The 53,847-nt window shown below is 67.2% G+C and carries 59 protein-coding genes and 1 pseudogene (2 of these 60 only partly in view); 30 read left to right on the top strand and 30 right to left on the bottom strand.

Translation table 11 applies throughout. The annotated features are described in order from the left end of the window. Positions 1-2,017, bottom strand: partial view of a glycosyl hydrolase 115 family protein gene (locus tag NX02_RS00795; protein ID WP_025290314.1) — the 5' portion only. It extends 743 nt beyond the left edge of the window; the window shows 2,017 of its 2,760 coding nt (coding positions 1-2,017); its start codon is at positions 2,015-2,017; its stop codon lies beyond the left edge, outside the window. Next, positions 2,017-2,166, bottom strand: a complete 150-nt coding sequence (locus NX02_RS31985) for a hypothetical protein (RefSeq protein WP_158013847.1) — start codon at positions 2,164-2,166, stop codon at positions 2,017-2,019. Before NX02_RS31985 ends, NX02_RS00795 begins: the two co-directional genes overlap by 1 nt. Positions 2,167-2,342: 176 nt before the next feature. Here NX02_RS31985 and NX02_RS00800 point away from each other — a divergent pair, with 176 nt between their 5' ends. Further along, on the top strand, positions 2,343-3,119 hold the full coding sequence (locus tag NX02_RS00800; protein WP_025290315.1) for a FadR/GntR family transcriptional regulator: 777 nt from the start codon (positions 2,343-2,345) through the stop codon (positions 3,117-3,119). A 19-nt stretch (positions 3,120-3,138) separates the two neighbouring features. Here the strand turns inward: NX02_RS00800 and NX02_RS00805 are convergent, their stop codons facing one another. From NX02_RS00805 to NX02_RS00815, 3 genes are all read right to left on the bottom strand, one after another. Then, the gene (locus NX02_RS00805) at positions 3,139-3,765 is read right to left on the bottom strand and encodes a cytochrome b (protein ID WP_025290316.1); all 627 of its coding nucleotides are present in this window, start codon (positions 3,763-3,765) and stop codon (positions 3,139-3,141) included. Then, entirely contained in the window at positions 3,762-4,838 is a 1,077-nt protein-coding gene (locus NX02_RS00810) for a catalase family peroxidase (RefSeq protein WP_025290317.1), read from the bottom strand. Before NX02_RS00810 ends, NX02_RS00805 begins: the two co-directional genes overlap by 4 nt. A gap of 95 nt (positions 4,839-4,933) precedes the next feature. Beyond that, complete coding sequence (locus NX02_RS00815) at positions 4,934-5,434, bottom strand: winged helix-turn-helix transcriptional regulator (RefSeq protein ID WP_025290318.1); 501 nt, start codon at positions 5,432-5,434, stop codon at positions 4,934-4,936. Between the two features lie 90 nt (positions 5,435-5,524). On the opposite strand from NX02_RS00815, the gene NX02_RS00820 reads away from it, so the two are divergent. Then, positions 5,525-6,094: a dihydrofolate reductase family protein gene (locus NX02_RS00820; RefSeq protein ID WP_025290319.1), complete on the top strand. Its 570-nt coding sequence runs from the start codon at positions 5,525-5,527 to the stop codon at positions 6,092-6,094. Then, on the top strand, positions 6,091-6,744 hold the full coding sequence (locus NX02_RS00825; protein WP_245648727.1) for a glutathione S-transferase family protein: 654 nt from the start codon (positions 6,091-6,093) through the stop codon (positions 6,742-6,744). The genes NX02_RS00820 and NX02_RS00825 overlap by 4 nt, the downstream gene beginning before the upstream one ends. Positions 6,745-6,824: 80 nt before the next feature. On the opposite strand, the gene NX02_RS00830 is transcribed toward NX02_RS00825, so the two are convergent. Further along, positions 6,825-8,612 (bottom strand): calcium-binding protein, encoded by a 1,788-nt coding sequence (locus NX02_RS00830; protein WP_025290321.1) that lies wholly within the window; start codon positions 8,610-8,612, stop codon positions 6,825-6,827. 194 nt (positions 8,613-8,806) lie between these two features. Between NX02_RS00830 and NX02_RS00835 the strand changes: the two genes are divergently transcribed. From NX02_RS00835 to NX02_RS00845, 3 genes are all read left to right on the top strand, one after another. Further along, a complete protein-coding gene (locus NX02_RS00835) occupies positions 8,807-10,330 on the top strand; it encodes a fumarate hydratase (protein WP_025290322.1) in 1,524 nt (507 codons plus the stop codon). Positions 10,331-10,866: 536 nt separating this feature from the next. Continuing rightward, positions 10,867-11,121, top strand: coding sequence for a type II toxin-antitoxin system prevent-host-death family antitoxin (locus tag NX02_RS00840; protein WP_025290323.1), 255 nt, complete (start codon positions 10,867-10,869; stop codon positions 11,119-11,121). Beyond that, positions 11,121-11,546, top strand: coding sequence for a type II toxin-antitoxin system VapC family toxin (locus NX02_RS00845; RefSeq protein WP_025290324.1), 426 nt, complete (start codon positions 11,121-11,123; stop codon positions 11,544-11,546). The genes NX02_RS00840 and NX02_RS00845 overlap by 1 nt, the downstream gene beginning before the upstream one ends. Before the next feature lie 131 nt (positions 11,547-11,677). Here the strand turns inward: NX02_RS00845 and NX02_RS00850 are convergent, their stop codons facing one another. Further along, positions 11,678-12,649 (bottom strand): DUF1028 domain-containing protein, encoded by a 972-nt coding sequence (locus tag NX02_RS00850; protein WP_039996340.1) that lies wholly within the window; start codon positions 12,647-12,649, stop codon positions 11,678-11,680. A 172-nt stretch (positions 12,650-12,821) separates the two neighbouring features. Here NX02_RS00850 and NX02_RS00855 point away from each other — a divergent pair, with 172 nt between their 5' ends. Then, positions 12,822-13,928 (top strand): DUF5694 domain-containing protein, encoded by a 1,107-nt coding sequence (locus NX02_RS00855; RefSeq protein ID WP_025290326.1) that lies wholly within the window; start codon positions 12,822-12,824, stop codon positions 13,926-13,928. Between the two features lie 6 nt (positions 13,929-13,934). On the opposite strand, the gene NX02_RS00860 is transcribed toward NX02_RS00855, so the two are convergent. Beyond that, complete coding sequence (locus NX02_RS00860; RefSeq protein WP_025290327.1) at positions 13,935-14,915, bottom strand: glycosyltransferase family 61 protein; 981 nt, start codon at positions 14,913-14,915, stop codon at positions 13,935-13,937. A 165-nt stretch (positions 14,916-15,080) separates the two neighbouring features. Between NX02_RS00860 and NX02_RS00865 the strand changes: the two genes are divergently transcribed. Continuing rightward, positions 15,081-16,781 (top strand): GH39 family glycosyl hydrolase, encoded by a 1,701-nt coding sequence (locus tag NX02_RS00865; RefSeq protein ID WP_025290328.1) that lies wholly within the window; start codon positions 15,081-15,083, stop codon positions 16,779-16,781. Positions 16,782-16,935: 154 nt separating this feature from the next. On the opposite strand, the gene NX02_RS00870 is transcribed toward NX02_RS00865, so the two are convergent. From NX02_RS00870 to NX02_RS00885, 4 genes are read right to left on the bottom strand one after another with little or no spacing between them, the layout of a single operon-like run. Then, positions 16,936-17,472, bottom strand: a complete 537-nt coding sequence (locus tag NX02_RS00870; RefSeq protein WP_025290329.1) for an NUDIX hydrolase — start codon at positions 17,470-17,472, stop codon at positions 16,936-16,938. Beyond that, positions 17,469-18,155: a TPM domain-containing protein gene (locus NX02_RS00875; protein WP_025290330.1), complete on the bottom strand. Its 687-nt coding sequence runs from the start codon at positions 18,153-18,155 to the stop codon at positions 17,469-17,471. Before NX02_RS00875 ends, NX02_RS00870 begins: the two co-directional genes overlap by 4 nt. Next, complete coding sequence (locus NX02_RS00880) at positions 18,155-18,937, bottom strand: TPM domain-containing protein (RefSeq protein WP_025290331.1); 783 nt, start codon at positions 18,935-18,937, stop codon at positions 18,155-18,157. The genes NX02_RS00875 and NX02_RS00880 overlap by 1 nt, the downstream gene beginning before the upstream one ends. Positions 18,938-18,940: 3 nt before the next feature. Next, complete coding sequence (locus tag NX02_RS00885) at positions 18,941-19,549, bottom strand: LemA family protein (RefSeq protein WP_025290332.1); 609 nt, start codon at positions 19,547-19,549, stop codon at positions 18,941-18,943. 135 nt (positions 19,550-19,684) lie between these two features. On the opposite strand from NX02_RS00885, the gene mscL reads away from it, so the two are divergent. Beyond that, positions 19,685-20,131 carry a large conductance mechanosensitive channel protein MscL gene (gene mscL, locus NX02_RS00890; protein WP_025290333.1) on the top strand — a complete coding sequence of 149 codons (447 nt, stop codon included), beginning with the start codon at positions 19,685-19,687 and terminating at the stop codon, positions 20,129-20,131. Positions 20,132-20,290: 159 nt separating this feature from the next. On the opposite strand, the gene NX02_RS00895 is transcribed toward mscL, so the two are convergent. After that, positions 20,291-20,482: a hypothetical protein gene (locus NX02_RS00895; RefSeq protein WP_025290334.1), complete on the bottom strand. Its 192-nt coding sequence runs from the start codon at positions 20,480-20,482 to the stop codon at positions 20,291-20,293. Further along, complete coding sequence (locus NX02_RS00900; RefSeq protein ID WP_025290335.1) at positions 20,482-21,495, bottom strand: polyprenyl synthetase family protein; 1,014 nt, start codon at positions 21,493-21,495, stop codon at positions 20,482-20,484. Before NX02_RS00900 ends, NX02_RS00895 begins: the two co-directional genes overlap by 1 nt. Positions 21,496-21,594: 99 nt before the next feature. On the opposite strand from NX02_RS00900, the pseudogene NX02_RS00905 reads away from it, so the two are divergent. Continuing rightward, positions 21,595-21,874, top strand: a pseudogene (locus NX02_RS00905) (chorismate mutase). A gap of 291 nt (positions 21,875-22,165) precedes the next feature. Here the strand turns inward: NX02_RS00905 and NX02_RS00910 are convergent. Further along, the gene (locus NX02_RS00910; RefSeq protein WP_025290336.1) at positions 22,166-23,491 is read right to left on the bottom strand and encodes a dihydroorotase; all 1,326 of its coding nucleotides are present in this window, start codon (positions 23,489-23,491) and stop codon (positions 22,166-22,168) included. Between the two features lie 41 nt (positions 23,492-23,532). On the opposite strand from NX02_RS00910, the gene ygfZ reads away from it, so the two are divergent. Further along, the gene (ygfZ, locus tag NX02_RS00915; protein WP_025290337.1) at positions 23,533-24,249 is read left to right on the top strand and encodes a CAF17-like 4Fe-4S cluster assembly/insertion protein YgfZ; all 717 of its coding nucleotides are present in this window, start codon (positions 23,533-23,535) and stop codon (positions 24,247-24,249) included. Positions 24,250-24,310: 61 nt separating this feature from the next. Here the strand turns inward: ygfZ and NX02_RS31990 are convergent, their stop codons facing one another. The 3 genes from NX02_RS31990 to NX02_RS00925 form a co-directional block, all read right to left on the bottom strand. Beyond that, complete coding sequence (locus tag NX02_RS31990; RefSeq protein WP_158013849.1) at positions 24,311-24,484, bottom strand: hypothetical protein; 174 nt, start codon at positions 24,482-24,484, stop codon at positions 24,311-24,313. A gap of 83 nt (positions 24,485-24,567) precedes the next feature. Continuing rightward, the gene (locus tag NX02_RS00920; protein WP_025290338.1) at positions 24,568-24,978 is read right to left on the bottom strand and encodes a DUF2141 domain-containing protein; all 411 of its coding nucleotides are present in this window, start codon (positions 24,976-24,978) and stop codon (positions 24,568-24,570) included. Next, positions 24,923-25,681 carry a sterol desaturase family protein gene (locus NX02_RS00925; RefSeq protein WP_084718165.1) on the bottom strand — a complete coding sequence of 253 codons (759 nt, stop codon included), beginning with the start codon at positions 25,679-25,681 and terminating at the stop codon, positions 24,923-24,925. Before NX02_RS00925 ends, NX02_RS00920 begins: the two co-directional genes overlap by 56 nt. Positions 25,682-25,841: 160 nt before the next feature. Here NX02_RS00925 and crtY point away from each other — a divergent pair, with 160 nt between their 5' ends. The 6 genes from crtY (at position 25,842) to NX02_RS00955 (ending at position 31,595) form a co-directional block, all read left to right on the top strand. Further along, positions 25,842-27,023 (top strand): lycopene beta-cyclase CrtY, encoded by a 1,182-nt coding sequence (crtY, locus tag NX02_RS00930; protein ID WP_025290340.1) that lies wholly within the window; start codon positions 25,842-25,844, stop codon positions 27,021-27,023. Further along, complete coding sequence (locus tag NX02_RS00935; RefSeq protein WP_025290341.1) at positions 27,020-28,504, top strand: phytoene desaturase; 1,485 nt, start codon at positions 27,020-27,022, stop codon at positions 28,502-28,504. Before crtY ends, NX02_RS00935 begins: the two co-directional genes overlap by 4 nt. Before the next feature lie 28 nt (positions 28,505-28,532). After that, positions 28,533-29,111 (top strand): LOG family protein, encoded by a 579-nt coding sequence (locus NX02_RS00940; RefSeq protein WP_025290342.1) that lies wholly within the window; start codon positions 28,533-28,535, stop codon positions 29,109-29,111. Next, on the top strand, positions 29,108-30,046 hold the full coding sequence (locus NX02_RS00945) for a phytoene/squalene synthase family protein (protein ID WP_025290343.1): 939 nt from the start codon (positions 29,108-29,110) through the stop codon (positions 30,044-30,046). The genes NX02_RS00940 and NX02_RS00945 overlap by 4 nt, the downstream gene beginning before the upstream one ends. Then, positions 30,043-30,558, top strand: a complete 516-nt coding sequence (locus NX02_RS00950; RefSeq protein ID WP_025290344.1) for an O-acetyl-ADP-ribose deacetylase — start codon at positions 30,043-30,045, stop codon at positions 30,556-30,558. Before NX02_RS00945 ends, NX02_RS00950 begins: the two co-directional genes overlap by 4 nt. Positions 30,559-30,623: 65 nt before the next feature. After that, the gene (locus tag NX02_RS00955) at positions 30,624-31,595 is read left to right on the top strand and encodes an NAD(P)-dependent oxidoreductase (protein ID WP_281178270.1); all 972 of its coding nucleotides are present in this window, start codon (positions 30,624-30,626) and stop codon (positions 31,593-31,595) included. 18 nt (positions 31,596-31,613) lie between these two features. On the opposite strand, the gene NX02_RS00960 is transcribed toward NX02_RS00955, so the two are convergent. Further along, positions 31,614-32,318 carry a DUF2490 domain-containing protein gene (locus NX02_RS00960; protein WP_025290346.1) on the bottom strand — a complete coding sequence of 235 codons (705 nt, stop codon included), beginning with the start codon at positions 32,316-32,318 and terminating at the stop codon, positions 31,614-31,616. Between the two features lie 143 nt (positions 32,319-32,461). On the opposite strand from NX02_RS00960, the gene NX02_RS00965 reads away from it, so the two are divergent. Beyond that, on the top strand, positions 32,462-33,013 hold the full coding sequence (locus NX02_RS00965) for a hypothetical protein (RefSeq protein ID WP_039996341.1): 552 nt from the start codon (positions 32,462-32,464) through the stop codon (positions 33,011-33,013). Between the two features lie 10 nt (positions 33,014-33,023). On the opposite strand, the gene NX02_RS00970 is transcribed toward NX02_RS00965, so the two are convergent. The 3 genes from NX02_RS00970 to NX02_RS00980 all read right to left on the bottom strand — a co-directional run bounded on the left by NX02_RS00970 (position 33,024) and on the right by NX02_RS00980 (position 35,904). Next, the gene (locus NX02_RS00970) at positions 33,024-34,688 is read right to left on the bottom strand and encodes a GMC oxidoreductase (protein WP_025290348.1); all 1,665 of its coding nucleotides are present in this window, start codon (positions 34,686-34,688) and stop codon (positions 33,024-33,026) included. A 437-nt stretch (positions 34,689-35,125) separates the two neighbouring features. Next, on the bottom strand, positions 35,126-35,569 hold the full coding sequence (locus tag NX02_RS00975; protein WP_025290349.1) for a DoxX family protein: 444 nt from the start codon (positions 35,567-35,569) through the stop codon (positions 35,126-35,128). Between the two features lie 59 nt (positions 35,570-35,628). Next, positions 35,629-35,904: a BufA1 family periplasmic bufferin-type metallophore gene (locus NX02_RS00980; RefSeq protein ID WP_025290350.1), complete on the bottom strand. Its 276-nt coding sequence runs from the start codon at positions 35,902-35,904 to the stop codon at positions 35,629-35,631. Positions 35,905-36,113: 209 nt separating this feature from the next. On the opposite strand from NX02_RS00980, the gene NX02_RS00985 reads away from it, so the two are divergent. The 6 genes from NX02_RS00985 to NX02_RS01010 all read left to right on the top strand — a co-directional run bounded on the left by NX02_RS00985 (position 36,114) and on the right by NX02_RS01010 (position 40,080). Then, positions 36,114-36,653: a sigma-70 family RNA polymerase sigma factor gene (locus NX02_RS00985; protein WP_025290351.1), complete on the top strand. Its 540-nt coding sequence runs from the start codon at positions 36,114-36,116 to the stop codon at positions 36,651-36,653. Further along, on the top strand, positions 36,650-37,291 hold the full coding sequence (locus NX02_RS00990; protein WP_025290352.1) for a DUF1109 domain-containing protein: 642 nt from the start codon (positions 36,650-36,652) through the stop codon (positions 37,289-37,291). The genes NX02_RS00985 and NX02_RS00990 overlap by 4 nt, the downstream gene beginning before the upstream one ends. An 85-nt stretch (positions 37,292-37,376) precedes the next feature. Beyond that, positions 37,377-37,649, top strand: coding sequence for a BufA2 family periplasmic bufferin-type metallophore (bufA2, locus tag NX02_RS00995; protein ID WP_025290353.1), 273 nt, complete (start codon positions 37,377-37,379; stop codon positions 37,647-37,649). Between the two features lie 62 nt (positions 37,650-37,711). After that, the gene (gene bufB / locus NX02_RS01000; RefSeq protein ID WP_025290354.1) at positions 37,712-38,548 is read left to right on the top strand and encodes an MNIO family bufferin maturase; all 837 of its coding nucleotides are present in this window, start codon (positions 37,712-37,714) and stop codon (positions 38,546-38,548) included. Then, positions 38,545-39,318 (top strand): HvfC/BufC N-terminal domain-containing protein, encoded by a 774-nt coding sequence (locus tag NX02_RS01005; protein ID WP_025290355.1) that lies wholly within the window; start codon positions 38,545-38,547, stop codon positions 39,316-39,318. The genes bufB and NX02_RS01005 overlap by 4 nt, the downstream gene beginning before the upstream one ends. Positions 39,319-39,477: 159 nt before the next feature. Next, a complete protein-coding gene (locus NX02_RS01010; RefSeq protein ID WP_158013850.1) occupies positions 39,478-40,080 on the top strand; it encodes a response regulator transcription factor in 603 nt (200 codons plus the stop codon). 175 nt (positions 40,081-40,255) lie between these two features. Here NX02_RS01010 and NX02_RS01015 read toward each other — a convergent pair whose 3' ends face one another. From NX02_RS01015 to NX02_RS01025, 3 genes are all read right to left on the bottom strand, one after another. Further along, positions 40,256-41,764, bottom strand: a complete 1,509-nt coding sequence (locus NX02_RS01015) for a S10 family peptidase (protein ID WP_025290357.1) — start codon at positions 41,762-41,764, stop codon at positions 40,256-40,258. 122 nt (positions 41,765-41,886) lie between these two features. Further along, positions 41,887-42,924: an MBL fold metallo-hydrolase gene (locus NX02_RS01020; protein WP_025290358.1), complete on the bottom strand. Its 1,038-nt coding sequence runs from the start codon at positions 42,922-42,924 to the stop codon at positions 41,887-41,889. Between the two features lie 46 nt (positions 42,925-42,970). Continuing rightward, complete coding sequence (locus tag NX02_RS01025; RefSeq protein ID WP_025290359.1) at positions 42,971-43,729, bottom strand: SDR family oxidoreductase; 759 nt, start codon at positions 43,727-43,729, stop codon at positions 42,971-42,973. Positions 43,730-43,800: 71 nt separating this feature from the next. On the opposite strand from NX02_RS01025, the gene NX02_RS01030 reads away from it, so the two are divergent. Then, entirely contained in the window at positions 43,801-44,463 is a 663-nt protein-coding gene (locus tag NX02_RS01030; RefSeq protein ID WP_025290360.1) for a TetR/AcrR family transcriptional regulator, read from the top strand. An 89-nt stretch (positions 44,464-44,552) separates the two neighbouring features. After that, entirely contained in the window at positions 44,553-45,878 is a 1,326-nt protein-coding gene (locus NX02_RS01035; RefSeq protein ID WP_025290361.1) for a glycosyltransferase, read from the top strand. Between the two features lie 332 nt (positions 45,879-46,210). Here NX02_RS01035 and NX02_RS01040 read toward each other — a convergent pair whose 3' ends face one another. After that, complete coding sequence (locus NX02_RS01040; RefSeq protein WP_025290362.1) at positions 46,211-46,990, bottom strand: helix-turn-helix domain-containing protein; 780 nt, start codon at positions 46,988-46,990, stop codon at positions 46,211-46,213. A 193-nt stretch (positions 46,991-47,183) separates the two neighbouring features. Continuing rightward, positions 47,184-48,095: a LysR family transcriptional regulator gene (locus NX02_RS01045; RefSeq protein ID WP_025290363.1), complete on the bottom strand. Its 912-nt coding sequence runs from the start codon at positions 48,093-48,095 to the stop codon at positions 47,184-47,186. A gap of 96 nt (positions 48,096-48,191) precedes the next feature. On the opposite strand from NX02_RS01045, the gene NX02_RS01050 reads away from it, so the two are divergent. Both NX02_RS01050 and NX02_RS01055 read left to right on the top strand, forming a co-directional pair. Beyond that, complete coding sequence (locus NX02_RS01050; protein WP_025290364.1) at positions 48,192-48,521, top strand: nuclear transport factor 2 family protein; 330 nt, start codon at positions 48,192-48,194, stop codon at positions 48,519-48,521. Continuing rightward, on the top strand, positions 48,518-49,306 hold the full coding sequence (locus NX02_RS01055; RefSeq protein WP_025290365.1) for an SDR family oxidoreductase: 789 nt from the start codon (positions 48,518-48,520) through the stop codon (positions 49,304-49,306). The genes NX02_RS01050 and NX02_RS01055 overlap by 4 nt, the downstream gene beginning before the upstream one ends. Positions 49,307-49,686: 380 nt before the next feature. Here the strand turns inward: NX02_RS01055 and NX02_RS01065 are convergent, their stop codons facing one another. After that, positions 49,687-50,331 carry a CPBP family intramembrane glutamic endopeptidase gene (locus NX02_RS01065; RefSeq protein ID WP_084717573.1) on the bottom strand — a complete coding sequence of 215 codons (645 nt, stop codon included), beginning with the start codon at positions 50,329-50,331 and terminating at the stop codon, positions 49,687-49,689. A 251-nt stretch (positions 50,332-50,582) separates the two neighbouring features. Here NX02_RS01065 and NX02_RS01070 point away from each other — a divergent pair, with 251 nt between their 5' ends. Both NX02_RS01070 and NX02_RS31135 read left to right on the top strand, forming a co-directional pair. Then, positions 50,583-51,119, top strand: a complete 537-nt coding sequence (locus tag NX02_RS01070) for a DUF2975 domain-containing protein (RefSeq protein ID WP_084717574.1) — start codon at positions 50,583-50,585, stop codon at positions 51,117-51,119. Next, positions 51,119-51,349, top strand: coding sequence for a helix-turn-helix domain-containing protein (locus NX02_RS31135; RefSeq protein WP_084717575.1), 231 nt, complete (start codon positions 51,119-51,121; stop codon positions 51,347-51,349). Before NX02_RS01070 ends, NX02_RS31135 begins: the two co-directional genes overlap by 1 nt. Before the next feature lie 170 nt (positions 51,350-51,519). Here the strand turns inward: NX02_RS31135 and NX02_RS01075 are convergent, their stop codons facing one another. Together NX02_RS01075 and NX02_RS01080 are read right to left on the bottom strand one after the other, a co-directional pair. Continuing rightward, positions 51,520-52,902 carry an FAD-binding oxidoreductase gene (locus NX02_RS01075; protein WP_025290369.1) on the bottom strand — a complete coding sequence of 461 codons (1,383 nt, stop codon included), beginning with the start codon at positions 52,900-52,902 and terminating at the stop codon, positions 51,520-51,522. Positions 52,903-52,968: 66 nt separating this feature from the next. Next, positions 52,969-53,847, bottom strand: partial view of an alpha/beta hydrolase family protein gene (locus NX02_RS01080; protein ID WP_025290370.1) — the 3' portion only. Its footprint extends 243 nt past the window's final position; 879 of the gene's 1,122 nt are visible here — the last part of the coding sequence; the start codon falls outside the window, past its right edge; it ends in the stop codon at positions 52,969-52,971.

Raw genomic sequence — 53,847 nt, forward strand, 5'->3', positions numbered from 1 at the left:
CGGTGACGAACACGAGGTCCGACGCGTCCACCGCGCAACCCGGTTTCGCCGCGATCTCCGCGCGCGGATAGGGCGGCTCGGCGAACACCGGCAGCCGGCGCGGCGCCATGTCCATCATGCCGCGCCATTTGCCGCCGTTCTGCGCGTTATAGGCGGCGGTGTCGGCGACGATGCGCTGGTGCGCGGCGCGGGCCGCCGCCGCCAGCGCGTTGACGGTCGGGCGGCCCTGCCGCGCGTGCAGCGCGGCGAGATCGAGCGACAGGTTGCGGCGGTTGATGTCGGCGGCACCGTGCACCGGGTAGCCGACCAGCTGGAACCAGGCGTCGCGGCGATCCTCGGGCAATGTCCTGCCCACCGCATCGGTGCGGAATGCGAGCGCCGCATAGGCGTCGATCCGGCGCTGCGCTTCGTCTCCGCCGGTGCGGATATAATCGCCGATGCGGATCGGGCGGGTCGGTTCGGTCTGGCTGAAGCCGATGAACTCGGGGCGCCGCTCGAAGGCGAGGTCATAATAGTGGGTCAGGATGCCGGCGATCCTGCGGGCCTGCTCCTTGCCGAATTGCGCTTCCGCCCAGGCGGTGAGGTGCGCGCGCGGCGTCTGCGCGAAGAGGCGGTGGTCGAAGGCGAGGTCGAGGAAATAGTGGGTGAGATACTCGCCCGGCTTGATGTCGCCGACATTGACCACCCACAGCTTGCGGGCATCGAGCCGCCACGCCCGCTCCATCTGCTCGCGGATCAGCGCGGGATGCGTCGTCGCCAGCCAGAGATAGTCGTGCGGCCGGCCCCAGTAGGAGATATGGTAATAGACCCCCGAGCCGCCGCTGCGCGCCCGCTCGGCCGGCGTCGGGAGCTGGCTGATATAGCCGTAATTGTCCTCGGGCCACACGAGGGTGACATCCTCGGGCACGTCGAGGCCGGCGCCGTAGATGTCGAGCACTTCCTTGTAGAGCGTCAGCGCCTGCGGCACCTTGTCCGCGGCGAGCCCCTGCGCCTTCGCCAGCAGCGCGCGCTGGTCGGCGATGGCGCGGGCGGTGGCGTCCAGCGCCTGTTCGGGCGTGTCGGCGCCTTCCATCGCCGAGTCATGCTTGCCGCGCAGCCCGATCGTGGTGATCGTCTCGAAATCCTTCACCTCGCGCGCGCGCTCGCCCCAGTAGCGCAGCATCCCGGGCCGGTTGGTGAAATAGTTGAAGGGCCCGCGCTTCGCCTCGTCCCACTCGCGCACATTGTTGCGCATCATCGGTTCGGCGTGGGAGGTGCCGACGATGATCGCATGATCGCGCGCCGCCCCGGCATTGCCGGGGATCTGGTAGAAGGGCCTGGTGCTGTCGTGCATCGCCGGCCAGATCAGATTGGCCTTGAGGCGCCACATCAGTTCGAAGATGCGGGCATAGGTCCTGGGGCCGATGTCGCCGGTCTCGGGCTCATGGGTCTTTGCCGCCCAGGGCTGCAGACCCCAATCCTCATCGTTGAGAAAGATGCCGCGATACTGGACGGAGGGCGGGTCCGACAGCGTGCGGGCGCCGTCCACCGCCAGCCGGTCGACGCGGCGCGGGGTGACGTCCGCCCACCATTCCCACGCCGAGACGCCGAGTGCGCGGCCGAGATCGACCATGCCCCAGATCGCGCCGCGCTGGTCGGATCCGGCGATCAGCAGATAGCGCCGCGCCGGATCGCGCCGGGAGCGCAGCAGCACGCGTTCGTAGCGCTCCCACTGGTCGTCCAGCGCGGTAAGATCGGCGCCCGTGTCCGCGGCGACCTGCCTGACGAGCGCGGAGCCCTTCGTGCCGATGACGATGCACAATTCCGAGCAGCGCGCGAGATCGTCGGAGACGACGGGAACCTTGCCGCTCAGCGCGGAGAGGTCGCGCGCCAGCATCTCGCCGGCGAGTGCGCTCGGCTTCGCGCCGTCATGGACGATGCCGGCAACCTGCACCCCATCGAACAGCACCGCCTCCTCGGCATGCGCCATCGCCGCGGGCGCGGTGGCGGCAAGTGCGGCGAGGAGGGCGCGGCGCACTAGCGGCACACCGCCCATTTGTCGCAATCGACGCTTTCCAGTCCGCGATAGCACGCGCCGATGGGGAGGGCTGCCAGCAGCGAACCGGCGGCGATGCCGCCCAGCATGTCGCGGCGTGACGCAACGGTGATGGCGTCCGCGCTGTCCACATCCATTCTCCGGGTTCGCACTCTATGCTTCTCGTGTAGCTCTGTCGAATTGGTAAGGCAATATGGTATGACATGCCGTAGTATAGAGATCGATTTTCGCGCCATGGTCAGGCCATGATGACATCGGAGCGATTATCCGCTATACGTGATAACGCTAACAACAACATGGAACAGTCATGCTGAAGCCAACGGCCAATAGCGGGGAGAGGCTCTACATAACAGTGGCGCGGCGGTTGGAACAGGCGATCGAGGCGGGCATCTATCCGGTGGGCAGCCGGCTGCCGGCGGAGCGCGATCTGTCCGAGCGGCTGGGGGTCAGCCGGCCGGTGATCCGTGAGGCGCTGATCGTGCTGGAGATTCGCGGCTCGATCATGGTCAGGCCAAATGGCGGCACCGTGGTTGCCAGCCGTGACCAGCGCTCGGGGGCTGCGCTCGCGATGCAGGCGGATGCGGGGCCGTTCGAGGTCACGGAGGCGCGGCGGCTGCTTGAGGGAGAGGTGGCTGCGCTCGCTGCCACCCTCGTCGAAGACGACCAGTTCGAGGAACTGGAAGAGACGGTGCGGTTGATGGACAATCCCGCGCTCGACGCCCAGGCCCGCGAGCGTGCCGACCGCGCCTTCCATATGGCACTGGCGCGGATCACCGGCAATGACGTGCTGGTCTCGATGGTCGAGAGCCTGTGGGACATGCGCTACAACTCGGCGCTGTGCGTCTATTTCTTCCAGCAGGCGCGTGAGCACGGCATCGAGCCCCCCGTCGACCAGCACCGCCTGATCATCGACACGCTGAGAGCCCGCGACCCCGAAGCCGCGCGCGCGGCGATGCGCGAGCATCTGACCAAGGTGACGGAAAGCCTGCTGATCGCGACCGAAGAGGATGCGCGCGAGCGGGAACGGTTGCGGGTGACCGAGCGCGGGAGCGATTTCGCGCGGCGCGCGCGGACGGGGACCTGAGCGGGACGCGCCCGGGCGGTCAATCGGCTGGCGCCAGTGGCGCCGGATCGGCGGCGGCCGGTGCGGTCGCCTGGGGTGCCGGCTCCGCCTGGGGCGCCTGCGCCAGCCGGCGATGGCCGATCGTCATGCTGCGCAGCACGCCGTCGCGGCGGATCAGCCCATGCATCAGCGCCGCCGAGAGATGCGCGAGGATCAGCGCGAAGAACAGGATCGCGACGATCGTGTGCGCCTGGCGCAGCAGTGCATGGACGGCAAGGTCGTGCGGCAGGATCGGCGGCAGCGAGAGCCCTTCGGTCAGCCGCACCGGATAGCCGCCGGCGGAGAGCATGGCCCAACCGATCAACGGCATCGCCACCATGCTTGCATAAAGCAGGATGTGCGAGCCCTTGGCGACCCGATGCTGCAGGGGAGGAAGATCGGCGGGCAGCGCCGGGGCGCCGGTCGCGAGGCGCAGCGGCAGCCGGATCAGCACCAGCAGCAGGATCGCGATCCCGATCGGCCGGTGCAGCGCGAGCAGGCCGAGATAGGCCGGCCCGGCGGTCGAGACCATGCCGACGCCGATGAACAGCATCGCAAGCACCAGCGCCGCCATCAGCCAGTGGAGCGTGCGCAGCGCAGGATGGAAATCGTGGGCGGGGCGGCTCATCGCGCGTCGCTCCGGGCGATATCCTCACCCACGGCGCTCGGTCCCGCGCCCTCGGCGGCGCGGCGGGTGAAGGAAGAGGAATAGGCTTTCGATCGCGCCGCCAGCAGCGGATCGTCCGAGACGGCGATGCCGGACGGCAGGATGGTGGGATCGAAGTTGAGATCGCGGCAGGCGCCGGTCTCCTCGGGCTGCACCGCGTCCAGCACCAGCGTGCCCGCATCGATCGAGCGGTGCTTGCCCTGCCATGCGATCGTCGCCTTGTCGGTCACGTCGCCGGCATTGGCGACGACCAGCTGGAGGTGCCAGCGCGACGGGCCTCTCGCGGTGCGCGCGATCATCTCGTCGAACAGATAATCGCGCGGCAGCCTGTCGAGATGCGCCTTGTCCAGCCCGGCCAGCGGCGCCTCCGGCACGAACTGCCATCTTACCGTCTGCGTGCTGCCGGCAGCGTTCGTGAAGCGGAAGGCGTTGATGCTGTAATAGGTCGCGTTGGCGAAGCTGTCGGGCAGCACCGCAGTCGCCATGTAATCCTGAAACGCCTTCACCTCGGGATGCGCGGCGAGAAACGGCTTCATCACCGCCGCATCGGGCTTGCCGGTCTTCGGATCCGGGGTCGTCGCGCGCTGCAGCGCCACGAAGGACGGGACGTCGGCCACCGGGAAGATCGGCGTATGGTCCATCGCCAGCCGCCATTCCTGCCCATCGGGCGTCTGCAGCAGCAGCGCCATCGAATGGAATACGTTGCGCCCGTCGGTGGCGAGCGGGTTGCCGCCGCCCAGCGAGAAGCGGCCGATGACGGGGTAATCGCCCGCGGCGAACGCGCCGGCCGACGAGAGCGCGGTGCCCCCGCCATTGGCCTGGAACCGGCCGGCGAAGCACAGCCCCTTGGCATGGGCACGGCGATAGCCCGGATGGCTGCCGCCATTGTCGTCGAGCGCGGTGACGATGTCGCCGCCATCGATCCGGTCGCCGCCGATCCAGCCTGCGGCCCAGGCGAAACCGCCGGCCAGCAGCAGCACGATGGCGCCGATCAGCGCCGCAGGTCCGGCGAGGGTGCGGAATGTCAAAGGCATGCGGGTCCGTTTCGTTCGGCAACACGGGAGGAGACGCGGCGGACCATGACTTATTCCGGCCGGCACGCAATATGCTCGTTACATTCGAAACGCGATCAGCCTTGTGCAGTCTCCGCCAGCACGGCCTCATAGGCTGTCCGCAACCGATCCCACACCGAAGGGCCTTCGGGTGGTGGCGCCCCCAGATGCAGCGCGCGCAGTTCGGCCATGAAATCCGCCCACATCGCCGGGCCGCCTTCTTCAAGCACCTGCGCGCGGATCGAGAGTTCGCGGGAAACGGGCAGGTGCCGGCGCCCCCACGCCCCCATATGCGCCATCACCGGCACGAGCTGGATCGCCGCTTCGGTGAGGCTGTAGATCGATTTCTGCTTGTGGCTGGGATCGTCCGCCTTGGTCACCAGCCCCGATGCCAGCAATTTCTTCAGCCGGTCGGCGAGGATGTTGGAGGCGATTCCTTCCTCCGACGCGATCAGCAGTTCGCGGAAATGGCGGCGATTGCCGAACATCATGTCGCGGATGACGATCAGGCTCCACCGATCGCCCAGCACCTCAAGCGTCAGATTGATCGGGCAGCCCGACCGGATCGCATCGACCATCCGGTACCTTACCAAACTGCTTGCAATGCGCAATCAGTTCGATAAGCAAGCGGAACTGGTTGTGAAACGCAAGCGGTAGGGAGAGGATCGATGGGGCGGTTGATCGTATCGGCATTCACCAGCCTGGATGGCTATATCGAGCCGCCGACGGGGTTCGAGGGGCCGGCCTGGTCCGACGAGGTCGAGCGTCACTGGTCGGCGCATGCGCTTAGCACCGCGAAGCACCTGATCTACGGACGCGTCAATTTCCAGTTCAACGCCGGCTTCTGGGGCGACCCCGACGGGCCGGCGGCGGAGATTTCCTACGCGCCGGTGATGAACGCGCTGCCCAAGACGGTGTTCTCGCGCACATTGACCGGCGATCCCGGCTGGAACGCGACGATCGCCACCGACGTCGAGACGCGGGTGGCACAGCTCAAGGCGGAGATCGACGGCGATATCTATGCGTTCAGCGGCGCGCAGATGGTGGCGAGCCTGGCCGCGGCGGATGTGGTCGACGACTATATGCTGATGCTGCTGCCGGTGCTGTGGGGCGGGGGCAAGCGGCTGTTCGGCGCCGAATGTCCGCGGCAGGATCTGGCGCTGATCGAAAGCCGTGCGCTCGGCACCGGCGCGGTCATCCTGCGCTACGCGCGCGTCCGCAAGGAGATCGCCGCGTGACCGCGCTGACGCTCTACTATCACCCGCTTTCCTCCTATTGCTGGAAGGCGCTGGTCGCGCTCAACGAGCATGGCATCGATTATGCGCTGCGCCAGATCGACGCCGCCGATGCCGCGGCGGGGGCGGAACTGACGGCGCTCTGGCCGATGCAGCGCTTCCCGGTGCTGGTGGACGGGGCGAACGACGTTGTGCTGCCCGAGACCAGCATCATCATCGAATATGTCACGACACGCCATCCCGGCGCCTTCGCCGCGATCCCCGCCGATCCGGATGCGGCGATCGAGACGCGGCTGCTCGACCGATTGTTCGACAATGATGTGATGACGCCGGTGCAGAAGGTGGTGTTCGAACATCTCCGCCCCGAGGCCGAACGCGACGCCGCCGACATCGGGCGTGCCCGCGCCGCGCTGCGCAAGGCCTATGACATGCTGGAAGCGCGGCTGGCCGGACGGACCTGGGCCGCGGGCGATGCCTTCACATTGGCGGACTGCGCGGCGATGCCGTCGCTGCACTATGCCGACAAGGTCGAGCCGTTCCGCGCGACGCATCCGTGGCTGGGGGATTATCTCGGCCGGCTGGAGGCGCGCGCGTCGGTGGTGCCGGTGCTCGAGGCGGCGGCACCCTATGCGCATTTCTTTCCGGTGAAGTGAGCGGTTGGACCGCGGACGAGAACGGCGGCCGATCGGCCGCCGTTCCAATGCCTATCCGATCCGAGCGCGGAGCGCCGCGATCAGAGCACCCAGTCTGTCGTCAGCGTCCGCACATCGCCGGTGAAGAGGATCAGCATGTCGGCCACGCCATCGCCGTTGGTGTCGCCGCGCAGCAGCGTCGTGTCGCTGTTGGGATTGTATTGCAGGAACAGCTCGCCCGCGGTCCGCGTGAAGGCGGAAACGATGCTGAACGCCTGGTTGCCGTGCGCCACGCTGTCGGCATCGACAGCCGAAAGGTCGAGCACGTCGCCCTTCGCGAAATCGGTGATCCGGTCCGCCGCGTCGGCGGTGCTTTCCGCGGTGCTCGTATAGACGAAGCGGTCGAAGCCGGTGCCGCCGGTCAGCCGATCGGCACCCAGCCCGCCGCTCAGCCGGTCCTGCCCGGCGCCGCCGCCGAGCACATCGGTGCCGCCGCCGCCGATCAGCGTATCGTTGCCATTGCCGCCATCGAGCGTGTCGGCTGCGGATCCGCCGTCGAGCAGGTCGTTGCCCAGTCCGCCCGACAGATGGTTGGCCTGCGAATTGCCGGTGATCACGTCGTCGAAGGCGGTGCCGATAACATTCTCTATGGAAATCAGCGTGTCGCTGCCCGAACTGGCGGTGCTCTGCGGCCCCGTCTTGAGCAGGTCGACGATCACCCGGTCACGCGCACCGTCATAGCTGGCGGTATCGGATCCGGCGCCGCCGTTGAGAATGTCGTTGCCCAGCCCGCCGTTGAGCAGGTCGTTGCCGGCGTTGCCCGTCAGCGTGTTGGCGCGGTTGTCGCCGACAAGGGCGTCGTCGAACGCCGAACCGGTCAGGTTCTCGATACCGATCAGCCGGTCGGCACCGACGCCGGTGGTCTGCGCGCCGGCGATGAGCAGGCTGACCTTCACGCCCAGCGCGGCATCGGCGTAGGACGCGGTGTCGATCCCTGCGCCGCCGTCGAGCACGTCGTTGCCCAGACCGCCGTTGAGCGTGTCGTCGCCGAGCCCGCCGACCAGCGTGTTGGACAACGCATTGCCGGTGAGCATGTCGTCATGGGCCGAGCCGGTCACATTCTCGATGCCGATCAGCCGGTCGCGGCCCGCGCCGCCGGTTTGCTGGAAGCTCACGAGAAGGTTGACCGCAACGGCACTGCCGGCATCGGCATAGCTCGCGGTGTCGATGCCGACGCCGCCATCGAGCACATCGTCGCCCAGCCCGCCGATGAGCACGTCGTTGCCCACCGAGCCCGTGAGGCTGTTCGCGCCGGCGTCTCCGATCAGCGTATCGGCAAAGCTCGATCCGATCAGATTCTCGATCGAGACGAACTGGTCGTTGCCTGCACCGCCGGTGCTCCCCGTCGCGACGTTGGCGAACACCCCGGCGCCGGCGCCGGCGAACGACGCGGTGTCGATGCCCGCGCCGCCATTCAGCAGGTCGTTGCCGCCGCCCCCGTTGAGGACGTCGTCGCCATCGCCGCCGGCGAGTTCGTTGCGGCCGGCGTCACCGGTCAGCGTGTCCGCGAAGCGCGAGCCGATCAGATTCTCGATCGCCGTCAGCCGGTCGCGGCCGGCGCCGCCCGAAACATTGGTGCCGGATATCGCGAGGTTGATGCGAACGGCCGACGCGGCCGTCTGGTAGGAGGCCGTGTCGATGCCGGCGCCACCGTCGAGCCGGTCGTCTCCCGCCCCGCCGATCAGCAGGTCGTCACCCCGCCCGCCGGAAAGCGCGTCCGCGCCGCCGGCACCGTCCAGCCGGTCGTCGCCATCCAGCCCCTGTGCCGTGTCTGCGCGAACCCCGCCGGTGAACACGTCGTTCCCGGCACCGCCAACATAATCGACCAAAGCTATCCCCCTTCGAAATTCCCGGCGCGCGCTATCATGAGGCCGGTCCGTGAGACAGCAAAATTTGCTCCGGAATCGAGTGATTTGCGGAAGATCGCGGCTCCGGCCGGGCAATGGTTGCGATCATGCAGACTTCCCCAAACCCACATAATGGGTTTACGGCGGCCAGGACTCAGCCAGCCAGCGGGGACCGCATGACCGTCATCATCAAGGAAGCCGACCTCGTCGAGAGCGTCGCGGATGCGCTTCAATATATCAGCTACTATCATCCGATGGATTATATCCGCGCGCTCGGCGCGGCCTATGAGGCGGAGCAGGGCCCGGCCGCCAAGGACGCGATCGCGCAGATCCTGACCAACAGCCGCATGTGCGCCGAGGGGCATCGCCCGATCTGCCAGGATACCGGCATCGTCACCGTGTTCGTCAAATGGGGCCAGCAGTGCATGCTGGACAGCGAGAAATCGCTGCAGGAGGTCGTCGACGAGGGCGTGCGCCGCGCCTATCTCCACCCGGAGAACCGCCTGCGCGCCTCGATCCTGAGGGATCCCGCGTTCAGCCGCGTCAACACGAAGGACAACACGCCTTGCGTGCTCAACGTCGAGATGGTGCCGGGCCATCATGTCGAGGTGCAGGTCGCGGCCAAGGGCGGCGGCTCGGAGAACAAGTCGAAGTTCGCGATGCTCAACCCCAGCGAGTCGATCGTCGACTGGGTGCTTGAGATGGTCCCGAAGATGGGTGCCGGCTGGTGCCCGCCGGGCATGCTCGGGATCGGCATCGGCGGCACCGCCGAAAAGGCGATGACGCTCGCCAAGGAATCGCTGATGGGCGATATCGACATGGCGCAGCTCAAGCAGCGCGGGCCGCAGACCGATATCGAGCGGCTGCGCATCGAGATCTTCGACAAGGTCAACGCGCTGGGCATCGGCGCGCAGGGGCTGGGCGGCCTCGCCACCATCCTCGACGTCAAGATCATGGACTATCCGACGCACGCCGCGTCCAAGCCGATTGCGATGATCCCGAACTGCGCCGCCACCCGCCACGCGCATTTCCATCTCGACGGCTCGGGGCCTGCCTATCTGGAGCCGCCGAGCCTCGACGAATGGCCGAAGGTGGAATGGACGCCCTCCAAGGAATCGATCCGCGTCGATCTCGACACGCTGACCCCGGACGTCGTCGCCACCTGGAAGCCGGGGGACCGGCTGCTGCTCAACGGCAAGATGCTCACCGGGCGCGACGCCGCGCACAAGCGCATCCAGGACATGCTGGCGAAGGGCGAGGAACTGCCCGTCGATTTCAAGGGGCGGGTGATCTATTATGTCGGCCCGGTCGATCCGGTGCGCGACGAGGTGGTCGGCCCCGCCGGCCCCACCACCGCCACCCGCATGGACAAGTTCACCGGCATGATGCTCGAGCAGACCGGGCTGATCGCAATGGTCGGCAAGGCGGAGCGCGGCCCGGCCGCGATCGAGGCGATCCGCGAGCACAAGGCCGCCTATCTGATGGCGGTCGGCGGCGCCGCCTATCTCGTCGCGCGCGCGATCAAGGGCGCCAAGGTCGTCGGCTTCGCGGATCTCGGCATGGAGGCGATCTACGAGTTCGACGTGAAGGACATGCCGGTGACCGTCGCGGTCGATGCCACCGGCGAGAGTGTGCACCATACGGCACCGCTGGTGTGGCGCGAGAAGATCAGGCGCGAGCGGCTGCTCGAAGGCGTTTGAGCGATACGGGTGTTGGGGGGCGTCGTCGGCGCGATCGCCCCCCGTTGTGCGTTGGGTGCGCGCATGAGAAAAAACCCAATAATATCAATGAAAGCAGCGCTGAAACCGGCCGGTAGTTCACCCTATCCCGATGGCTATCTGGTCCCCGAAAATCGGGAAGAATCAGCGCCTTTTACGGCGAATTCCGTTACGGAAATTGGCTATATGGCCCCCAGCCGGCAAAAGCCCGGTCGCCGGGCACATCTCGACGGCCATTTCGCGCGACGGAAGCATCCGCTGCGAGCCAGCGATTACTGCATCCGGGACGATTAACTGGCCGGCTTCGGCATGCGCGTTCGACCATCCGGTCACTATTTCTGGTTCGTCGTCTTGCTCATCGTGGCTCCGCTCTCTCAGGAGTTGGAGCCTCCGGCAAACCCTGCGCGGTTCGACTCGTCTCCATCGGCAGCTTTAACCGGCGATCGAGCTGAACGCTGCCGGCTCGACATCGTCACTGCCATCAAGTATGTAGTTACCTAACTACAGCGGAGTGCGCCATGACTTCCGAGACCTTCACCAGCCGCGACTTCAACCGCGAACCCAGCCGGATAAAGCGCGCCGCAAAGCGCGCGCCCGTCATCATCACCGAACGGAACCGGCCCGATATCGTCGTGATGTCCTACGAACGATACACCGCGCTGACGGCGGATGCGGGCTCTTTCCTTGAGCGCATCGCCATGCCGGGCCTCTCCAACCTCGACCTCGACACGAATCTGCCCACGGGCAGCCCGCGAGCAGCGGTCTTCGACTGATGTATCTGATCGATACCAATGTCGTGTCCGAACTCCGCAAGGTCGCGGACGGTCGCGCCAACCCCGCGGTGACCGGCTGGTTTGGCACGGTGCATGACACCGACCTCTTCCTCTCCGTCGTCTCGATCATGGAGATCGAGCTCGGTATCGCACGTCTCGATCGGCGCGATCCTCTGCAGGCGGCAATGCTGCGGCGCTGGCTGCGCCAGCATGTGGAGCCCGCCTTCGCCGATGGCATCCTGCCGATCAGCGCCGAGATCGCGTCGCGCTGCGCGCTTCTCCATGTGCCCGATCCGCGGCCCGAGCGCGATGCCTGGATCGCCGCCACCGCGCTCGTTCATGATTTGACGATCGTGACGCGCAATGTCGCCGACTTCGCCAATAGCGGTGCCACGATCATCAATCCGTGGGATCATGTGTCCTGACGCTGCAACCAGTTTTGCCGGGATATCTGCAATGTACCGCGGTATTCGCACGGTTCGCGCACGATCTGCGAAGACGCGGAACAAATGCTGTCTATTGACAGCACACCCTATGGTGCATGGCTGTGTGCCCCTCAGGGCTGCAGTCGCTCCGCGCGCCATCTGGCGGCATCTTCATCGTTCCACAGCGAGGCATAGATCGGATCGTCGATCTCGATCCCGGCCCAGGTCGGATTGGCGTTGGCCAGCGCAGCCAGTGCCTGAAGCGCAGTGCCATTCTCGCCCAACATCATCGCCAGCCGAGCGGCACGGCGCCATACCCGATCCCAACCGGCACCCAGACGGACCGCCTCGGCAAGATGCCTGCGTGCGGCGCCGGGCTGGCGGTTGCGCGCAGCGCGTTCCGCTCGGGCGATCGCGTCATTGGCTTGATGCATGCCCAGCAATCGGCGAAGCGCGGCCACCGGCCGGTCGTCGGCGTCGACGCGCAGGTCGATGTCCTGGAACCCGCCCTCGGGCGTTCGCACGAGCAGCGCCGCGGACAATCGGCCGGTGCTTTGCCCGCCAGCGGCATCGCCGGCTTCGAGCGCCGCCATCAGCCTTTCGCCGAGTGTGCCCCTGGCCCCGAGATAGGCGTCACGCATCGCCGCCAGCACCGGGGCGCCGGCCAGGCCATTGCCCTGAATGCTGTATCCTGGACCGGTGAGCGCGCCAGCCCATGGCGACGCCGCGGCCTGCGCGCCGGTGAAGGCGCCGCCGTCGCCCGAAGCGCCGATGATGCCGATCTGGCGATATGTCTTGTCCTGCCCTTCGAAACCATCATCGGTTCGCAGCAGTTCGTCGAGCGCTGCTTCGGCGCTCGCTCCGCCTGCCAGAAGCGAGAGCCCCTTCGGGCCATGCGACGGGTTGGTCTCGAACTGGGAGGCGACCGCGCCCACTTTCGCCCGGGCGTAGATGACGGTCGCACCCACCGCGAGATTGTTGGTGGCGACGGCCGCACCGCACGTGCCGTCAGCATCGCAGGCCAGGATCGAATAGGTCGCCGATGCGGGCGCGGCTGCGCCGACGGCGAATGCAACGATCACCGCTTTCCAGAACCGTCTCATGATCGCCCGTCGCCCCGCCTTGCCGCCCCCTATGAAGGGTAGACGTTGCCGATTTATCCGCAACGCACCAGACCGTCTGGTGCACCGAGCGCGGGGCAGGCATCCCAACCAGGTGTATTTGGCAAGCAATACACCTGTGCTATGGGCCGATGAGGATTCATCGGGGGGCACCATGCGGCGCGGACTCTTTCGACCGGCGATCATCGCCTTCACGCTCGCCGCCATGATCGCGGGATCGGGCGCCGCGCGCGCCGCGGAGGGCGCGTATCATCCCGCCTTCCAGCCCGGCCGGCACAAGGCCGCCGCCACCGCCCGGCCCAACGCGGTGCTGGTGCTGGGCACCCCGCATCTGTCGGGCTTGCCGGACAGCTTCCGCGCCGAGGCGCTGGCGCCGTTGCTCGATCGGCTCGCGGCATGGCGGCCGACGGCGATCGCCATCGAGAATCTGTCCGGGCTCCAGTGTGACAGCCTGCGCCGCTCTCCGTCGCGCTATGCGGCGACGGTGAAGGATTATTGCCCCGATACGAGCGCTGCGGGCGAGGCGACCGGGCTCGATGTGCCCGCGGCCAATGCGGCGGCGGAGCGGATGCTGGCGGACTGGCCCGCCGCACCCCTGCCCGCGCAGCGGCGGCGGCTGGCGGCGCTGTTTCTCGCCGCGGGGGAGCCGGCGTCGGCGCTGGTGCAATGGTTGCGCCTGCCGCCGGCGGAGCGGAAGGAGGGTGAGGGGATCGACGCGGCGCTGCGTGCCCGGCTCGACACGCTCGAGCATCGGCGCAACGAGAGCTTTCTCGTCGCCGCCGCGCTCGCCGCGCGGCTCGGGCTCGAGCGGGTGTGGAGCGTCGACGATCACAGCGCCGACCAGCCCGATCCCGCCGACCCCAAGGCCTATGAGGCGGCGATCATGGCGGCGTGGAACAATCCGGCCGCGGCGGCGCGGAGGGCGGAGGACCAGCGGCTGGAGGCGGGGGCCGCGCAGCCGGGCGGGCTGATGGCGCTCTATCGCGCCCATAACGATCCGGCCGCCGCCGAAATGGCCTATCGATCCGATTTCGGCGCGGCGCTCGCCGAGCCCTCGCCGCAGGGTTTCGGCCGCGCCTATGTCGGCTGGTGGGAAACGCGCAACCTGCGCATGGTCGCCAACATCCGCGAGGTGCTGGCCCAGCGCCCGGGCACCCGCCTGCTCGCCATCGTCGGCGCGTCGCACAAGGGCTATTACGAGGCCTATCTCGACCAGATGCACGACGTGGCGCTGGTCGACGCCGCGGCGGTGCTGCGCTGAGGCGGCTCAACTGTCCAGCGCGAGGCCGAGCTGCCCGAGGTTCACGCTGAACGGCTGCTGCTTGTGGCCGAAGATTGCCGGCCAGCCGCTGAACTGCACATCGTCGTCGAAGCTGGGGATGAGCTGGTAGAAATTGCTCACCTTGTGGCCGATGCCGATCGCGAAATGATCGTGATAGACGTGCGGCGGCATCAGCTCGACGAAGGTACGGGTGCGGGCCTTGAGCGCGAGATAGGCGATCGCCGCGCCGTGGATCGCCACCACCTCGTCCGCGCCCTGCATCAGCGCGATCTGCTCGGCGATCGGGTGATCCTCCAGATAGACAATGCGGAAGCCGCGATCCTCGAGGAAGGCGTCGAGTTCGCCGGCATTGACCGGTGACCGCGGGCCGCGGCGCGAGACGAAGATCTTCGCGGGGCCCGCCCGCTCCTCGATATAATCGCCATAGACCTCGCCGGTATAGGAATAGACCGGCGCGTCGAAGCTGCCCGTGATCTCATATTGCGAAAGCCCGCGCGAGAGGCGGAAGCTGAGCTGCCGGCCGCGCACCGGGCGATAGGTGCTCACGGGTTCGATGCCGAAATGCTCCAGCAGTTCGCGGAAGCGCGGTGCCAGCGGGCGGAAGATGAAGCGGGCATCGGGCACCGCCGCCTTCACGCACAGGCACAGCGGAACGATGTCCATCAGCAGGTGCGAGACGTTGTTCGGTTCCTTGTAGCGCGTGTCGAAGAAATAGCCGGCCTCGATCGGCCGGCCCCACTGGCTGATCGACCTTTTGGCGAGCGTCCGGGGCCCCAATGCGCCGAAATCCTCCGTCCGCTTCGAACAGGCGGCGCCGGAAAGGAGGGTGATGTCGTTGAAGTCCATCGGCCGGCCGACGTCGAGCTGCCTGTGCTCCTCGCCGACCAGGAGATGCACCGGCACCACGCCGCGCGGCGGCACCGCACGGACGAGATGCTTGGTGTAGATGGAATTGGAGACGGCCATATCCCTGCACGCTGCTAAGTTCGGGCACCCCGATCACTACGCGATGGGGGTGTGGCAACAATTCCGGATGCCGCCCTCAGGGTTTTCGGGGGGCAGAATCGCCGTTCCGGCCTTGTTTCGATATGATAAATCGTTTGAATGGCGTCTCCGGGAGAGGAGATGCTGATGTTCAGGCCGATGGCGGCGCTTGCCGCGCTGGCGATGCTGGGTGGGCCGACCCATGGCGCCCAAGCGCAGACCGAGGCGCAGGCGGAGCCGGCGCGCCCGGTGACGATCGATGTCGATGCGGGCACGACGGTGGGCAGCCTGCCGCCGGTCTGGCGCTTCTTCGGCGCCGACGAGCCCAATTATGCGACGATGAAGGACGGCCGCAAACTGCTGTCCGAACTCGGCAAGCTCAAATCCGGCCAGGTCTATTTCCGCGCGCACAACCTGCTGAGCAGCGGCGACGGCACGCCTGCGTTCAAATGGGGCAGCACCAACGCCTATACCGAGACCGAGGACGGCAAGCCGGTCTATGACTGGACGATCGTCGACGGCATCATCGACACCTATCTCGCGCGCGGCGTGCGCCCTTACCTGCAGATCGGCTTCACGCCCGAGGCGATGTCGTCCGCCTCCGCGGGCACGCCCTACCAGCATCTCTGGCGGCCGGGCTTCGATTATGGGCTGGTCGCCACCGGCTGGGCCTATCCGCCCAGGGATTATGAGAAGTGGGGCGAACTGGTCTATCAATGGACCCGCCACAATGTGGAGCGCTATGGCGCCGAAGAGGTCGCCACCTGGTATTTCGAGGTGTGGAACGAAGCCAACTCGCCCTATTACTGGAAGGGCAGCCCCGAGGATTTCTACAAGCTGCACGACCATGCGATCGCCGGCGTGCGCCGTGCGCTGCCCAACGCGCGGGTCGGCGGCGCGGATACCGCGGGGCCCGGCGGCAGCTTCATGGACGGTTTCCTCAAGCATGTGTCGTCGGGCCGCAACCATGCGACCGGGGAGACCGGTACGCCCACCGACTTCCTGTCCTTCCACGCCAAGGGCAGGCCGACCTTCGTCGACGGCCATGTCCGCATGGGGCTCGCCACCCATCTGCGCGGCACCGATGAGGGCTTCACCAAGATGCTCTCGGTGCCGTCGCTCGCGACCAAGCCGGTGGTGATCGGAGAGAGCGATCCGGAAGGCTGCGCCGCCTGCCCGGGGCCGCAGAACGCCTATCGCAACGGCACCATGTATTCGAGCTACACCGCCGCGAGCTTCGCGCGGATCTGGGAACTGGCGGCGAAGCGCAAGGTCAACCTGGAAGGGGTGCTGTCATGGTCGTTCGAGTTCGAGGACCAGCCCTGGTTCGCCGGCTATCGCCAGCTCTCCACCAACGGCGTCGACCTGCCGGTGCTCAACGTGTTCCGGATGTTCGCGCAACTGGGTGAGACCAGGCTTAAGGCGGCGAGCGACGCGCAGGTGCCGCTGGAATCGGTGATGAAGGACGGCGTGCTCGGCGCCGCGGACATCGGCACGATCGCGACGCGCACGGCGGACGGCAAGGTCGCCCTGCTCGTCTGGCATTATCATGACGACGATGTCGCGGGCCCCGACGCGGCGGTGACGATCGCGCTCAGGGGATTGAAGGCAGCACCCGCCACCGCGCAGCTTTGGCGGGTCGATCGCGACCATGGCAACGCCTTCGCCGCATGGCAGAAGATGGGGTCGCCGCAATCGCCCGACGAGAAGCAATATGGGCAGCTGGAGGCGGCGTCGCGGATGCAGGCGGAGGCGCTGACGGTGAAGAAGGCCGCACGCGGGGCGGCGACGCTGGAGATGCGGCTGCCGCGCCAGGGCGTGGCGCTGGTGGTGCTGGACGCGAAGTAGGCGACTGCCTTCGTGTGACTCTTCCCTCGACTGCGCTCGGGACGAACGGAGAGGTCAAACGTGCTTCTGCAAACTCCGTTCGTCCCGAGCGAAGTCGAGGGACGAGTCGCGTGACGGGCGCTTGTGACGGGCGCCCGCAACGCTTCCCGGGGCCTTACCCGATCAGCCCCGAAGCCAGCAGCAACAGCATCTTCACGTCGATCACCAGCCCCTCGGCGCGCTTCTGCGCCACGAAGTCGGCGATGCCGTCCAGCGGCACGCGGTGGACGGTGATGTTCTCGCCTTCCACGCCGCCGCCGTCGCCCACCTTCTCCAGATCATGCGCGATCACGAGGGTGAAGGTCTCGGAGACCATGCCGGGGGACGAGGCGAAGTGGCCGGCATGTTCCAGCCGGCCGGCGCGGTAGCCGGTCTCTTCCTCCAGCTCGCGGCCCGCGGCGATCTCTACCGCTTCGCCGCTGGTCTCGTCGCCGACGAGGCCGGCGGGGAGTTCGAGGCAATAGGCGCCGATCGGCACGCGATACTGCTCGACCAGCAGCACATGCCGTTCATCGTCGATCGCGACGATCACCGCCGCCTCGATGCCGCGCGCGCGGCCGACATATTCCCAGCGTCCGCGGCGCTTGGCGGTGATGAACCGCCCGGCCCACATGATCTCCTCGGGGGTGGCGTCGCGTTCTTCGGGCGTCATAGCTCAATCAGCCGGTCGGGAAGTTCGTTCACATCATCCTCGCTCTTGGGGAAATGCCGGGCCAGCACCATGCCGACCTGCGCCACCGCCGCCGCCATGCCCTCGCCGGGGCGGCCGGCGCGAACATGGTCGATCATTGCCGCCATCGCGTCGCCCCAGCATTCGGAGGTCACCTTGGCGGCGATCGCGCTGTCGGCGACGATCTCGGCGCGATGCTCGGCGATCGACAGGTAGATCACGATGCCGACGCGCCCGCGCGTGCGATATTCCGCGCCGACCTTGAACAACTGGATCGCGCGCGCCCGCACCCGCCGGTTCCGCACGCCGCGCGGCGTCAGCGCCAGCCGCAGCGGCCGCCAGGCGAGCAGCAGCCACGCCGCGGCCGCCTTGATCGCAACCACGCCGAGCAGCACCGGCAGCAACTCGCCCGGCGCGATCGCTTCCTTCCAACCGCCGCCGGTCCAGTGGAACAGCCAGGTGACATGCCCCGGCAGCAGCGCCGCCAGCGCCAGCACCGCAAGGACGACGCCGAGCACCCAGCAGAGCGCGACGTCGCGGTAATCGTCCGACCGGTCGGCGACGATCGTCACGATCTCGCCATCGGTGCCGCGCTCCGCCGCCGCCACCGCCTCGGTGACCAGCCGATGGTCGGCCTCGCTCAGCGTCTTGAAGCCCGTCGCCATCACCAGCTCCCCGATGCGCCGCCGCCACCGAACGACCCGCCGCCGCCCGAAAAGCCGCCGCCACCGCCCCAACTCGATCCGCCGCCGCTCCACGAGGAGCCCGATCCCCAGCTGTCGCCGCCGCCCCAGATGATCACCGGGGCGCCGCCGCCGCGATAGCTGCGGCCGCCGCGCGCGCGGGAAAGGATGAAGATGATCGCGAAGAACAGGACCACCAGCACCACCACCCCCAGCCAGTTGGGCGCCTCATCCTCCTTGGCCTGTTCGGCGAGGATGCGCTTGGCGCGGGCCTCGGCCTGCGGGGCGGGGAGGCGGAGCTGCGCCAGCACCGCATCGGCGCCGGCGCGGATCCCGCCTGGCATGTCGCCCGCGCGAAAGCGCGGCAGGATCTGCTTCTCGACGATCAGCCCGGTCAGCCCGTTGGTCAGGATCGGGGTGAGGCCATAGCCGACCTCAATGCGGACGGCGCGATCGTTGGGCGCGACCAGCAGGATCACGCCGTCGTTGATCTCCTTGCGGCCGATCGCCCATTCGCGGCCCAGCCGATAGCCATAATCCTCGATCGGCCGGCCCTCGAGGCTCGGCACGGTGGCGATCACGAACTGCTGGCCGTTCAGCTTCTCCAGCGCGTCGAGATCGGCGGTGAGCTGCGCTTCCTCGGCCGGCGGGATGATGTTGGCGGCGTCGACCACCCGGCCGGTCAGCTTGGGAAAGGTCTGCGCGGCCGCCGGGGTGGCGATCAGTGTGGCGAGCAACGCCAGCAGGACGCCAAGCAGGCGCATTCGCTACTTCGCGATGCCGCCGAAATCGACGGTCGGCGCCTTGTCGCTGCCGGGGGCGGCCTTGAACGGCGTCATCGGCTTGGAGCCGTAGACGATGTTGGCGCCGATCACCGCGGGGAAGGTGCGGATTTCCGTGTTATAGGCCTGCACCGCACCATTATAGTCGCGGCGGGCGACGTTGATCTGGTTCTCGGTGCCCGCGAGCTCCTTCTGGAGCGCGATGAAATTGTCGTTGGTCTTGAGGTTCGGATAATTCTCGGTGACGACCAGCAGCCGGCCGAGCGCGCCGCTGAGCTGGTTCTGCGCCGCCTCGAACGCCTCGACCTTCGCCGGATCGGTGAGATCGTCGGCGTTGAGCTGGACGGAGGTGGCCTTCGCGCGCGCCTCGGTCACCTCGCGCAGGGTCGTGCGCTCCTGGATGGCAGCGGCTTCCACCGTCTTGACCAGATTGGGGATCAGGTCGGCGCGGCGCTGATATTCGGCCTCCACATCGGCCCAGCGCGCCTTGGCGTTTTCCTCGGCCGTGGGGATGGAGTTGATCCCGCAGCTCGACAACGACAGGATCAGCGCCGGCGCGGCAAGCGCTGCGGCCAGGCGGCGGGCGAACGGCATTGGAAAACTCCCTCGATCGTCTCGTGCCTGCCGCGTACCGCACCGCCGCCCGCGCCGCAATGAGGGGTTCCATCCATCGTGCGATCCGTCCACATGGGGGTGGGGCGGCAGGAACGATCAGTCAGGGGACAGTTCATGCTTAACGAGTTCAAGGCCTTCATCGCGCGCGGCAATGTGCTCGACCTTGCGGTCGCGGTGATCATCGGTGCCGCGTTCGGGAAGATCGTCACCTCGTTGACCGAGGATGTCATCATGCCGGTGATCGGCTGGATCTTCGGCGGCTTCGATTTCTCGGGCTATTTCGTGCGGCTGGGGGATATACCGGCGGACTTCAAGGGATCGGCGACCAGCTATGCGGACCTCAAGGCCGCGAGCGTGCCGATGTTCGGCTATGGCCAGTTCATCACTGTGGCGGTGAACTTCGTCATTCTCGCCTTCATCATCTTCCTGCTGGTGCGCTTGGCCAACAAGCTGATCGAAAAGCCGGCGCCGGCGCCGGCGCCGAAGGGGCCGAGCGAGGTGGATATCCTCAAGGAGATCCGCGACGAGCTGAAGAAGCAGTCGGAAGGCAAGCTTGGGTGAAGTGGGGGAAAGCCCCTCTCCCCTTGGGGAGCTGGGGCATTCCCACATCTGGCTGAGAACCAAATGGTCCTCCCCGGGCTTTGCTCGGGGAGGACATGAACCGATCGCTCGCCTTCCGATATGTGCATGCGATAGCCGAGGGGAGAGGGCGTGACGCTCCTACAAATCCACCCATTCCGGCCCGCCGGGCCAGATCACATCCTCCACCTTGTCGCCGATCAGGGTGACGCCGCCCAGCAGCATCAGGACGATCGAGAGATCCAGCAGCAGCACGCCGGCGAACGCGACATAGGGATGGAACGGCCCGACCCGGTCGAACCCGTCGGAAAGCGGCGCGCGGCGGCGCTGCATCAATAGGCCCGGGCGACCGCGAACTCGACCGCCTCGACCATCGCGGCCTTGGCGGCGCTGGCGTGGAACCCGCCGATCGCGTCGATCGCGCGCTGGCCGTAGAGGCGGGCGCGGGCCATGGTGTCGGCGATCGCGCCGCTGTCGCGCAGCAGCTGCGTCGCGTGGGCGAGATCCTCGTCGCTCACCCGGTGGCCGGCGATCGCCTCGCGCCAGAACGCCTTCTCGCTTTCGGACCCGCGCGCATAGGCGAGGATCACCGGCAGGGTCACCTTGCCGTCGCGGAAATCGTCGCCGGCATCCTTGCCCATCGTCGCGCCGTCGGAGGCATAGTCGATCGCATCGTCGACGAGCTGGAAGGCGATGCCCAGGTTGCGGCCGTAGGAATCGAGCGCCAGTTCGGCCGTCTCGTCACGCTCGGCCACCACCGCGGCGATGCGGCAGGCGGCGGCGAACAGCGCGGCGGTCTTGGCGCCGATGATCTCCAGATAGCGATCCTCGCCCAGATCGATGCGGCGCTGCGCGGTGAGCTGGTTGACCTCGCCCTCGGCGATCACCGCGCTGGCGTTGGAGAGGATCCGCAGCACCTTGAGGCTGCCTTCCTCCACCATCAGCTCGAACGACCGGCTGAACAGGAAATCGCCCACCAGCACGCTCGCCGGGTTGCCCCAGATGATGTTGGCGGTGCGGCGGCCGCGGCGCATGCCGGAGCCGTCGACGACATCGTCGTGCAGCAACGTCGCGGTGTGGATGAACTCCACGGCGGCCGCCAGCTTGTGGTGGCGCGATCCGGTATAGTCGAGCAGCCGGGCGCTCGCCAAGGTCAGCATCGGGCGCATGCGTTTGCCGCCGCCGGCGATGAGGTGGCCGGCGAGTTCGGGGATCAGCGGGATCTCCGACTGCATCCGGGCCAGGATCACCTGGTTGACGGCGTTCATGTCACTCGCAACGAGGCCGAGCATCGCGTCGAGCGAGGGCGGCCGCGAGGGGTTCATACGATGTACTGTCGCGCTCATGCCCGCCCGCATTGGCGCGGCTGCGCGTCGAACGCAAGCACATAGCCCTTGCAAAGCGGCCCGGCTGCGCCGCAAAGGCGCCGGATGAAGGGAGTGACGATGACCGACGAGACGTTGCAGCGGTACCGCGAGAGCATCGACAATATCGACGCGGCGCTGGTGTTCATGCTGGCGGAGCGCTTCAAGGTCACCCAGGCGGGTGGGCCAATACAAGGCCGAGGCGGGGCTGCCGCCCGCCGATGCCGGCCGCGAGGATCGCCAGATCGCCCGGCTGCGCGCGCTGGCCGGCGATGCGAATCTCGATCCCGATTTCACCGAGAAATTCCTGCGCTTCATCATCGACGAGGTGATCCGCCACCACCGCCAGCTTCAGGCCTGAACGCCCGGGGGTGATTCGCGATCTAAAGCCCTCGCCCCTACGGGGAGAGGGAAAGGTCCGCAGAGCGGACCAGGGAGAGGGGCAGTCGCGCCAAGCGTACAGGTTCTGACCGGCTCGCTCTGAAAGCCGCAGTGCTGAGCCCTCCGAACCTTTACGCCCCGCGCGACTTCCCCCTCTCCCCGTCCCTCTCCCCGTAGGGGCGAGGGGGCGCGGCGGCAGCCCCTCTCAATTCTTTTGCGATCTGTGATCCGATAGTGCCCTTCGCGGGAGAGGGGCTTAAGCTAAGCCCCCTCAAGCGAACGCCGTCTCCGCGAACCGCACGGGCCGGCCCGACGCGGTATTGGCAAGCTGCCCGTCCCACATCACCCGCCGGCCGCGGATGATCGTGCCGATCGGCTTGCCGGTCAGCGCCATGTCGGTGAAGGGAGACCAGCCGCAGCGGCTGGCGAGCCAGCTTTCCGCCACGGTCCACTGCGCCTTGAGATCGACGATGGTGAAATCCGCGTCATAGCCTGCGGCGATGCGGCCCTTGCCGGCGATGTTGAACACGCGCTGCGGCCCCGCCGAGGTCAGCTCGATCACGCGCTGCAGGGTCGTGCGGCCCTTGGCGACATGATCGAGCATCAGCGGCAGCAGGGTCTGCACGCCCGGCATGCCCGAGGGGCTTGCGGGATAGGCCTGCGCCTTTTCTTCCAGCGTGTGCGGCGCATGGTCCGATCCGAGCACGTCGGGCACGCCCTGGTTCAGCCAGTGCCACAGCCCGTCGCGGTGCGCGCCCGAGCGGATCGGCGGGTTCATCTGCGCGAAGGTGCCGAGGCGCGGATAGGCGTCCTCACCCGCGAGCGTCAGGTGCTGCGGCGTCACCTCGCAGGTGGCGACATCCTTGTGCCCGGCGATCACTTCGAGCTCGGCGGGGGTGGTCACGTGGAGGATGTGGATCCGCCGCCGCGCGGCACGGGCGAGGGTGAGGATGCGGCGCGTCGCCAGCATCGCGCTCTCGTCGTCGCGCCACACCGGGTGGCTTGAAGGATCGCCCGCCACGCGTTCGCCGGCGCGTTCCTGCATCCGCGCCTCATCCTCGGCGTGGATCGCCACGCGCCGCCGGCCGGAGGCGAGCACCCGCGCCAGTTCGCCGTCTTCCGAAACCAGCAGGTCGCCGGTCGAGGCGCCCATGAAGATCTTGACCCCCGCGGTGCCCGGCAGCCGCTCCAGCTCGGCGAGCATCGGCGCGTTGGCCGAGGTGGCGCCGACATAGAAGGCATGGTCGCACCACATCCGGTCGTAGGCACGGTCGAGCTTGTGGTTGAGCGCCTCGGCGCTGTCCGTGTTGGGCTTGGTGTTGGGCATCTCGAACACCGCGGTCACGCCGCCGAGCACCGCCGCGCGGCTGCCCGATTCGAGATCCTCCTTATGCTCCAGCCCCGGTTCGCGGAAATGGACCTGGCTGTCGATCACGCCGGGCAGCACCGTCAGCCCCGCGCAGTCGATCGTCTCGCCGGCATCGCCATCGACGCCGATCGCCGCGATTCGCCCGTCGCGCACGCCGATCGAGACTTCGGCGGGACCACCCGGGGTCCACACCATGCCGTTCCTGAGGATGAGATCGTAAGTCGCCATGCTGTCTTCCTTTCCGCGCGCCGCCTTCCTACCTGTGCTCCATGCCGCAGACCACCCTTGCCGATCGCGCCGTGCTTCGTCTCTCGGGAGAGGATGTCCGCGGCTTCCTCCAGGGCCTCGTCACCAATGACGTGTCCGGGCCGCTGCCGGTCTGGGCGGGGCTGCTCACCGCGCAGGGCAAGGCGCTGTTCGACTTCATCCTGTGGGCCGATGGCGACGATGTGCTGGTCGACTGCGAGGCAACCCAGATCGACGCGCTGGCCCGCCGGCTGACGCTTTACCGGCTGCGGCGCCCGATCACGATCGCGCGTGACGAAGCGCTGGCGGTGCATTGGTCGCCGGAGCCGGGGGAGGGGGTGCCCGATCCGCGCCTCGACGCGCTCGGCCATCGCTGGGTCGCCCCGGCCGACGAACCGGTCGCAGGCTGGCCCGCGCACCGGCTGGCGCTCGGCGTCACCGAGGGTGTCGACGAGCTGGGGCAGGACAAGACGCTCTGGCTGGAATGCAACGCCGCCGAGCTGAACGGCGTCAGCTTCGCCAAGGGCTGCTATGTGGGGCAGGAGAATACCGCGCGGATGAACTGGCGGCAGAAGGTCAACCGCCGGCTGGTCGTCACGCCCGGCGCCGAGCCGACCGACCGCACGCGCATCGCCTATCCCGACCTCGGGCTGAAGGTGGAGCATCTGCGCGTGGAGACGATCGACCCCTCGGCCGCGCCGGCGTGGATGCGCGCGGCGCTCGTGGTGGCGGAAGGCTGAGGGGCGATACGTTCGAACACATGATCGGCAGGGCGGTGGCGGCCTGGCGCCTTATAGCGTTTCAGCAGGGAATATAGGCTGCCCCGGCGGCGATGGTCAGCGCGCGATCATCGGTCTCGAACGGGTTCCCGAGCGGCGCCTCGTGCGCGAATGCCGGGGCTGCGGCGGCGACCAGGACGACGGTCGCCAGTGCCAGGGCAACGATCTTGCCCGGCAGCGAAAGCTGTTGCTGCAAAACGATATTTCCTTCCAGATCTTGAGGCCGGAACGGCCGGAAGCCGGGAAAGGTTGCAACGCGGTGAACGAAGCGGAACGGCGTTAAAGGAAATATTTCAGCCGGATGCTTTGCGGCGCGGCCGACCCGGCAACCGAAAACTGCGCCGCGGCGAAGCGCGGCGGGCCGAACGCGAGCTTGGGGTTGCGCGAGAAGCCGACGCCTTCGCGCGGAATGCCGGCGAAGGTATCCAGCTTGCCATTGCCGTTTTCGTCATGGACGACCGCGATGGCGTAGTCGCCGGCGGGGAGGGCCGGGATTTCGAGGCGCGGGCTGGCAGCGCTGATCGATCGGGTGATCGCGGTCGGATCGCCCTTGCAGTCCGGAAAGCGGTCCGGATTGGTCGTCAGGCAGATGCGCAGCATGCCCTTCGCCGACCGCAATCCTTCGAAGCGCGCGTCAACCGCGCCGGTCGGTGCCGCCGCCGCCGCCGGTAGCAGCACGACGGCCAGCATTGCGAACACCGCTCTGGTCGTCCCCGAAAGCGCCGATTCCGGCATCCGTACCGCACAGCCGGTCCCAGAACCGGAAATAGAGCCCATAATTGCACCTGTACCGCTCATGATGGCGTTGATGATGGCTCGCGGTGATCAGCCATCGCCCCGCCTTGCCCCGCACCAGCCATCGCGGGAAGATTTCCCACCCCATATGGTTGGTGACACCCATAATCGTCATGACCGTCAGCACAAGCGCCAGCGCCCCGACATGGATGGGGATGAGGAAGACCAGCGCGGGGATCACGACCGCTCCGGTCAGCGCTTCCCAAGGGTGGAAGCTCATCGCCGCCCAGGCGGTGGGCGGGCGGCTGGCGTGATGGACGGCGTGGGCGATGCGGAACGGCGCGGGCCGGTGCATCCAGCGATGCGTCCAGTAGAACCAGGTGTCGTGCAGGAAGAGGTAGACCAGCACCGACACCGGCAGCCACCAGAGCGGGCGGGCCGCGACATCGTCGTAGATCAGGGTCCAGCCGCGGTTCTGCCAGCCCCAGGCGACGACGCCGGCGGGCACGCCATAGATCGCCGCCGAAGCCAGGCTCCAGCCGATTTCCCGGCGAATCTGCCGGTCCAGCCCGGCATAGAGCCGGGGATGGCGCAGGCGGGTGCCCCAGGCGAAGCCGGCCGAGACGATCAGATAGCGCACGCCGACGATCAGCGTCATGGCAAGCGCCGAAAGCGCGATGGCGATGAAGAGGGTCACGACCGCTGCTTAGGCGCTTTCGCCTTGCAGCGGTAGCGCGCACAGTGGAAACGCGGCCAAAATGCGCAGGTTGCGCGATCGCAGCTTTCACCCCGATGGCAAAGCTGTGTATGCCCCCGCGATGGCTCGAACGCGCGATTGTGACCTTCTCATCGTCGGCGCCGGCCTGGCCGGTGGCCTGATCGCGCTCGCGCTTGCGCACCATCGGCCCGGGCTGGACGTGGTGCTGGTGGGCGACGACCCGGCGATTGGCGGCAACCATGTCTGGTCCTTCTTCGATTCGGACCTCGACGCCGCCGGCGCCGACCTGGTCGCGCCCCTGATCGCGCATCGCTGGCAGGGCTATGACGTGCGCTTCCCCTCGTTCGCGCGCACGCTGCGCGCGACATATCATTCGATCGAATCAGAGCGGCTGGATGCGGCGGTGCGTGCGGCGCTGCCGGCGGATCGCATCCGCACCGGGCGGCGCGTGCTCACGACCAGCGCGACCGCCGCCGTGCTCGACGATGGCAGCCGGATCGAGGCGGCCGGGCTGATCGACGCGCGCGGGGCGAGCGATCTGACGATGCTCGATCTCGGCTGGCAGAAATTCGTCGGCCAGGAACTGGTGCTGGCGGCGCCGCACGGGCTGGAACGGCCGATCGTGATGGATGCCAGCGTGCCGCAGATCGATGGCTACCGCTTCGTCTACTGCCTGCCGTTCGGCCCGGATCGCGTCTTCGTCGAGGATACCTATTACAGCGACGGCCCCGTGCTCGACGTGTCCGCGATCGGCGATCGCATTGCCGCCTATGCGGCGCAGCAGGGCTGGTCGGTCGCGTCGGTCGGCCGTGTCGAAACCGGCGTGTTGCCGGTGGCGATGGGCGGCGATTTCGAGGGCTATTGGCGCGCTGGCGGCGAAGGCGTTGCCAAGGCCGGTGTGCGCGCCGGGCTGTTCCACCCGACCACCGGCTATTCGTTGCCGGATGCGGTGGCGACCGCGCTGCTGATCGCGCGCATGCCCGATCTCGACGGTGCCGCGCTGCACGATCGGCTGCATGCCCACGCCCGCGCCCGCTGGCGCAGTCGCGGCTATTACCGGATGCTGGCGAGGATGCTGTTCCGGGCGGGGGCGGCGGATGAGCGCTATCGGATGTTCGATCGCTTCTATCGGCTCGACGAACGGCTGGTCGAGCGCTTCTATGCGGCGCATTCGACGTTGGGGGACAAGGCACGGTTGCTGGCGGGCAAGCCGCCGGTATCGGTGATGGGTGCGATCCGCGCGATCGCCGGTGGACAGGTGGGGGCAGAGGCAAGGGCATGACCAAGAAGGTTGCTGTGATCGGCGCCGGATTCGGCGGACTGGCGCTCGCGATCCGGCTGCAGTCGGCTGGCGTATCGACCGTGCTGATCGAGGGACGGGACCGCCCGGGCGGTCGCGCCTATGTGTGGGAGCGGGAGGGCTTCACCTTCGATGCGGGCCCGACGGTGATCACCGATCCCGCCTGCCTGAAGGAGTTATGGGCGCTCAGCGGGCACGACATCGCCGATGACGTGACGCTGTGCCCGGTGTTTCCGTTCTACCGCCTCAACTGGCGCGACGGCACCAATTTCGACTATTCCAACGACGATGCGAAGCTGACGGCGGAAATCGCGCGGCTCAACCCGCGGGATGTCGACGGCTATCGCCGCTTCCTCGATTATAGCGCCGGCGTCTATCGCGAGGGCTATGAGAAACTGGGCCATGTGGCCTTCCTCGATTTCGCCTCGATGATAAAGGCGGCGCCCGCGCTGGCGCGCTACCAGGCGTGGCGTTCGGTCTATTCGATCGTTTCGTCCTTCGTGAAGAATGAGAAGCTGCGCGAGGCGCTGAGTTTCCACACCCTGCTGGTCGGCGGCAATCCGATGACGACCAGCGCGATCTACGCGCTGATCCACAAGCTGGAAAAGGATGGTGGCGTGTGGTTCGCGCAGGGCGGCACCAACCGGCTGGTGGCCGGCATGGTCCGCCACTTCGAGCGGCTCGGCGGGATCGTGCGGCTGGCGGACCCGGTGACCGAGATCGAGACGCGCGGCGACAAGGTGACGGGCGTCGTCACCGCCAGCGGCTGGCGGGACAGCTTCGATGCGGTGGCGAGCAACGCCGACATCGTCCACAGCTATCGCGATCTGCTGCGCAACAACAGGTCCGGCCGCCGCGCCGGCCAGAAGCTGGAGCGGAAGCGCTTCTCGCCCTCTCTGTTCGTCGTGCATTTCGGCATTCGCGGGAGCTGGCCGGGCATCCCGCACCACATGATCCTGTTCGGTCCGCGCTACAAAGGGCTGCTCGAGGACATCTACGATCATGGCGTGCTGCCGGAGGATTTTTCGCTCTACCTGCACCACCCCACCGTCACCGATCCGTCGATGGCGCCGGAAGGCCATTCCACCTTCTACGCGCTGGCGCCGGTGCCGCACATGGGCAAGCTGCCGATCGACTGGGCGCAGGTGGGGCCGATCCTCGAAAAGCGCATCCTCGACGAGATCGAACTGCGCCTGATCCCGGACATTCACAGCCGCATCGTCACGAAGTTCCACTATACGCCCGCCGATTTCGGGCGCGATCTCAATGCGCATCTCGGCAGCGCGTTCAGCCTCGAGCCGATCCTCACCCAGAGCGCCTGGTTCCGCACGCACAACCGCGACGACGAGATCCCCAACATGTATTTCGTCGGCGCGGGCACGCATCCGGGGGCGGGCATTCCCGGCGTCGTCGGCAGCGCCAAGGCGACTGCGGCGTTGATGCTGAGCGATCTCAGGCTATGAGCCCTCCCGTCAGTCAAGGGAGTCATCCATGCGCGTAGCCGTCTATTGCGGGTCCAGCTTCGGCACCGATCCGATCCACGCCGAATGCGCGCGTGCGCTGGGCACCGAACTGGCGCAGGCCGGCGTCGGGCTGGTCTATGGCGGCGGCAATGTCGGCCTGATGGGCGCGGTCGCCGATGCGGCGCTGGCGGCGGGCGGCGAAGTGATCGGCGTGATTCCGCAGGCGCTGGTCGATCGCGAAGTGGCGCATCACGGCATCACCCAGCTCCACATCACCACTTCGATGCATGAGCGCAAGGCGATGATGGCCGACCTGTCGGACGCGTTCGTCAGCCTGCCCGGCGGCATCGGCACGATGGAGGAATTGTTCGAGGTGTGGACCTGGGCGCAGCTCGGCTACCACGCCAAGCCCTGCGCGCTGCTCAATGTCGGCGGCTATTATGACGGGCTCGTCGCCTTCCTCGATTCGATGGTGACCGGCGGCTTCCTGAAGGACGAGCATCGCGCGATGCTCATCGAGGTCGATGCCGTCGCCGACCTGCTCGACCGGCTGGCGGACCATGTGCCGGAAACGGTCGACAAGTGGATCGGCCGGAAAGATCTGTGACCGCGCGGCTGCCGGCGCGCGACGCGATCGTCGCGACCGCAGAGGAAAGCATCGCGCGGGGCTCCCGCAGCTTCGCGCTGGCCAGTCGCCTGTTCGACCGCCCGACGCGCCAGCGCGCCTGGCTGCTCTATGCCTGGTGCCGCCGCTGCGACGATCTCGCCGACGGGCAGGATCACGGCCATGATGCCGAGTGGCTGAGCGCCGGCGACGCGGAAGCACGCCTTGCCGAGATCCTGGCGAAGACGCGCGCCGCCCTGGCCGGCGAGATCGTCGGCGATCCCGCGTTCGACGCGTTGCGGATCGTCGCCGCCGAAACCGCGATGCCGCCGGCGCTGCCCGCCGAGCATATCGCCGGCTTCGCGCTCGACGCCGCCGGCTGGCGCCCGCAGACCGAGGCGGATCTGCTGCGCTACTGCTGGCATGTCGCGGGGGTCGTCGGCTGCATGATGGCGGTGGTGATGGGCGTCGCTCCCGCCGACCGGGACACGCTCGACCGCGCGACCGACCTCGGCATCGCCTTCCAGCTGGCGAACATCGCCCGCGACGTGGCCGAGGATCATCATGCCGGGCGCTGCTACCTCCCCGTCGAATGGCTGGCGGAAGCGGAGATCGACCCCGCCAACCTGCTCGACCGGCGCTACCGCTCGCACGTCGCGGTGCTCACCGGGCGGCTGGCGGCGATGGCGGAGCGTTACGAGGCGTCGGCCCGGGTCGGCGCGGCACGGCTGCCGTTCCGCTCGCGCTGGGCGGTGCTGGCGGCGGCGGGCATCTATGGCGGCATCGCGCGGATCGTCGCGGCGGAGGGCGCGGGCGCGCTCGACCATCGCGTGACAACCAGCGGAACGGGCAAGGCCGCCGCGGTGTTGAGGGCGCTGGGCGAGGCCTTCTCGACGCCGCCGCCCGCGACCCGCGAAGGATTGTGGACGCGACCATGAGCAAGCCCCGCATCGAGGCGCTGGACGGCGACATCACCCGGCTGGCGGTCGATGCGATCGTCAACGCCGCCAATTCGAGCCTGCTGGGCGGCGGCGGCGTCGATGGCGCGATCCACCGCGCCGCGGGGCCGGATCTGCTCGCCGAGTGCCGGACGTTGGGCGGCTGCCCCACCGGCGAGGCGCGCATCACCGGCGGCTATCGCCTGCCCGCGCGCCACGTGATCCACACGGTCGGCCCGGTCTGGCGCGGCGGCGATGCCGGCGAGCCCGAACTGCTCGCATCCTGCTATCGCAACAGCCTGGCGCTGGCCCGCGCCCATCGCGTGCGGACCATCGCCTTCCCTGCGATCAGCTGCGGCGTCTATGGCTATCCGGTGGAGCATGCGGTCACGATCGCGGTCGGCGCGGTGCGCGCATCCGTGGCGGAGTGCGAAGAGATCGACCGGGTGATCTTCGTCTGCTTCGGCGCGGCCATGCTCGGGGCCTATCAGGGGGCATTGAGGGGCATTTAGGGGGCATTTAGGGGCATTCAGGGGGCAGCGGACGCCGCCAAACCCTCCGCCTGCGCCCTTCTGCTTTGCGCAGGGCGAACGGCGGCAGAATCAACCACTTCGCGCGTGAGCGCAGCCCCGCCCGCCGCTATACCGCCGGGCGATCACACACGCGCACGGGGAATGGGATGGCGATGACGACGGTTGCGGTGCTGGGCCTGGGGCTGATGGGATCGGGCATGGCCCGCCGGTTGCTGGCGGCGGGGTTCGATGTCGCGGTGTGGAACCGCAGCGCCGCCAAGACGGCGCCCTTCGCGGATACGCCGGCGCGGGTCGCCGGCAGCCCTGCGGAGGCCGCGGCGGGGGCCGCGATCGTGATCGCGATGCTCGCCGACGACGACGTCTCGCGCAGCGTATGGGCGGGGGAAGGCGGCGCACTGGCGGCGATGGCGCCCGGCGCGATCGCGATCGAATCGAGCACCTTGACCGGGGAATGGATCGCCGAACTGGCCGCCGCCGCGGCCGCACGCGGCGTCGATCTGCTCGAGGCGCCGGTGACGGGCAGCCGCGACCAGGCCGCCACCGGCGCGCTGCGCTTCCTGGTGGGCGGCGAGGCGGCCGTGCTCGAGCGCGCCCGCCCTGCGCTGGCGGCGATGGGCAGCACGATCGTCCATCTCGGCCCGGTGGGCAGCGGCGCGGTCGTGAAGCTTGCCAATAATTTCCTGTGCGGCGTGCAGGTGGCGTGCCTGGCGGAAGCGGTGGCGCTGTTCGAGCGGCGGGGACTGGATGCCGAGCAGGCGGTGTCGATCCTGACCGAGGGCGCGCCCGGCAGCCCGCTGGTCAAGGCGGTCAGCCGCCGCATGCTCGACCGTGCCTATGATCCCCATTTCCTGCCGCTGCTGATGGCGAAGGATCTGGGCTATGCCGCGCAGACGATGGCGGCGGCCGGCATCGAGACCGCCATCGCTCCCGCCGCGCGCCGGCGCTTCATCGAGGCGGCCGCGGCTGGCGAAGGGGAGAAGGACATGGCGGCGATCGTGGAGCCGCTGCGGCCCTGATCCTGCGGGGCGGGCGGCCTAGTCGTTCACGCCCGCGCCGACGAAGCCCTGCAGGTTGAGCGTCAGCTGCAGGCTGAGCGCATGATCCATCTGCGCGCGTGAACGTCCGCGCGCCGGGCGGAACTGGTTGAGATAGCCGAGATCGGCGGACATCTTGCGCCCGAGGGGCAGGGTGAAGCCGATGATGTTGCGCATCCGCTCATAGCCGCGGCGCTGCCCCCAGCCCGTGGCGTTGGGCAGGTAGAAGCTCTCATGGCTGGCGAACAGCGCCAGGCCTTTGGCGCCGAGCCTGTGGTTATAGCGGATCAGCGGGCGGATGCGGAAGCCGACCTCGCTGCCGCGCGGGTTAAAGCGCTCGTCGACGCGGAAGCGTGTCGTCACCGGGCCGAAGGTGGCGACCACCTGCTGGCGGATGCGATTCTCGTCGGCGCCGCTGTTGCCGTTGTGCGCGCCGACCCAGCGATAGCCGAGCCCGAGTTCGACAGTGGGGCTCAGCCGGATACCCAGCAGCGCGCCGAGTTCGCTCTGGTAGAGCCCGTCCTGACGGTCGCTGGTGCGGGCGATCTGCTCCAACGTCACGCGCACGTCCTCGGCGATCGGGACGTTCGTGTTCGCCTGGAACCAGAGTTGCTCATCCTGCTGCTGTGCCAGGGCGGGGGCGGCGAGCAGAACAAGCGGGGCGACGATGGCGGACGGGTAAGGACGATGATCGGCGCGGGCCAATGTCTTTGCTTTCTCTTCGAGCGCGCGGCCGATGTCACATAACCGTCATATTGTCCATTGCGGTGAACGGCTGCGCGTTGACGCGCGTCAATGCCGGCGGCGCCGATCGGCGCCATAAAAGGCCGTGAAGGGGAGGATGGCCGATGGCAGCAGATCCGACTGGTGACCGCGTGGTGCCGTTCGCGCGCCGCTGGCACGTAATCCACGAGATCGATCTCGTCCGGCTGATCGCGGGGCACCGGATGCGCAGCGACCTGTGCGACCGTCTCGAGTGCGTGGCCGATGGCCTGCCGTCGCGCCCGCCGGCGGATATCGAGGCGGCGCTGTGCGACATGCTGGCCGGCGCCGTCGCGCGCGATGGCCGTGATGCGCTGGCCCGGCTGAAGGCACTGCTGCCGGGCGGCGGCGGCGACGGATTCGCGAAAGGCCTGATCGGCCGCATCCGTACGCGTCACGCAGCGGATGCGGCCGCTGCGGATGAGCTTGCCGCCGCGCTGCAGGCGGCGGAGCAACGCGACGCGCTCGGTGCCGAGGCGTTGGGCTACGCGATTCGTTGTTTCGTGTCGGGGTGCCGGGCGACGATCGAGTTCGAGCTGCTCGCGATCGTCGCGCTTGCCGGGCACCGGCTGACGACGCCGGCACGTGTGCTGCTGACCGAAAGACTGCTGCCGACCGCATCTGACGATTTGCATTGAGTCGCGGCGGTCAGACCCCGAGCGTCGTCGCCGCGACCAAGGCCGCGTCCTGCACCTCCGCGGCCACCACGCCGGCGGCCCGAAGACGGGTGCTGATGATGTCGCCCACGCGCAGCGCGTTCGCGATGATCGTCAACCCCAGATTGGTGCCGCCGCTGGTGGGCATGAACGCGGAATCGACGATGTAGAGATTGTCCACGCCATGCACCCTGCAGTCGCCGTCGACCACGCTCGTCGCCGGGTCGGTGCCGGCGCGGCAGGTGCCGCAGGCATGGCCATAGTTGAGCTGCAGGTCGAAGCTGAACGGGAAGGGGCGCAGGCCCCGGAAGGCCTTGCCGATCAGCTTGCGCGCCATGCGGCTGCGTTGACGCAGTTCATCGCGCACGGTGTAGTGCACGCGGATGCGGCCGGGTGCTTTCGGATCGAGCACCACGCGATTCTCGGGATAGCCCAAATCCTCGACGATCATCACGAACACCGTCGCCTCGCCGAACAGCTTCGCCGCGATCTTCGCGGGAATCTTGAGCAGCGGGAACAGCCGGCGGAGCTTGGGCAGGCGGCTGCGTTCGACCAGATCGACGAGAAAGCGGTAGACATGATAGCCGCTCGCCGAGAGCCCGGTGGACTGGATGCTGCCCAGCCGCACGCCATCCTTCGCGTAGAAATCCCTCAGCCCGATCGTCTTGCGCGGCCCGACATGCGATGCGCGCCGCCTGGGCCACACCGCGAACCATTCGTTGACATGGAACATCAGGTGCCGGCCAACCTGATCGGCGCGGTTGGCGAGCCCGGTGGGCCACGCGGGGGAGGTCGATTGCAGCAGCAGTGCGGGGCTGCGATAGGCGCCTGCAGCCAGCACCACCATGTGCGCGCGTACGCTGCGCTCGGCGCCGTCCGCGCCGCGATAGGTAACGCCGTGCGCGCGGGCCGCATCGGCATCGATGCGCAGCACCTCGCACTCGCTGCGCAGCGTCGCGCGGCCGCCGGCCAGCGCCGGCTCCACGCAGATCAGGCGCGAATCGCTCTTGCAGCGCATCGGGCAGGGCTTGCCGCCGCATTCGCCGCAGCCGGGCAGATAGGCGAAGCCGACATGGAGGCGATAGGGGTTGAGCCCGATACCGGCCATGTTGTCCATCAATTCGGCATCCACCGCGCTGGCAGGGGGCGGCGTCGGCAGCGCCGGCCCGTCATCCTGCGCCAGCGGGTCCATCGTGCCGACGATCCGATAGAGCCGTTCCGCCTCGCCATAATAGCGATGCAGGTCTGCCCAGCGGATCGGCCAGCCGCCGGTCGGGTGGGGCAATCCCTCCACGCTCTCGATATCGCTGCGTTCGAAGCGTTCGAGCGTGGCCGCATAGAGCTGGGATGAGCCGCCGGCACCGCAGCCGAGCGGCGCGAACATCTCGGTGGCGTGCCCATCGACCGTTACCGAGACGCGGTCCGGCCAATACGCGCGATCGAGGCGCTCGGCGGCGTCCTCTGGCTCGGCGACATCATGCGCGGCAAGCGGCGGGAAGCCTGCCTTTCCCTTTTCGAGAAACAGCACGCGGTGGCCGGCCTGCGTGAGCCGGTGGCCGATCGTGGCGCCGCCCAGTCCCGCGCCGACGACGATCACATCCCACCATTCCTCCGGCCCCGGGCCGGACGGGCCGCAGCCCGCGATTTCGGCCTTCATGCCCGCTGTCCCCCGGTGCGGCGCCGCAACGGCGTCACCGCAATGCAGCGGACCAGCGGTGTCATTCCCGAAGACGCGCACGTCGGTGCGCCGGGTAATTCTTGCGTTTTCATGCCTTTGCCGTCGCCTGTGGACGAGTTTCCCCCGGCCGCCCCCCGATAGGCGCGACACGCAAGGAGCAATGCCCTGCAGCATAGATCTGGTCTCTTCCGAAAACTTATCATCGTGAGACGAACGGCGCCGGAATTGCGTCGAAGTGTTGCTGAAGTCCGCCGTGCCGATAATGGAACCCATGCGCCGTGCTTTAGGGGGCGGACCGCGACCTTTGGCTCTGCGCGGTCTCATCGCAACCTGCGATCATCCTCGACCTTTCTACTTCCGTGTAAGGCCGGATCCGCGCGCGTTGCGCCATTTGCGCACCGTTGTTTCCCGCGCGATCATCGCGCTTTCGCCAGCAACGCATCGAGCGACCACGCTCCGCCGCCGCGGGCGATCAGCGGCAGCAGGATCGCCGTCCAGCTCAGATGGGTCGGCCAGGCGTCGGGATAGACGAAGATCTGGATCGTTGCCGTCATGCCCAGCAGCGCAAGCGCGGAGAGGCGGGTGCAGAGGCCGGCAACGAGCAGCAGCGGAAAGAGATGCTCGGCGCCGGTCGCCGCGATCGCGGCGGCATCCGGCGGGATCAGCGGCAGCGCATATTCGCTGCGGAACAGCTCATAGGTGCTATCCGTGATGTGCAGCACGCCATCCACCTTGGTCCGGCCGGACAGGAAGAAGATCGCGGCGATGCCGAGGCGGGCGACGAGCAGCAGCAGCGTATCGGGCAGCAGCGCCGACGCGGCCCGGGCGAATCGCGCATGCAATGCGGCGAGCGAAGCCATGATGGTCTCCGAATAGAGGGACGGGCCGGGAAGCGGGATCGCCGCCCGGCCCGTGGAGGTCAGGCCTTCGGCGTCAGCGAGCCAGTGCCCTTGGGCGTCTTGATCGATGTGCAGGTGCCGGCCTTCACCAGCGTCCAGGCATTGCCCTGATAATCGACCTTGGAGGTGCCGGCGCAGCTCGTGCCGGCGCCGGCCTTGCAGTCATTCTTGCCGGCGAGCGACACGCCATAGCATTTTTCCATCTTTTCCTGGCCCGCCTGGGCGCTCGCCGGGGTGGCGAGTGCGGCGGCGGCGATCGCCAACGTGGCGGCAAGCGTGGCGTGGGTGGTGCGCATTGGATGATCCTCGAGAATATGAATGCCTCTTCGCGCGGCCCGGCGGGGGCTGCCGGACCGCGCGGTGACACGGGAGGAGGCGGGAGACCGTGTCACTGAAGCGAATTCGCGACGGGACGTGCCGGGGTTACGCGGAGGTTCAAGAAAAAATCGCAATCGCGGTGTAACCTGGCCGGCACCCCAGCCGTACCTGCGAGCGAGGAGCATGGATGCGGGCGGACGAAGCGCTTCTGCGGCGATTGATGGTCGATGGGCTCGACGGTGACGCCGGGGCGCATACCGCGTTGTTGCGCCTGCTCGTTCCCCTGCTGCGCGGCTTCTATCGGCGGCGCGTCAGCGGCGCCGACGATGATATCGAGGATCTGGTGCAGGAAACGTTGATTGCGGTCCACACACGGCGCGCGACCTATGATCGGGATCGCACGTTTACCGCCTGGTTGTTCGCGATCGCGCGCTACAAGATGATCGATCATTTTCGCCGACGCCGTCGCCTGCTGCCGATCGAGGGGATGGAGGAGATGCTCGTCGCCGACGATTTCGAGGCGGCGGTGCTCGCCCGGCTGGATATCGACGATCTGCTTGCGGGGCTGCCCCCCAAGCAGGCGCAGATGATCCGTGCGACCCGGGTCGAGGGTCTGAGCATCGTCGAGGCGGCGGAAGCGGGCGGCATCGGCCAATCCGACGTGAAGGTGTCGGTGCATCGCGGCATCAAGAGCCTCATCGCGCGCGTCCACGGAAGCGCGCGATGAAGACCGACGATCTCATCGCCGACCTCGCGCGCGATACCCGGCCGGTGCGGCGCGGCGCCGTCGGGCGGCGCATCGCGACCGGGCTGGTGCTCGGCGCGCTGGTCTCTGCCTTGCTGGTGACGTTCTGGATGGGCATTCGCCCCGATCTCGGCAAGGCGATGCGCGGTTTCTCTTTCTGGATGAAGTGGGGCTATACCGCGTCGCTGACGCTCGCCGCCCTGGTCGTGACGGTACAGCTTGCCCGGCCCGACAGCGATCGGCTGCGGGGGCTTTGGCTCACCGCGATCCCGATCGCCCTGCTCGCCGTCATCGGCATCCTGGAACTGGTGCGCACGCCGCCCGCCGACTGGCTGGCGATGTGGCTGGGGCATAGCTGGACGAGTTGTCCCTGGCGGGTGCTGACGCTCGCCGTGCCGATCTTCGCAGGGCTGCTCTGGTCGTTCCGCCAGCTGGCGCCGACGCGGTTGCGCGCGACCGGGGCGGCGGCAGGGCTCGCCGCGGGCGCTTTCGCCGCAACCGTCTATTGCCTGCATTGCCCAGAGGTTTCGGCAATCTTCGTGCTGTCCTGGTATTCGCTCGGCATCCTGCTGGCGGCGGCGCTCGGCGCGCTGCTCGGGCCGCGGCTGCTGCGCTGGTGAATTCATCGCTGCCTGTAACCTGCCGGTGGGCGGCGGCGAATGTGGAAGGCCAAATCGGCAGGATTCCAAGAGGAGAGACCCTATGATGATCACGCAGCAAAGCGCCCTCGGCATCGCCGCCTCCGCCGCCGTCGTCGCAGTGGCGATGGCGTCTGCCCCCGCCGCCGTCGCGGCCGACGAGGGCGCCAAGGCCGAAGTGGTCCATTGCTATGGCATCAACACGTGCAAGGGCACGTCGGACTGCAAGACCGCGAAGAATGAGTGCAAGGGCCAGAATGGCTGCAAGGGCCAGGGCTTCAAGGCGATGAGCACCAAGGATTGCAAGGCCGCCGGCGGCAGCCTGACCGAAGCGAAGTGAGCCGGCCCGGCCCGGCGGGGGATCACCCGCCGGGCCGGACGCTGTGCCCGAGGCATGACCCGATGACCGCTCCCCCCTCTTTCGCCGGCTTCGGCCTCGGCCTGCGCCGGCCGCATTATGCCGATTTCCGGGCGGACCCCGTCCCGGTCGACTTCGTCGAGGTGATCTCGGAAAATTTCATGGTCGAAGGCGGCCGCCCCCGGCAGTTGCTGCGGGAGGTGCGCGCAGCCTATCCGGTGGCGTTGCACGGCGTGTCGATGTCGATCGGTTCGGCGGACGGGCTCGACGGCGCGTATCTCGCGCGGCTGCGCGCGCTGGTCGACGAGATCGCGCCGCTGTTCGTCTCCGACCATCTGAGCTGGACGCGGATCGAGGGGTTCAGCGCGCATGACCTGCTGCCGCTGCCCTATACGCAGGAGGCGCTCGATACGGTCTGCGCCAACATCCATCGCGCGCAGGACGCGCTCGGCCGAACGATGCTGGTCGAGAACCCTTCCACCTATATCCGCTTCGCAGGGGCGGACATGAGCGAATGGGAGTTCCTCGACGCGATGTGTGCGCGCACCGGCTGCGGCCTGCTGCTCGACGTCAACAATGTCTTCGTCAGTGCGACCAACCATGGCTTCGATCCGATCGCCTGGCTCGATGGCATCCCGCACGATCGCGTGCGCCAGATCCATCTCGCCGGACACAGCCAGGGGGCCGAACTGCTGGTGGACACGCATGACCGCCCGGTGCCGGCCTCGGTGCTCGACCTCTATGCGCATGTGCTGCCGCGGCTGGGGCCGGTCGCGACGATGATCGAGCGCGACGACGATATCCCGCCGCTCGGGGACCTGCTGGCCGAACTCGCCACCGTGCGCGGCATCGCCGCCACCGCGCTGAAGGAGGCGGTATGAGCCTGCTCGTCTTCCAGCGCGACATGCGCGCCTGGCTCGTGCGCGAGGATGAGGCGGCGGCGGCGCGCATCGGGCCGGATGCGGCGCCGGGCCTGCGCGTCCACCAGAACAATTATCGCGCGCAACTCGTCGCCTGTCTCGAAACGGGTTTCGAACGGACGCGCGCGTGGATCGGCGATGATGCCTTCCGCGCCGCGGCGGCATTCCACATCGATCGCGTGCCCCCCGGGGGCTGGACGCTGGATGCCTATGGGCAGGATTTTCCTTCAAGCCTCGCGCTCATCTATCCCGCCGATCCCGAGGTCGGCGAGCTCGCCTGGATCGATCTTGCGCTCGATGAAGCCTTTGTCGGCCCCGATGCGCCGGCGATAACGGCTGCGGACCTGGCCGATATCGACTGGGACCGCGCGGTTCTGCGAATGGTGCCGACGATCGACATCGGCGATCTCGCGACCAATGCCGACCGCATCTGGACTGCGCTGGCCGCCGGCGAGGAACCGCCGCCGCCGTATCGGCGCGACGCGCCGGGCGCGATCCTCGTCTGGCGGCAGGGGCTGGTGCCGCGCTTCCGTGCGATCGACACGGACGAGCAGTCGGCGCTGATCCGCGCACGCGCCGGGCTGCCCTTCACGGCATTGTGCGCGATTGCGGTCGAGGCGCTGGGGGAGCAACCGGGGATCGCGCGGGCGGGAGAATGGCTTGGCCGCTGGGTGAGCGATGGCCTGATCCGCGCGATCCTGTGCGGCGACGATCGCGCGGTTCATGATTAAAAATTAATCTGATGTTTAGAATTCGAACGTGTATAGTGCTGTAGCCGGGATGCGGAGTTGAGTGGGGAAGCTCTGTTCCTGTTCCGGGCATATCATCATGCTCGGGGAGAGAACATGCGTTCGGCATCTCATATATCTTTGGTGATTCGGAACCAGATCATGCGCGAAGGGCTGCGCCGGATGATGGCCGACGATTGCGGACATGTGGAATCCTGCGCCGAACCGGACGATCTTTCGCGCATCGTGCCGCGCGGCGAGAATATCATCCTGATCAGCGATCTGTTCGTGCCGCGCGGCGAATATCGCGCGCTCGAAACGCTGCAGGAGCGGCGCCCCTGCGCGAAGATCGTGGTGATGGGCAGCAGCAGCGATCCGCGGCGTATCTCCGAAATCTTCAGGGCGGGCGCGGCCGGCTATGTCAGCGGCGACAGCGCGTTCAACGCGCTTCGATTTCAGCTCGATCTCGTCGCGCTGGGCGAGAAGGTTTATCCGGCGGCGTTGATCGATCATGTTTCCCGTGCGCCGAGCCCCGCGCCGTCGCGCGCGCCCTGGCCGGACCTCAGCGCGCGTGAAGCCGCCGCGCTCGATGGCCTGGTCGCGGGCCTGCCCAACAAGACGATCGCGCAACGGCAGGCCGTGAGCGAGGCAACGGTGAAGCTGGCGCTGAAAACGCTGTTCCGCAAGATGCAGGCGCGCAACCGCACGCACGCCGCGGTGCTGGCACGCGAGCATGGCTGGAACGCGCGCGACAGGATGCACTGAGGAGCGGGCGCGTCCATCCTTGACGGCCTATCCGCCGGCGCGCCGTTCCCATCGCGCGATGCGCACCTCCACGCGGACGCGCAGCGCGATCCGGGCGCGCTCGCCGTCGAACGCGCAGTCGCGCACGAAGCCGCAGATCCTGTCGACCGCCGCCGGGGCCGTGCGGCGCGCCCGATCAGCGCGTGCGGTAGAGCGCCTGCGCATCGGCCTTGAACTGCGCGCCGCTGTCGTTGCGGCTGTAGAACATGTGACCGCCCGGATAGACGCTCAGCTTGATCCGCTCGGCTGTGCCGAAGGCCGGCATCTGGTCGACGATCAGGCGCGAGGCGAAATAGGGGCAGGAGAGGTCGTCCCAGCCATGGACGATCATCACGGCCATGCGCGGATCCACCGCGATCGCCTTGCGCAGATCCTGCACCGGCGTGTCTTCCGGCTTGCCGCGATCCCAGGCGGCGTTCACCGCATAGGAGAGCGCGTTGAAGCGCGCATCCGTCTTCCAGCCGACCTCGCGCGTGACGAAATCCACCATCGCGCTGGTGGTGGGCGCGATCAGCGCGTCGAGGATCGGATCGTTGGACTTGCGCTCGGCCGCCCAGGGGAAAGGATCGAAGCCGGTGACGTTGGAATCATAGACGCTGCCGATCGTGCCGGTGCTGCGGCGCACCTCGCGCAGATAGGTGCCGATGTCGACGCGCCCGCCCAGCTTCTGCACCAGCGCGGGATCGAGCCCGGTGAGCTGGCTGACGCGCGCGACGATGCGCGCGACCGCGGCCTGGTCGGTTCGGCCGCGCAGCAGGTCGGTGGCGAATTCGCCGCGCGCATAGGCTTCGATCTCCGCCATCGCCTGCGGGGTCAGCCGGCCCTGCCGCTCGAGTTCGGCCGCGGCCATCGAAGGCAGGTTGACGACCCAGGGCAGCGGCGAAAGCGCGGTGGCATCGTCGCCCGAGGCGGGATCGAGATAGGGCGAGACCATGATCAGGCCGTTGACGCCGACACCGATCTGCGACTGCAGTTCATAGGCGATGCGCGGCGCGCGATAGCCGCCATAGCTTTCGCCCATGATATATTTGGGCGAACGCAGCCGGCCGGCCTTCACCAGCCAGTCATAGACCACCTTCGAGAGATACTTGACGTCGGGATCATTGGCGTAGAACGCCTTCTTGGTCTCCGCCTCGTCCACCAGGCTGCGGCTGAAGCCGGTACCGATCGGATCGATGAAGACGAGATCGGTGAAATCCAGCCAGCTGTTGGGATTGTCGACCGCAACCGGCAGGTCCGACGGCGCATCGCCCTGCGCGCCGAACTGCACGCGCTTGGGCCCGACCGCGCCGAGGTTGAGATAGACCGAGGCCGCGCCCGGCCCGCCGTTGAACGCGAAGGTCACCGGCCGGCGATAATCGGCTCCGGGCACGGTATAGGCGGTGTAGACGACCTGCCCGATCTCCTTGCCCTTCTCGTCGCGCACGGAGAGCGTGCCGACCGTCGCCTCATAGGCCAGCAGCCTGCCTCCGATCCGTGCCGATTGGCGGATGGTCTTGTCGGCGGGCAGCGGCGGGAACTGGCCGGCATCGTCGGCCTTCTTCTCGTCCGCCTTCTCGGCGGCGGGCTTGTCGGCAGCGAAGGCGGGGGCGGCGGAGAGACTGGCGAGCAGCGAAACGGCGGCAAGCAGCGGTGCGATACGCAAGGCGAAACATCCTCGAACGACGGGAACCCGCCGGTTCTAGGCGCGGTGGCGGGGGGCGGCAAGCGGACCCCACATCGTTTGCCGCCCGCGTCGCTCCCCGGTCGCCCGCGTGTCGCTGCGGGTCAACCGCCGGACGGTATGGCGGTGGGGGGAGCGGGGCCATCGGCGCGGGTGGCATCGAATTCCACCACTTCGGCGGGGCGCATGGCCGTGAAGCGATCCGGAGCGATGCCGCGCGCCGCGAGGCCGGCGGCCAGCCGCAACGCGGGATCCTCCCGCGGTTCGTCGGTCAGCTTGAACGTGCCCCAATGCATGCCGATGGCGGCACCGGCATCCAGGTCGCGCATGATCTGGATGGCCTCTTCGGGATCGGTATGCTGCGCCGCCATGAACCAGCGCGGATCATAGGCGCCGATCGGGAGGAGCGCGAGATCGGTGGGGCCGAAGCGGTTGCGCAGATCGCGGAAGATCGCGCCGGTGCCATAGCCGGTATCGCCCGCGAAATAGACGAGCGCGCCCTTCGCGCGCAGCATGAAACCGCCCCACAGCGCCATGCGCCGGTCCCCCGGACCGCGCGAGGACCAGTGAAGCGCGGGGACGATATGCGTTTCCACGCCGGGCGCGATATCGAAGCGGTCGAACCAGTCTCCCGCCGCGATCCGCGCCTCGGGGATGTGGCGATGGATGATGCTGTCGTTGCCGAGCGGCGTGACGATCAGCGGATCGTGCTGTGCCGTCAGGCGCTTCAACGTGGCGATGTCGAGATGATCGTAATGATTGTGGGACAGCAGGATCGCATCGATCGGCGGCAGATCCTCCATCGCAACGCCGGGCGCGGTCACCCGGCGCGGCCCGGCGAAGGCCAGCGGACTGGCCCGTTCGGACCAGACCGGATCGGTCAGGATGTTGAGGCCGGCGATCTGGATCAGCAGCGTGGCATGACCGATCATGGTGACCCGCAATCCCGTTACCCGCGCGTCCGGCACGATGGGGGAGACGGGCACCGATGCCGGCCACTGCGTTTTCGGCGCGGTCCGATACCAGCGCAGCGCATCGCGCAAGCTCCGGTCCGTTTCCGGCTCGCCGGCCGGGTTCAGGAAACGCAGGCCATCGAAATGGGCGGAGGGCGGACCGGCATAATAGCGGTTGCGGGCAGGCATTCGGGGATCGTCTCGATCTGTTGCGTGGGAACGGGAGCCTTAACGCTCAGGCGCTGGCATTGAACCAGGCAATCGCGTCGGCCCCGGCGGGGAGCAGCATCGGACAGTCGGGATCGGTCGCCGCGCGGAACACCGCTTCGGCCACGTCCTCAGCGGTCGTGAGATCGCCGGACAGGGCAGTCCCCATCATGGCCATGGTCTGGGTGGCGAAGCCGTCATAGGGCGCGGGGAAGAACCCGCCTTCTTCGATGCGTTTGCGTGCCGTGACCGCAAAATCCGTCGTTGGCGCCATGCCCGGCAGCACCACCCTTGCCCGGATATTGAATTCGGCAAGCTCCAGCGCCGCGGACTCCGTCAGCGCCGTCATCGCGGCCTTGCTGGCGCGATAGACCGACAGCAGCGGCAGCGGCTTGAGCGTTGCGCTCGAACTGACATTCACGATCACGCCGGATCGCCGTTCGCGCATCCCCGGGAGCACGGCCTGCATCATCGCCACGGCGCCGAACAGGTTGGTCTCGAACAGGTCGCGCACCGTTTCCATCGGCGTGCCCTCGATGGCGTTGAGCCAGCCGATGCCGGCATTGTTGACCAGAACGTCGATCGGCCCTGCGTCGGCAACCGCCGCCGCCACGCTTGCCGCGTCGGTCACGTCGAGCGGCAGCACGCGCAGCGCGTCGGCGGCCGGCAAGGTGCTGGCGGCAGGATCGCGCATCGTCGCGACGACCGACCAGCCGCGGTCGAGGAAATGAAGCGCGGTCTCGCGACCGAAGCCGGTCGAGCAGCCGGTGATGAGGATGGTGTTCATGAAATGCTTCCTTGCGCCGCAATGGGGATGGAGCGAATATATGAAGGATCATTCAGGTCTGGAATTCGCATATGAACCGCCCCGCGCCATCGCTGCTTCAGCCCCGGAAAATGCCGCAGCAGGCGCGATCGGCGGCCACGATCGAGGCGATCTACACCGCGACCATTCAGGTTTTGCTGGCCGATGGCGTCGCGCGCCTCACGACGACGCGGGTGGCGGCGCGGGCAGGCGTCTCGGTCGGCACGATGTACCAATATTATCCGCACAAGCAGGCGCTGCTCTTCGCGATCGTCGAGCGGCAGATGGAAACGATCAGGGGCGCCATGCTCGGGGCGGCGGCGCGCCTCGAAGGCTGCGACCTGGCGACGATCGCGGAGGGGCTGGCGACGGCGTGGCTCGACGCGAAGATGGCCGACATGGTCTCATCGCGCGCCATTTATGGCATTGCCGCCGAATTCGATCTCGGCGAGGTGATGAGCCGGACGATGGCGCAGATGGTGGAGGTGATCGGCCGGTTGCTCGCTTCCGCGCCCGATGCGCGCTTCGCCGACGTCAAATCGGTCGGCATCATGCTCGCGACGTTGCTTGGCGGTTCGGTGCGTGTCGCGATGGAAGTCGAGGCATCCGAGGAAAATCTCGCCTGCCTGCGACGCGAACTGCCCCGCGCCTGCCAGGCGTATCTGGCGGCATCGAACGCGCGCGGCCGGGGCGATGCCGCCGGGCACTACGAATGAAATACCAAAAGGCGTAACGAAACGGCCAAGTAGTTTACACGTCCGATCATGGTCCACCCGCCCGTCATATCCGCAAGGGACCATGGTTTGTGAGAATTGTCGTTACCGCAGCGCCGCTTATAGGCCACCTCAACCCGGTTCTGGGAATTGCACGCATATTGCGGGCAGCGGGGCATGACGTCGTCGGCTATGCGCCGAGCGTTTTTCGCCGGCAGATCGAGGCGAGCGGTCTCGGCTTTCATCCCTTTCCGGCGGCGGCCGATGTCGATCTGGCCGACATGGATCGCGTCTTCCCCGAGCGCCGGACGCTGAAACCGGGCTTTCCGGCGCGCAAGCTGGCGTGGGAGCGGCTGTTCGTGGAACGGATGGAGCCTGAATATGCCGGGCTTGCCGATCTACTGGAGGCGTTTCCCGCAGACCTGATCATCGCCGAAAGCATGACGTTCGCGACGCTGCCCCTGCTGGCGAGGCGGCGCCCGCACCGGCCGGCGATCGTGCATCTCGGGGCGACCTTCCTGCAGCTTGGGCGCCCCGACCATGCGCCGATGTTCTCGGGCATGCGCCCTGCGGCCAGCGATGAAGAGCGCGCCGCCTATGCGCGCACGTTCGCCGAAGCCAGGGCCGCCTGGTTCGATCCGATCGATGCCATGATCAACGATGTGCTGGTGCGGCATGGCTGCCCGCGTCTGCCGATACCCTTCTATGACGCGATGGTCCTGCTGCCGGACGCGTTCCTGCAGACCGGCGTGCCGGAGCTTGAACTCGGCCGCGGCCCGCTGCCGCCGTCGATCCGCTTCATCGGCGCCAATCCGCCTGCGCCCGGCATCGTCCCGCTGCCCGCCTGGGCGAAGGATCTGGACGATGGCCGCAGGATCGTGCTGGTGACGCAGGGCACGGTGGCCAACGCCGATCCCGGCCAACTGATCGTGCCGACGCTGGCGGCGCTGGCCGACGAGCCGGATGTGATCGTCGTCGCCACGACGGGCGGGCGCCCGATCGAGGCGCTCGGGCCGATCCCGCGCAACGCCCGGGTGGCGCCCTATCTGCCCTATGACTGGTTGATGCCGAAACTGAGCCTGCTCGTCACCAATGGCGGCTATGGCACGGTCACGCACGCGCTGAGCATGGGCATTCCGATCGTCCAGGCCGGCACGACCGAAGACAAGCGCGAGGTCGCCGTGCGGATCGACTGGACGGGCGCAGGCATCGCGATCGGCAGCAACGCGCCGACGGCAGAGATGGTCAAGGAAGCGGCGCGTCGCGTGCTCACGACGCCGGCCTACGCAGCGAAGGCCGCGCAACTGGCGGACGCGTTCGGCCAGCACGATCCGCGGCAGGTGGTGCCGTCGATTGTCGAAGCGCTGGTGCCGAATGCTGCCGGAGCAAACGCCGCCCGGCTGGAGATGTCCCAATAGAAAAGGCCGCGCGTCGGCGGAGCCGGGCGGCTCGGCCATGCCCTCTTTGCGCGATGACTGGCGGCAGGAGAAAGGCCGGGCGACAGGCGTTGCGCGCCATCGGGCCGGGCGAGGCGAACAGAGGGGCTCGGCGCCGATCGATCGGCTCGGGCGGCTTTCAGCGGATTTCAGAAGCGGGCGATCGTGTCGGCGAGACAGACGGCGACCGATCGTGCTGCGCTTCGTGCGCGGCGAACGGACAGGATCGGGCGGGGGCCTCGGCCTCGCCGCCGCAATCCTGTCCGTGCCTGTCGCCCCTTCGCGCATTCGCGCCTGCCGCCGGGCGCGGGCGACTATTCGATCGTCACGCCCACCACGCGCCAACGACCATCTTCGCGATCGAGCGAGACCGTCTCCAGCGCGTCGGCCTTGTTGGCGTAGCTGGTCCGGAACTTCACCACCTGATAGCCGGAGGGCGGGGCGGGAAGCTCTTCCTCGCTGACGAAGGTTCGTGAGATCACCGCACCCAGGGGCGCGCGCACCTTCTGCGATGTCGCAGCCCAGACTTCGGCGGTGTTCAGCTTCTGGAAGGCCTTGCCGGTCGCCCTGTAGCTTTCCTCCCACTGTTCCTGATCCACCAGCGTCAACCATTGGCGGGCAGCGTTCGCCACCTCGGAATGCGGCGCTTGCGATGCGGCGGGCGCGGGCGGCGACGCCGTATCTGCCTGGGACAGGGTGACGAGTGCCAGAAAGCCGAGAGCGAGCGTCATGAACAGAACTCCGATGATGATCCAGGACGGGCGGTTGGCGCCCGCCACGCCGCTGACCGGCGTGCGTTCCTGATCGGCATCGGGCCGCGCCGCGTCCTCCCCTATTTCCGTGTCCCCGAGAGAATAGGGGGCCGGGGTCTCAGCGCCCTCGCTCTCCTTTTCCAGCAGCAGGCGCGCCGCCTCACGGCTGCTCGACACCGTCATCTTGCGCCGGGCATCGCGAAGCCGCTCGTTGATCGTATGGACGGACAGGCCGAGGCTGCTCGCAATCGACTTCGCATCATGCCCCCGCACGATCAGGCGGAGGGTCTGCTTTTCCTTCTGGGTGAGCCCCCAGAAATCGTCCTGCACCGGCATGGTCATACCCGTCGGGACGTAGGTAAGGCATGGGCGTGCGCCTACCCCAAAAAATTTGTACCCCCAGCGCCGCGGCCGGACCCGGTCGATATGACGATGGCCGTCCGATGCGCGAGTTCGCTGGGGCCGCCAATCGTCGCGTCGTCGAAATGCCTGGCGGCACAACCCCGGCGCGCTGCGCGGACGCGCACCGGCGGGCTCAAGGCTGTGCGAGGCGTCCGGCGGCGAAGTCGCGCGCGAGCGCGATAAAGGCCTGGAAGGCCGCGGAGGAATTGCGCCGATTGGAATAATAGAGGCACAGCGGCACGAGCGGCGGCGTCCAGTCTTCGAGAATGCGCACGAGCCGTCCCGCCGCGATGTCGTCGCGCACATCGGTTTCCATGAAATAGCCGATCCCCACGCCGCTCGTTACCGCGATCCGGGCCAGGGAGGCTTCGTCGAGGGTCATCGGCCCCTCGACGTCGAGCTGCAATTCTTCGCCGTCTTTCTCGAACCGCCATCGAAACAATGCGCCATTGGGAAGCCGCACGCGGACGCAGGGGTAAGTGAGCAGTTCCTGCGGCACTTGAGGGATAGCCCTGCTTTCGAAAAAGGCGGGGGATGCGGCAACCGCCATGCGTCGCTGCTGGCCGAGCGGTATGGCGATCGCGTCGCTGGGCACCAGATCCGCGCTGCGCACGCCCAGATCGAAGCCCGCCGCCACGACGTCGACAAGCCGCCCCTCGGTGACGAGGTCGATATGAACCTGCGGATAGCGGTGCAGATAGCTCAGGACCAACGGCGCCATGATCTCGCGTGCAGCCGTCGCGAAGGCATTGATGCGCAACGTGCCGGACGGCGTCTCCTGCTGGGAGCGCGCGGTATTCATCGCTTTCTGGATGTCTTCGAGCGCCGGCTTGATCTGCGCGACGAAGATCCGCCCAGCATAGGTGAGCGAGACGCTGCGTGTGGTGCGATTGAACAACCGCACGGCAAGCTCCCGCTCGAGCTTTCCCACCGCGTTGCTGATGGCGGTGGTCGACATGCCGAGGTCGAGCGCCGCCGCCCGAAACGAGCCGCACCGAACGATGGCGAGAACCGCCTCGAGCTCGATCAGCGAATGGCGCGTCATTGTCCCGATCTCCGTGACAGCCCATGTCGATTTGTCTCGATTATCAGGCGAAAAGTCCATCGCTAAATAGGCCTCGTCACCGTCGAGGAGATGAACATGTCAATGGATCTACCCAAGCCGATCGCCGACTATGTCGAGGCAAACGCCCGTCTCGATATCGACGCTATGTTGAAGCCGTTCCTGCGCGACGCCGTCTTCATCGACAACGGCAAGCACTTCGAGGGACAGGCGGCGATCCGCCGGCTGTTCGAGGAAGAAGTGATCCCGGTAAAGGCCATCTTCATGCCCGATACCGTTCGAGAAGAAGGCGGCAATGTCGTGGTCGAAGGTCCCGCCCATGGTGACTTCCCGGGTAGCCCGCTTCGCTTCACCTATCGCTTCACACTGGCGGACGGCGCCATCAAGACGCTGGAGACCACGGTATGAGCATCAAGGCCGATCCCGCCGAGTTCGCCGGCAAGCGCGTGCTCGTCAGCGGTGGCACCAAGGGTCTGGGCCGCGCCACGGTCGAGCGCTTCCTGGCCGGCGGAGCCCGTGTCGTCACCGCCGCCCGCACGATCAAGGATCCGATAGAGGGTGTCGAATATGTACAGGCGGACTTGACGACCGCGGAGGGCGGCGAAGCGCTGGCGAAGGCGGCGCTCGATCGGCTGGGCGGCATCGACATCCTCGCCCATGTCATCGGCGGTTCGGCTTCGCCGGCGGGCGGCTTCGCCGCGCTGACCGATGACCATTGGCTCGCCGAGCTGAACCTCAACCTGCTGGCGACGGTCCGGCTCGATCGACTGCTGATCCCGCAGATGCTCGAGCGGGGCAGGGGCATCGTGGTGCACATCACCTCGATCCAGTCCGTTCTGCCGCTTCCCGAGTCCACGACCGGCTATGCCGCTGCCAAGGCAGCGCTGCGGACCTACAGCAAGTCGATCTCGAAGGAGCTCGGTCCCAAGGGCGTGCGGGTCAACGCCGTCTCGCCCGGCTGGATCATGACGGAATCCACCGGAGACTTTCTCGAAATGCTCCGGCGCGCGAACGGCGGCACGATCGAGGACGCGCGTCAGTCCGTGCTTGATGCCTTGGGCGGGATCTCGATCGGGCGCGGCGCCGAACCCGAAGAGGTGGCCGACCTTATCGCCTATCTCGCCTCAGACCGGGCCGCCGCGATCCATGGCGCCGAGTTCGTGATCGACGGCGGGACCATCCAAACCGTGTGAGGACGCCGCCCGGCGGGCTGGATGCGAATAAAGCTGACGCATGCCAGCCCGAACCGGCCTGACGTTTTCACCCCGCGCGGGCCGGCCGCCCGGGATGATCCGATGCCCTTCCCAAGGATCTTGGGCAATGACGGCGCCGGGCTGCTCGAAGATGGAACGCCCGTCGCGATCTGTCCGGCGACAGGGGCGGACAGCTGGGAGAGAGATGAAACGATCGACCCGCACTGGCACGTCCCGAGCGAGCGTGTGCCTGGGACGATGGCGGATTGTTTCGCCGTTCCCAGGCGCAACGCGGCGCCCCTCCCTGCAGGTCTTTCGGCGCTCAACGCATCGCTGCTCGGTCATGCCCGGCTCACGGCCTATCGAAAAGGCAAGGCGACCTAGATAGCGGACCAGCCCAAATAGAGCATTCCGATACCGAAACTGTCGACCAGCGCATGGGCCACGATTAACGCCCATAGGTTCCGGCCGCTGCGGAACCAGGCCCAACTGAAAATCGCCCCGACCAGACCGGTCGTGATGATGCCCGCCAAGCCCTGCATGGAATGCGCCAGACCGAACAGGGTGCTGCTCACCAGGATGCTGCACCATTGCGCTTGATTGCTCGAACCGAAGATTTCGGTCAGCTGACGCAAAAGAAATCCTCGAAAGAGAATCTCCTCACCCACCGCGGCGCTGACGAGGGCAAATCCGAGGAGTTGGAGCGCCAATTGGGCATTGCCTTTGAGCGCGCCATAGCCACTCAGATCGGCGTGGACGCCAAGCAACCAGTTGATTATCGGCGCCACCACTATTGATGATGAAATCACGCCGACCGCAATCGAAATGGCCCAGACCATGGTCGAACGGAGGGGGTGCCGGCCCAGTCCGACAGGCTGCAGCGACCTTGCCTCGAGAACTGTCCAGATCAATGCTGCACCGGCGAGCATAATCACGCGGTACGGGATCGTAACAGGAATAAAGAGAGTGCCAAAAATCAGCGCGATGATCGCCAACCGGACTGGTGTTTTTTGGAGATAAGCCATGCTGATAATTTCCTGCTTGCCGGTGCTCGCACGCCACTGATCTCCGCCCTCGTGCGTCCGGGCGAATCATTATCGATGCCGCCGCCGCACCTTTTGAATGCGAGCGTCGGAAGAGGACGTCGCGCAGCGAAAGGAATCTTGATCACTCGTTTGCGGCGGATGGAGACCGTGACGGATACCCATTGCGCCTCATGCCGATCGCATATAAATTTCTATATTGCGATGTCAAGTTTCTGTAGGACAGAAATTATATGCCTTCTGGCAATAACGAAAAATTGGCGAAGTCGGCCACATTGGGCCTTTTCCTGTGCTGGATCGCAACGGCCGTGGCGCTCGCGGGCGGCGTGGTGACCATCGTCGGAAGCTTTGACGTCAATGTCGGACAAACGAGATTGCTGATCCGTTTCAATGAACTTTACGTGCCAGAATATGCCTCGCGAACCGGCGCGCTTTCCTATTTCGCTTTTTCGTACGCCCTTTGGCGCCTCTCAGCATTCTTGCGCCTGTCGCGTGCAGGCCAGGTGTTCGCGGCGGACACGACGGCGCATTTGCGTGCTTTTGGCCGCTGGCTTCTCATAGCAGCCACTGCAGCGGCCGTGCTGCCGCTGCTGGCTATGGCGATACACCAGTTCGCCTTCCTGCCACCCGGCGCGCGGTATGTGCCACCGATACGAATGCCTTTGTTCAATGGCATCTTCGTCATTGCCGTCGCGACGTTGGTGATGACGATCAGCCGGGTCATCGACGAGGGCAGGCGGTTTCGCGAAGAACTGGAAGAGATAGTCTGATGGCTATTCTTGTTCGGCTCGACGTGATGCTGGCACGTCGCAAGGCTCGCTCCAAGGATCTGGCCGCGTTCGTCGGTATAACCGAAGCGAATTTGTCTCTGTTGAAGCAGGGGCGCGTCAAAGGTGTGAGATTCGACACGTTAGAGAAGATATGTGAGTTTCTAGAATGCCAGCCGGGTGATCTTCTTGAATGGGATGGACGTAAAGCGTCAGGAAATAATGAAGAATAAATCCTGATTATGATCTAAGCCATGAAATCGTAGATGATATTAGGCTTTGGCTGGGAAAGTGATTCAGCCTCCTCCTGCAGGAGAAGGCTGAATGCTGCGGCTGTTTCTCGTCGTCGGTCGAGCAGCGGGCGAAAGCACGCAGCGCGACAAACCGGTCGCATTCCCGTCCCTCATGTCCACGGCATATCCGCGCTGTAGTGGACCGAGTTCGGGTCCACCTTCGCGCGGATGTCGGCGTTCTTGCTGGTCTTGGTGTGCATGTAGCGGAAGCCGCCCTGCGCGATGCACAGCGCGTCGATGTCGGCGACGAGCGCCGTCAGCAGTTCGGGGGTCAGGCCGGGGCGGATGCCCAGGTAGAGCATCAGTTCGCAGAACGGCTGGGCCTCGCCGCCCGAAAGCCAGGCGGATTTGATCGCCTTCACATAGAAGGAGATGAAGGCGAAGGCGTCATGGTCGCGGCGGAAGCGGTCGAGGATGGCGTGGAGGCCGCGGAACAGCGCCTCGTAGCGGTCCATCGGCGCCAGCACGATCAGCATGCGCAGCGGATCGCCCTCGCTGCTGTCGATGATGCGGTCGCTGAACGTCTCGACATTCTTCAGTGTCGCATATTTCGGGCTGTAGATGATGCCGAGCATGCCCAGCACTTTCAGCACCTTTTCCAGCCACGCGGCGGAGCGGCCGGCGCGGTCTCCGATCCAGTGGAGATAGCCGTAGTGCACCCTGTCGACGAAGCGCGCCCAGCTCGACTGCTCGGTTGCATGATAAGATGAGAACTGGCCGAGGGTCAGCATGCGCTTGCCGATCGGATATTCCAGCCACACGCCGCGCTCCATCACCGCGTCGCCGGGATCGGCGATGATCTTGCCCGAATGCGCGATGAACCTGGTCATGTCCCGGGTGATGACGCGCCGGTTGTGGACGAGCTCCACCCACTTGTCGACGCGCTGCAGGTCCAGCGTCATCGTCGCGATCACGCCCAGCCGGCCGCACGAACCCAGCACGCGGTTGAGCCCTGCGGGGTCGGTCGCCTTGTCGTAATGCACGACCGCGCCCTCCCAGGTGACGAGGTCGAGCGCCAGCACCGTATCGAGGAACAGGCCGAAGCGGTGCGAGGCGGGGCTGATGCCGCCGACCGAGGCGAAGCCGCCCGCGGTGATATGGTTGTGATCGCCGATGATCTTGAGGCCGAGATGATGCTTGGCCAGTTCTTCGTCCAGGTCGGCAAGCACCGTGCCGGACCGGATCGTCACCTGCGCATTGGGTTCGTCGAGCGCGACGATGCCCGTCATCATCTGGGTGCCGATCACCGCGCCGCGATCGTTCAGCACGAGGTCGTTGGAGGAATGGCCCTTGCTGCGGATCGTCGGCCGCTGGCCCAGCAGGTGCGTTTCCGTGAGCACCGCGACCAGATCCTCGGTCGTCTCGGGCAGGTAGATCTTCAGCGGCCGGATGGGCCTGGTCGCGCGGTCGCCGATCCGGCCCCAGTCATAGCCGAAACTGTCGATGCTGTCGTGATCGAAGCCCTCATGGCTGGTAAAGCGATAGGCCTGCATGATCCTCTCCCCCGCTTGTCGTTTTCGTCGGTTCCGTCGGCTGCGGCTTCCGCCGCCGGCGCGGCGTCAGGCTGCCTGGATCTGGTCCTCGCTCCACGAATGGCGGCGGATGAAATCGAGCATCGCCGGGAACACGTCCTGCGCGACGTCCTTGCCCATGAACACGTCCTGATGGCCGTAGCCGTCATAGATCTTGAGCTCGTGCAGTCCCGGCGTGATCTTTTCGAGCATCTCGTGGCAGACGATATTGCTGTTGGCGAACACATGATTGTCGCGGCCGGTGGTGAACAGCACCGGCGTGGTCACTTCGGCGGCGCGGGAGAGATAATCGTCCGGCAGCCGCTTCAGGCTCGGGTCGGACGGATCGAGCTTCACCGCATGGCCATGCTTCACCATCTTGTTGACGTGGCGATAATATTGCGGGGAAGTCGGCCCGTAGAGGTCGCCGCCGCGCTCGTGCGTCACGTCCAGCAGATTGGCGTGCGAATAGAGCGCGGGCCGGCCCGTCCCCCACATGAAGCTCAGCATGTGGCAGGCCTTGTTGTCGCATTCCGGGTGGAACAGGTCGACGACCTTGCTGACCAGCTTGCCCGGCGTCAGCCCGCGTTCCTCGCCCCAGTTGGGCGCCAGATAGGGCTCGTTGATGATGTAATCCATCAGGAAGGGCGCCATCTTGAGCTTCAGCCTGGACCAGCCCGGCACGCGCGGCGCGAGCCCCGCGCTGTTGGCGATCGCGCTGGTCACGCCGGTGATGGCGCCGCCGAACAGCCCCAGGCAGAAGGAAACCGCGCCCAGGCAATGGGTGATGACGTGGATGCGCACGTCCGCCCCCGAAATCTCGCGGATCCTGGCCAGCGCCGGCGGGAAATCGAACAGCGCGATATGGTCCATCGTGTAGCGATGGCGGGTGAGGTTGTAGGGGTGGCGGTTGCTCATCCGGTAATC

Origin of the sequence: Sphingomonas sanxanigenens DSM 19645 = NX02 (genome assembly GCF_000512205.2) — a bacterium.
GTDB lineage: Bacteria > Pseudomonadota > Alphaproteobacteria > Sphingomonadales > Sphingomonadaceae > Sphingomonas_D > Sphingomonas_D sanxanigenens.

What these genes read in the sequence shown, in the direction of transcription:
- NX02_RS00850 (WP_039996340.1), bottom strand. Translation starts at nt 12,649, where the DNA reads ATGAGACGGTTCTGGAAAGCGGTGATCGTTGCATTCGCCGTCGGCGCA.
- NX02_RS00885 (WP_025290332.1), bottom strand. Translation starts at nt 19,549, where the DNA reads ATGCCGTTCGCCCGCCGCCTGGCCGCAGCGCTTGCCGCGCCGGCGCTG.
- NX02_RS00870 (WP_025290329.1), bottom strand. Translation starts at nt 17,472, where the DNA reads ATGACGCCCGAAGAACGCGACGCCACCCCCGAGGAGATCATGTGGGCC.
- NX02_RS00800 (WP_025290315.1), top strand. Translation starts at nt 2,343, where the DNA reads ATGCTGAAGCCAACGGCCAATAGCGGGGAGAGGCTCTACATAACAGTG.
- NX02_RS00985 (WP_025290351.1), top strand. Translation starts at nt 36,114, where the DNA reads ATGCGGGCGGACGAAGCGCTTCTGCGGCGATTGATGGTCGATGGGCTC.
- NX02_RS00835 (WP_025290322.1), top strand. Translation starts at nt 8,807, where the DNA reads ATGACCGTCATCATCAAGGAAGCCGACCTCGTCGAGAGCGTCGCGGAT.
- NX02_RS00990 (WP_025290352.1), top strand. Translation starts at nt 36,650, where the DNA reads ATGAAGACCGACGATCTCATCGCCGACCTCGCGCGCGATACCCGGCCG.
- NX02_RS00940 (WP_025290342.1), top strand. Translation starts at nt 28,533, where the DNA reads ATGCGCGTAGCCGTCTATTGCGGGTCCAGCTTCGGCACCGATCCGATC.
- NX02_RS00895 (WP_025290334.1), bottom strand. Translation starts at nt 20,482, where the DNA reads ATGCAGCGCCGCCGCGCGCCGCTTTCCGACGGGTTCGACCGGGTCGGG.
- NX02_RS00810 (WP_025290317.1), bottom strand. Translation starts at nt 4,838, where the DNA reads ATGCCTTTGACATTCCGCACCCTCGCCGGACCTGCGGCGCTGATCGGC.
- NX02_RS00855 (WP_025290326.1), top strand. Translation starts at nt 12,822, where the DNA reads ATGCGGCGCGGACTCTTTCGACCGGCGATCATCGCCTTCACGCTCGCC.
- bufA2 (WP_025290353.1), top strand. Translation starts at nt 37,377, where the DNA reads ATGATCACGCAGCAAAGCGCCCTCGGCATCGCCGCCTCCGCCGCCGTC.
- NX02_RS00875 (WP_025290330.1), bottom strand. Translation starts at nt 18,155, where the DNA reads ATGGCGACGGGCTTCAAGACGCTGAGCGAGGCCGACCATCGGCTGGTC.
- bufB (WP_025290354.1), top strand. Translation starts at nt 37,712, where the DNA reads ATGACCGCTCCCCCCTCTTTCGCCGGCTTCGGCCTCGGCCTGCGCCGG.
- NX02_RS00910 (WP_025290336.1), bottom strand. Translation starts at nt 23,491, where the DNA reads ATGGCGACTTACGATCTCATCCTCAGGAACGGCATGGTGTGGACCCCG.
- NX02_RS01075 (WP_025290369.1), bottom strand. Translation starts at nt 52,902, where the DNA reads ATGCAGGCCTATCGCTTTACCAGCCATGAGGGCTTCGATCACGACAGC.
- NX02_RS00820 (WP_025290319.1), top strand. Translation starts at nt 5,525, where the DNA reads ATGGGGCGGTTGATCGTATCGGCATTCACCAGCCTGGATGGCTATATC.
- NX02_RS00950 (WP_025290344.1), top strand. Translation starts at nt 30,043, where the DNA reads ATGAGCAAGCCCCGCATCGAGGCGCTGGACGGCGACATCACCCGGCTG.
- NX02_RS01025 (WP_025290359.1), bottom strand. Translation starts at nt 43,729, where the DNA reads ATGAACACCATCCTCATCACCGGCTGCTCGACCGGCTTCGGTCGCGAG.
- mscL (WP_025290333.1), top strand. Translation starts at nt 19,685, where the DNA reads ATGCTTAACGAGTTCAAGGCCTTCATCGCGCGCGGCAATGTGCTCGAC.
- NX02_RS01070 (WP_084717574.1), top strand. Translation starts at nt 50,583, where the DNA reads ATGCCTTCTGGCAATAACGAAAAATTGGCGAAGTCGGCCACATTGGGC.
- NX02_RS00975 (WP_025290349.1), bottom strand. Translation starts at nt 35,569, where the DNA reads ATGGCTTCGCTCGCCGCATTGCATGCGCGATTCGCCCGGGCCGCGTCG.
- NX02_RS01050 (WP_025290364.1), top strand. Translation starts at nt 48,192, where the DNA reads ATGTCAATGGATCTACCCAAGCCGATCGCCGACTATGTCGAGGCAAAC.
- NX02_RS00925 (WP_084718165.1), bottom strand. Translation starts at nt 25,681, where the DNA reads ATGACGCTGATCGTCGGCGTGCGCTATCTGATCGTCTCGGCCGGCTTC.
- NX02_RS00980 (WP_025290350.1), bottom strand. Translation starts at nt 35,904, where the DNA reads ATGCGCACCACCCACGCCACGCTTGCCGCCACGTTGGCGATCGCCGCC.
- NX02_RS00900 (WP_025290335.1), bottom strand. Translation starts at nt 21,495, where the DNA reads ATGAGCGCGACAGTACATCGTATGAACCCCTCGCGGCCGCCCTCGCTC.
- NX02_RS00935 (WP_025290341.1), top strand. Translation starts at nt 27,020, where the DNA reads ATGACCAAGAAGGTTGCTGTGATCGGCGCCGGATTCGGCGGACTGGCG.
- NX02_RS31135 (WP_084717575.1), top strand. Translation starts at nt 51,119, where the DNA reads ATGGCTATTCTTGTTCGGCTCGACGTGATGCTGGCACGTCGCAAGGCT.
- NX02_RS00965 (WP_039996341.1), top strand. Translation starts at nt 32,462, where the DNA reads ATGGCAGCAGATCCGACTGGTGACCGCGTGGTGCCGTTCGCGCGCCGC.
- NX02_RS01030 (WP_025290360.1), top strand. Translation starts at nt 43,801, where the DNA reads ATGAACCGCCCCGCGCCATCGCTGCTTCAGCCCCGGAAAATGCCGCAG.
- crtY (WP_025290340.1), top strand. Translation starts at nt 25,842, where the DNA reads ATGGCTCGAACGCGCGATTGTGACCTTCTCATCGTCGGCGCCGGCCTG.
- NX02_RS01020 (WP_025290358.1), bottom strand. Translation starts at nt 42,924, where the DNA reads ATGCCTGCCCGCAACCGCTATTATGCCGGTCCGCCCTCCGCCCATTTC.
- NX02_RS01065 (WP_084717573.1), bottom strand. Translation starts at nt 50,331, where the DNA reads ATGGCTTATCTCCAAAAAACACCAGTCCGGTTGGCGATCATCGCGCTG.
- NX02_RS00840 (WP_025290323.1), top strand. Translation starts at nt 10,867, where the DNA reads ATGACTTCCGAGACCTTCACCAGCCGCGACTTCAACCGCGAACCCAGC.
- NX02_RS00865 (WP_025290328.1), top strand. Translation starts at nt 15,081, where the DNA reads ATGTTCAGGCCGATGGCGGCGCTTGCCGCGCTGGCGATGCTGGGTGGG.
- NX02_RS01045 (WP_025290363.1), bottom strand. Translation starts at nt 48,095, where the DNA reads ATGACGCGCCATTCGCTGATCGAGCTCGAGGCGGTTCTCGCCATCGTT.
- NX02_RS00815 (WP_025290318.1), bottom strand. Translation starts at nt 5,434, where the DNA reads ATGGTCGATGCGATCCGGTCGGGCTGCCCGATCAATCTGACGCTTGAG.
- NX02_RS00970 (WP_025290348.1), bottom strand. Translation starts at nt 34,688, where the DNA reads ATGAAGGCCGAAATCGCGGGCTGCGGCCCGTCCGGCCCGGGGCCGGAG.
- NX02_RS01055 (WP_025290365.1), top strand. Translation starts at nt 48,518, where the DNA reads ATGAGCATCAAGGCCGATCCCGCCGAGTTCGCCGGCAAGCGCGTGCTC.
- NX02_RS01040 (WP_025290362.1), bottom strand. Translation starts at nt 46,990, where the DNA reads ATGACCATGCCGGTGCAGGACGATTTCTGGGGGCTCACCCAGAAGGAA.
- NX02_RS00880 (WP_025290331.1), bottom strand. Translation starts at nt 18,937, where the DNA reads ATGCGCCTGCTTGGCGTCCTGCTGGCGTTGCTCGCCACACTGATCGCC.
- NX02_RS00805 (WP_025290316.1), bottom strand. Translation starts at nt 3,765, where the DNA reads ATGAGCCGCCCCGCCCACGATTTCCATCCTGCGCTGCGCACGCTCCAC.
- ygfZ (WP_025290337.1), top strand. Translation starts at nt 23,533, where the DNA reads ATGCCGCAGACCACCCTTGCCGATCGCGCCGTGCTTCGTCTCTCGGGA.
- NX02_RS00860 (WP_025290327.1), bottom strand. Translation starts at nt 14,915, where the DNA reads ATGGCCGTCTCCAATTCCATCTACACCAAGCATCTCGTCCGTGCGGTG.
- NX02_RS00845 (WP_025290324.1), top strand. Translation starts at nt 11,121, where the DNA reads ATGTATCTGATCGATACCAATGTCGTGTCCGAACTCCGCAAGGTCGCG.
- NX02_RS01010 (WP_158013850.1), top strand. Translation starts at nt 39,478, where the DNA reads ATGCGCGAAGGGCTGCGCCGGATGATGGCCGACGATTGCGGACATGTG.
- NX02_RS01005 (WP_025290355.1), top strand. Translation starts at nt 38,545, where the DNA reads ATGAGCCTGCTCGTCTTCCAGCGCGACATGCGCGCCTGGCTCGTGCGC.
- NX02_RS00920 (WP_025290338.1), bottom strand. Translation starts at nt 24,978, where the DNA reads ATGCTGGCCGTCGTGCTGCTACCGGCGGCGGCGGCGGCACCGACCGGC.